Source organism: Actinomycetospora lutea (assembly GCF_028737205.1).
GTDB classification, from domain to species: Bacteria; Actinomycetota; Actinomycetes; order Mycobacteriales; family Pseudonocardiaceae; genus Actinomycetospora; species Actinomycetospora lutea.
The window spans coordinates 1-54,148 of sequence record NZ_JAQZAL010000031.1 but is presented as its reverse complement, the minus strand read 5'-3'; the positions used below and the strand labels follow the sequence as shown (position 1 = coordinate 54,148).

Here is a 54,148-nt window from a genome sequence, read left to right as displayed (position 1 = left end):
GCCGTTGTACCAACCGACGAAGTCGACCGAGGCGATGCTGCCGGGCAGGTCCTCGCCGGGGATGCCCAGGCGGCGCTCGGTCTGCGAGCCGACCGCGTAGATGATCGCGTCGTAGCGTTCGAGGAGCTCCTCGCGGGAGATGTCCTCGCCGAGGCAGACGTGCCCGAAGAACCGGAAGCCCTCGCGGGCGGCGGTCTTGTCGTACTGGCCGGACACAGACTTGATCTTCGGGTGGTCCGGGGCCACCCCCGCGCGGACCAGCCCCCAGGGCGTGGCCAGCCGGTCGAACATGTCCACCCGTACGTCTGGCTCCGCGTCGAGCAACGCGGCCGCGGCATAGAACCCCGACGGCCCGGAACCGACGACGGCGACGTGGTGGGGTCGCGTCGTGTGATTCTCCACCGGATCATCGTGGCCCACCTGGACGCAGGCCGCACCCGTCCGTTACCGCCTGCCGAACCCGGCCGCCGCGCGCCACGCCGGGGGCGACACGCCGCCGGACAGGTGATCCCGAGTCGGGGCGTGGCTCGATCCCGCCTCGGTCGAGTGGTCACTCCATGGGCTCATCGAGCGCGAGATCGCGGCGTCACCAGGGCTAACGTCGCCGACGATGATCAGCGACGAGCACGGCGCGCACGACGACGCACCGGCCCGTGGCGCGCCCTGGCGCCGCGGGCTCGACGTGCTCGACGACTACTCCGGTGGTGGCGTCCTCTCCGAGGAGCTCGCCGACGACCTCGTCAACGACCTCGTCGGCCTCGTCGGCCTGGGCGGCGGCGCGCGCCGCCGCCCGCGCCGCAGCCCGCACCAGGGCACCCGCCCCGGCCCGCAGCCGAGCCGCCCGGCGGTGACGCCGCCGTCGATCCGGCCCCGGCTGGTGCTGGTGCGCGGTGGGGCCGGCTAGTCCTTGACGGCCACGAGCACGAGGTAGGTCAGGTCGTGGCCGGCCATGCTCCGGCGGTGCCGGAAGCTGCGCCGCACGAGCGTGCGGGTCCGGTGGGCGGACTCGCTGGTCGCCTCGAGCATCGCCTCGACGTCGGTGATGTCGTGGTCGCGCTCGCCGCCGGCCAGGGTCAGCGCGAGGAACGACCCGGGCGGGAACGCGTCCCACAGGTGCGCCAGCGAGTCGACGGGCACGTGCCCCTCGCCGACGGCGCCCGCCGCGACGAGCGCGGTCAGGCCCTCCTCGCCGACCATGGCCGTGACCTGGTGGACGTCGAGACGCTCCCCGACGAGGTAGTGCCGGTAGAGCCCGGGCCGGTCGCGGTGGGCGGCGTCCCGGGCTTCGGGGATGCCGTCGGCGCCCGCGACGACGGTGACGCCCCGCGCGCGCAGCTCCTCGCCGACGACGCCGTTGCCGGCGCCGAGGTCGAAGGTGCGCAGGTCGGCGGGGTCGCGTCCCTCGGTGGCCGCGGCCTCGACGAGGGCGGCGGCCACCGTCTCCGGTGACGCGCACTCGAGGCGGCGTTGCACGACCTCCTCGTAGAGCCCGGGAACGGCGTAGACCCGGGCGTAGTCGTGCAGCGTGATCCGCTCGTCGGTGCCGTCGGCGTGGTGCAGGAGGAACTCCTCCTGCGCCTGGCGGCGTCCCGGGGTCGTGTCGAGCTCGACACTCCACCCGGCCGTCGGCTGCTCTGCTGTGGCCATACGCAGCATCATGCCGGGACCGACGGGCCCGCCGCTGTGGCGAACGTCCCCATGGGCGCCCTGTGGCCCGGGACTCCCCGCTGTTCGCTGCGGGTCCCGCATCGGTCACGCCGACGCCCGCGAGCACGCCGCCACCGTCGTCTGCCACCTCCTGCACGCCGGATGCGCGCAGTGGAGCTGGACCGCCCACGCCGCTGACGCGCACCGGCGCGAGGCCGTGCGCATCGTCGGTGCTCTCACCCGAGAGGGGTGGGCCCCGGCGCTGCCGCCGGACGGGCGTGCTGGTCGACCCGGACGGCCGGTAGGTTCCTGGTCCGATCGGCTCACCCGGGGCCGGAAGGGGTGGGCATGGCCATCGAGGTGGACGGCGTCGAGCTCCACGAGACGTCGCGAGGATCGGGTGCCGCCTGGCGCTGGAGCTCGCAGGGACCGGACCCGATCGACTACGAGGTCCAGTGGGTCGAGAACAAGGACACGTTCCTCTACGGCACGCGCGTGCGCCCGGGCGGCTGGAACCTCTCCCAGCTCGACCCGAACACCTGGGTCGGCGACGGGACCCTCGAGGGCGCCCGGGACATGGTCAAGCGGGGTGTGCCGACCCTGCCGCGCTGAGGCCGGCGCGTCCGGGGACACGAACGGCGCCCTCGCTGCTCCGGAGCAGCGAGGGCGCCGTTCGTGCGCCGTGGCTCAGCTGCCGCCGAGGACGCCGGCCTCGCCGAGCTTCGACATGACCGCGTTCGGGCCGTCGAACTGCTCCTTGTCGAGGCCCTTGATCGTGTCGACGAGCTGCTGGTCGGCGCCCTGCGAGCTCGCGTGCTCGGCCAGCTCCTGGGGGCCTCCCGGGTAGTCGAACCCGGCCAGCGACTTCTGCACCTGCGTGACGTCGTAACCCATGGGTCGCGGGTCCCCCACGGTCCCCGCGCACAACCGTTGAGACACTCACGATTCGTGGCCCCGTTCCCCGCCGTCGTGTTCGACCTCGACGGCACGCTCACGGTCCCCGGCACGACGCGCCCGGCGCCGGGGGTCGTCGCGCTCGTCGAGGCCCTGCGCGCCCGCGGGGTCGACCTGGCGGTGGCGACGTCGGCGAGCACCGCGGTGGCGCGCCGCGTCCTCGACGACCTCGGCGTCCTGCGCTGCTTCGGCAGCGTCGCCGGGCGCGGGGTGGACGGGGGCTTCGGCGGCAAGGAGGCGGTGGTCGGCGAGGCGCTGCTCGGGCTCGGCGTCACGGCGGCGGCGCCGGGCACCCCGATGCTCGGCGACAGCCCGGTCGACCTGCACGCCGCGCTCGCGCACGACCTCGTGCCGGTCGGCGTGGGCTGGGGCGGTGCGCCGGCGGAGGCGCTGCGGGCCGCCGGGGCGCGCGTGGTGCTGGAGCACCCGGACGAGCTGTGGGCGCTCGGGGCATCCTGAGCGCGTGCCCCGCTGGGTCCTGCACCTCGACCTCGACTCGTTCTTCGCGTCCGCGGAGCAGCTGACCCGCCCGACGCTGCGCGGGCGCCCGGTGCTCGTCGGCGGCCTCGGCCCGCGCGGGATCGTGGCCGGCGCGAGCGGCGAGGCGAAGGTGTCCGGCGCCCGTTCGGCGATGCCGATGGGGCAGGCGCGCCGCCTGTGCCCGCACGCCACGGCGCTGCCCCCGCGCACGGCGCTCTACCGCGTGCTCTCCGAGCGCTTCTTCGGCGTCGTGCGCGCGTGGGCGCCGGTGCTCGAGCAGATCGCCTACGACGAGACGTTCGCCGAGCCCGAGGCGCTGGCCGACGCCGAGGCCGACGACGTGCGCGCCTTCGCCGAGAAGCTGCGGGCGGAGGTCCGCGCGGTCACGGGGCTCGCGGTGTCGGTGGGGGCGGGGTCGGGCAAGCAGGTCGCCAAGATCGCTTCCGGGCTCGCCAAGCCGGACGGCGTGCACGTGGTGGCCCAGGGCGGCGAGCGGGCGCTGCTCGACCCGCTGCCGGTGCGCGCGCTGTGGGGGATCGGTCCGGTCGCCGAGGCCACCCTGCACCGCAGCGGCGTCGAGACCGTCGCCGCGCTCGCCGCCATGGACGCCACCGACGTCACCGCGCTGCTCGGCACCGCCGTGGGCACCGGGCTGCACCGGCTCGCGCGCGGGCTCGACGACCGCCCGCTGGTCGAGCGGGGCGAGGCCAAGCAGGTCAGCGCGGAGACCACGTTCGACGAGGACCTCTCGGACATGACCGCCGTGCGCGCCGCGGTCGCCGAGCTGGCCGAGGGCGCGCACCGGCGCCTGGTGGCCTCGCACCGGGCCGCCCGCACCGTCAGCGTGAAGATCCGCAGCGCGTCGTTCGGGACCACGAGCCGCGCCGAGACCCACCCCGACGCCACCACCGACCTCGCGACCCTCACCGACACCGCCCAGCGCCTCGCCGTCGCGGCCCTCCCGGACGCCGGCGTACGTCTGGTCGGCGTCTCGTTCTCCGGGCTGACCTCCGCCGTGCAGGAGGCGCTGTTCCCGGGGACGCCGGAGCCGGTCGCGGCCGCGCCGACGGTCGAGGTGCAGGATGCCGAGCCGGAGCCCCCGCCGAGCCGCGAGTGGCGCACCGGTGACGACGTCGCCCACACCGAGCACGGCCACGGCTGGGTCCAGGGCAGCGGGCACGGGCGGGTCACCGTGCGCTTCGAGACCGCGAGCACCGGCCCCGGCCGGGCCCGCACATTCGCCGCCGACGACCCGGCCCTCGCGCGCGCCGACCCGGTCGCCAGCCTCAGCTGATCGCCGCGTCTACACGGGTCGGGCTCCGCTGCGCTCCGTCTCCCGGTCCACCAGGGACCGGGCCGCCGCCCATGCCGCGGCCGGCGCGCCCGGTGCGGCGGCGACCGCGTGCGTCACCAGCGCGCCCTCGTGCAGCACGAGCAGCTGCAGGGCCAGGCCGTCCGGGTCGGCGAGGCCGGCCCGCGCGAGCTCGGTGGCGAAGAGCGCGCGCAGCCAGCGTTTCTCGTCGTCGATGACGGGCCGGGCGGGGTGGTCGGGGTCGTCGAGCTCGGCGAAGGCATTGACGAAGGCGCAGCCGCGGCTCGTGCCCTCGGCGACCCAGTCCTCGAGCACCGCGAACGGCGCCAGCGCGCGGCGGACCGGGTCGTCCTGCGCCTCGACGGCCGCGCTGACCCGCGCGCGCCAGCGCTCGTCGCGTTCCCGCAGGTAGGTCGCGACGAGGGCGTCCTTGGAACCGAAGCGGTCGTAGAGCGTGCGCTTGGTGACGCCGGACTCGGCGGCGATCGTGTCCACCCCGACCGCGTGGATCCCGTGCGCGTAGAAGAGCTCCGCCGCGACGTCGAGGATGCGCCGGGCCCCGGGGGTGAGCGTCGTCATCGGACCTCCCTTGCCTTCACCGGTCTGTGAACATACTCTGCGGGCGCTGGAGTTCACAGACCTGTGAGGTCGGAGGAGCCATGTCGATCCCGGACGCGATGCCGGCCGCGGTGCTCACCCGTCACGGTGGGCCGGAGGCGCTCGAGCTGCGGAGCGTGCCGGTGCCCCGTCCCGCAGCGGGCGAGGTGCTCGTGCGCGTCACCGCGGCCGCGATGAACAACACCGATCTCTGGACCCGCCGCGGCGCCTACGGGCTGCCCGGCGACCCGGACGCGCTCGCCGGCTGGCGGGGTCCGATCGCCTTCCCCCGCATCCAGGGTGGCGACATCGCGGGCGAGATCGCCGCGGTGGGCGACGGCGTCGACCCGGCGCGGGTGGGGCGGCGGGTCCTCGTGGACCCGGCGTTCTACGACGGCGAGGGTCCCGACGCCGGCCCGGTCGGCCTGCTCGGCAGCGAGGCCGACGGCGGGTTCGCGCGGTACGTCGTGTGCGCCGACGCGCGCGCCCACGACGTCGGCGCCTCGCCGCTCACCGACGAGGAGCTCGCCTGCCTGCCCGTGGCCCACGGCACCGCCGCCGGGATGCTCGCGCGCGGGCGGATCGCGGCGGGCGAGACGGTGCTGGTCACCGGGGCCTCGGGCGGCGTGGGGCTCGGGGCCGTGCAGCTCGCGGCGGCCCGGGGCGCGCGGGTCGTGGCGCTCACCGCCCCGGGCAAGGAGGAGGCGCTGCGGGAGGCCGGCGCGGCGGAGGTGGTGCTGCGCGGGGCGGAGCCGGGCGCTCTGGCCGACGCCGTCGCGCACGCCGCCGGCGGCCCCCTCGACGCCGTCGTCGACGTCGTCGGCGGCCCGCTGCTGCCCGCCCTGCTCGACCGCATCCGCGACGGCGGCCGCTGGGTGATCGCCGGGGCGATCGGCGGGCACGCCGTCGACCTCGACCTGCGCCGGCTCTACCTGCACAACGTCGCCCTCGTCGGCTCGTCGATGCACACCCCGGCCCACTTCGCCGAGCTCGTGGCCGACGCCCTCGCCGGCCGGATCCGCCCGCGGATCGCCGGGCGGTACGCGCTGACCGACATCCACGCCGGGCAGGACGAGTTCGCGCGCTCCGCCTACGTCGGCAAGATCGTCGTCATCCCGTGATCGCGGGGGTGAGCGCGAAGGCGGCGCGCAGCTCGTCGACGAAGTCGCGGGGCACCTCGAGCGAGGCGAAGTGGCCGCCGCTGGGCAGGGCGTTCCAGCGCCGCAGGTCGGTGTAGCGCGCCTCGACCCAGGCGCGGGGCAGCTTGACCATCTCGGCGGGGAAGTAGGACACGGCGCTGGGCACGGTGACCGGCGCGGTGACGTCGACGCCGCCGAAGCTCTCCCAGTACAGGCGCGCCGACGACGCCCCCGACCCGGTGAGCCAGTAGATCGTCGCGTTGTCCAGCACGCGGTCGCGCGGCACCCCGCCGAAGCCGTCGCCGTCGGTCCAGGCGACGAACTTCTCGGCGATCCACGCGAGCTGGCCGGCCGGGGAGTCGACGAGCCCGTAGCCCAGCGTCTGGGGCCGCGTGCGCTGCTGGGCCGAGTAACCCGACCCGAGCTTGCGGAACTGCTCGGTCTCGGCGAGCCAGCGCCGCTCGGTCTCGTCGAGCTGCGCGTCGTCGAAGCCCTCGGGGCGCGCGGCGCGGGGCATCGTCGTGTGCATCATCGCGACGCGGTCGGGGTGCCGGACGGCGAGCGCCGTGGTGATCATGGCGCCCCAGTCGCCGCCCTGGGCGAGGAAGCGGTCGTAGCCCAGGCGCGTCATCAGCGCGGCCCAGGCGTCGGCGATGCGGTCCACGCCCCAGCCGGCCTCGGTCGGCTTGTCGCTGAACCCGTAGCCGGGCAGCGACGGCGCGACGACGTGGAAGGCCGGCAGCGAGGCGTCCCCGGGGTCGGTCAGGGCGTCCAGGACGTCGAGGAACTCGACGACCGAGCCGGGCCACCCGTGGGTGACGAGCAGTGGCGAAGCGTCACTACGAGGTGACCGAACGTGCAGGAAGTGGACACCGAGACCCGCGATCGCGGTGCGGAACTGACCCCGCCGGTTGAGCTCGTCCTCGACGCGGCGCCAGTCGTGCTCCTCGAGCCACGCGCGGCAGAGCTCGGTGACCGCGTCGAGCCCGATGCCCTGCCCGGGATCGGTCGCCGGCTCCGGCAGTCGGACGCGGCGGAGGCGTTCTCGCAGGTCAGTGAGTTGCTCCTCGGGGACGTCGAGGACGAACGGCACGACCTCGTTCGACGGATTCCCGGCAGGAACGGGTGCGTCAGCGGCCACGAGACCGCACCGTATCCATCCGCGGGCGGGGCTGCCGGACGATCCCGATCAACAGGTCCGAACGCGTGGCGACTCGACACGCCGACGGCTGGTCCTCGTGACCCGAACGAGCCAACTTCGCGTCGAGGTGTCACACGGGGCCGCATGGTGGCGATGCACGAGGTGGAGGTGATCAGCGTGCTGAACGATCGATCGGCGGCTCTGCTCGCGGCGGCGGCGGACCTGGACGAGTGCGACGGCTACGTCGTGCTGGTGTTCGACCCGGAGACCGGCGAGCTCGACGCGCACGGGCCGTACGAGGGTGTCGAGGCGACCATCCGTGCGGAGGAGATGCGGCGCGAGTTCGACGGCGACGGCCTGCCGGACGTGGTCATTCGCATCTCGCGGCTCCACAGTCCCCGCTGAGGGGTACACGTCCGTCGGACTCGGTGTCGACGGACGGGAGAACACGCGCCATGGCCAGTGGACCCACGGTCCGGGAGGCCTCGCTCGAGGTGTTCCGGGCCCACGGCATGACGACCGTGTTCGGCAACCCGGGGTCCACCGAGCTGCCGATGCTCTCCGAGCTCCCCGACGACTTCCGCTACGTGCTCGGCCTGCAGGAGGCCGCGGTCGTGGGCATGGCCGACGGCTACGCGCAGGCCTCCGGACGCCCCGCGCTGGTCAACCTGCACACCGCGCCCGGCGTGGGCAACGCGGTCGGGGCCCTGGTCAACGCGGCCGCCAACGGCGCGCCCCTCGTCGTCACCGCCGGCCAGCAGGTCCGGCCCATGCTCAACCTCGAGGCGCTGCTCACCAACCCGGACGCGACGGTGCTGCCGCGCCCCGCGGTGAAGCTCTCCCTCGAGCCGGCGCGGCCGCAGGACGTCCCCGCCGTGCTGGCCCGCGCGATCCACGCGGCGACCACCCCGCCGTGGGGCCCCGTGTTCGTGTCGATCCCGATGGACGACTGGTCCGCCGAGCTCGACCCGACCACCGAGGCGCTCGACCTCCTCGTCGCCCGTCGGGTCCACCAGCGGGCCGCCCCGGACCCCGTCGGGCTCGACGCGATCGTCGCGGCGCTCGACGACGCCCGCGCGCCCGCGCTGGTCGTCGGCGGCGACGTCGACGCCACCGGCGGGTTCCACGACGCGGTCGCGCTCGCGGAGCGCACGGGCGCCGCGGTGTTCGCCCCGCCGGTCGAGGGCCGCGTCGGCTTCCCCACCGACCACCCGCTGTTCCAGGGCGCGCTGCCGATGGCGATCGCCCCGCTCGCGCAGGCGCTCGAGCCCTTCGACGTCGTCCTCGTGGTCGGGGCGGCGGTGTTCCGCTACTACCCCTACGTGCCCGGCCCCTTCCTGCCCGAGGGCACGCGCCTGCTGCACGTCACCGCCGACGCCGACCAGGCCGCCCGCGCGCCGATGGGCGACGCGGTCGTCGCCGACCCGGCTCTCACGCTGCGGGCGCTCCTCGAGCGCGTCGGGCCGGGACCCGCCGACCGGGCGGCCGCGCCGCAGCGGGCCGCGCTCGGGGAGCCGCGGACCGCGGGCGAGGGCCGGCTCACGGCCGAGGAGGTCTTCAGCACCCTGGCGCAGGAGTGGCCGCAGGACGGCGTGCTCGTCAGCGAGGCGCCGTCGCACCGCGGGACGCAGCAGGCACGGCTGCCGATCACGCGGCCGGGCAGCTCGTACTTCACCGCCTCGGGCGGGCTCGGGTTCGGGCTCGCCGCGGCGGTGGGCGTCGGGCTCGCCGAGCCGGCGCGCCCGGTGCTCGCCGCGATCGGCGACGGCTCGCTGCAGTACGCGGTGCAGGCGCTCGCGACGGCGGCGTCGTGGCAGGTCCCGGTCACCGTGCTCGTCCTGGACAACCGGGAGTACGCGATCCTCAAGTGGTTCGCCTCGCGCGAGCAGACGCCGAAGGTGCCGGGGCTCGACCTGCCCGCCGTCGACCACCTCGCGCTCGCGCAGGCCTACGGCGTGCCGGCCGAGAGCGTCGGCACCGTCGACGAGCTGCGCGCGGCGGTGCGGCGCGGGTTCGCCGGGCCCGGGCCGCGGCTGGTGCACGTGCCGGTACCGGCGTCGGGAGCTTGACCTCGACCTTCCTCGAGGTCGCACCGTCGTGATGTGGCGATCATCGAGCACCGAAATCGACAAGAGGGGTGTCGGACCCCGGGCGTAGCGTCGCGATGGCGTCCGCCGAACGGTTCGGCGCACGGGGGAGGACCATCGGTGAGCACGCAGACCACCACGCGCCCGTCGACCGGGGACGGCGTCGACGAGGCCGCGCCGGCGGTCGAGGTGGCCGACCTGGTGAAGCGCTACGGGCGCAGCACCACGCCGGCCGTCGACGGGTTGAGCTTCGCGGTGCGCCGCGGAGAGGTGTTCGGGCTCCTCGGGCCCAACGGCGCGGGCAAGACCACGACGGTCGGCATCCTGACCACGCGCGTCCGCAAGACCTCCGGGCGCGCGACGGTCGCCGGCATCGACGTCGCGGGAGACCCGGTGGGCGCGCGCGCCGTGCTGGGCGTCGTGCCCCAGCGGCCCAACCTCGACCGTTCGCTCGACGCCCGCGGCAACCTCGTCTGGCACGCCGCGTACCACGGGGTGCCGCGCGCGAAGCGCCAGGCGCTGGCCGACGAGCTGCTCGAGCGCATGGGCCTGCTCGACAAGGCGACCACCAACCCCGACGAGCTCTCCGGGGGCCAGGCCCAGCGGCTGATCATCGCCCGCGGCCTCATGCACGCCCCGCAGGTGCTCTTCCTCGACGAACCCTCGACGGGGCTCGACCCGCAGGCGCGCCTGTTCGTGCACGACCGCGTGGTCGAGCTGGCCGCGTCCGGCGTGACGGTCGTGCTCACCACCCACGACATGGACGAGGCGGCCAAGCTCGCCGACCGGGTGGGCATCGTCGACCACGGCAGGCTGCTCGCGCTCGACTCGCCCTCCGGGCTGGTCGCCGGCCTGCCGGGCGAGGCGACCATCGACCTCGTGCTCACCGGCGCCGACGTCGCGACCGTGCAGGGGCGGATCAAGGAGGTCCGCGGCGTGGCCGGGGTGGAGGACCGCTCCGACGAGCTCGCCACCCAGCTGCGCGTGCGCGCCGACGGCGAGGCCGGCGCGGCGCTCGCCCCGGTGCTCGGCGCGGTCGCCGACGCCGGCGCCACGGTGTCCCAGGTCGAGCTCGGCGAGCCGACGCTGGAGGACGTGTTCATCGACCTGACGGGGAGGGGATTGCGGTGAGCGCGCCGACGGCGACGAGGGTCGGCCCCGGCCAGGGCCGCGCGTTCCTCGGGGTGCTGGGCCGCGACATCGCGGTCACCGGCAAGGAGTTCGGCACGTTCATCAGCCAGGTGCTGATGCAGCCGTTCTTCCTGCTGTTCGTGTTCGGTGTCGTGCTGGGCCAGCTCGGCTACGTCACGCCCGGGTACGCCCAGCTGCTGCTGCCCGGGCTGCTCGCGCTCAACGCGTTCTTCGTGGCGGTGCAGGCCACGGCGATCCCGCTGGTGATCGACTTCTCGTACACCAAGGAGATCGAGGACCGGCTGCTCGCGCCGCTGTCCACGCGCCTGGTCGCGGTCGAGAAGATCGTGTTCGGGGCGTCGCGGGGACTGTTCGGCTCGCTGGTGATGATCCCGGTCGGCTACCTGGTGCTCGGCAACGTCGACTGGCAGCTCTCCGGCCTGCCGTTCTCGGCGCTGCTGCTCGTCCTCGGGTCGCTGGCCGGCGGGGCGGCGGGCCTCGTGATCGGCACCCTCGTGTCGCCGCGGAAGATCAACGTCGTGTTCGCACTGGTGATCACGCCGCTGCTGTTCACCGGCTCGACGCAGTTCCCGTTCCTGCAGCTGGAGAACCTGCGCTGGTTCCAGGTGATCTGCGCGCTCAACCCGATCACCTACATCTCCGAGGGCCTGCGCGGCGCGCTGACGCCGTCGGTGCCGCACCTGGCGTGGTGGGTGTGCCTGCTCGCGCTGATCGCGGCGTGCGGGATCTTCGGGGCGATCGGCATCCAGGGGTTCGTGCGGCGGGCGCTGGATTGAGCGCCGGATCGAGCGCTGGATCGAGCGCGGGATCGAGCGCGGGATCGAGCGTGGCGGCGTTCGCGGCGCTGCGGCGCCGGCTCGTGGGGACGCTGCCCGCCGGCGTCCTCGACGGGCTCCCGGACCGCGCCGAGGTGGGGGGACCGGGATCGTCGTTGCCCGTGCTGGCCCACCTCGACGACGCGCTGGCGCGAGCCGCGCAGGAGGTCGACGAGCAGCTCGCCGACGTCCTGCGGCCGCTGGCCGCCGGCGCGGCCTGGGGCCAGACGGCCGCCTACGTCGCCGCCCCGCCGGACGCGTCGTTCCTCGGGCTCTACGCGCACGCCACGCTCGCGGAAGCGCCGGAGGTCGCGGCCGGGCTCGTCCTGCTCGGGCCCGGCGTGCGCTACCCGCCGCACCACCACCCGGCCGCGGAGTTCTACCTGCCGGCCGGGACGATCCGCTGGGTGCACGGGCTCGACGAGGCCCCGGCGCCCGAGCCGGCCGGGACCCTGATCCACCACGCGCCCTGGCAGCCGCACGGGATGTGGACCGACGACCGCGCGGTCCTGCTCGTCTACGTCTGGACCGGTGCGGTCGGCACGCCGTCGGCGTTCTGCTGACTCGGGAGGTATCCGGGGCGGCGCGCCGGGTAGGCCCCGATCATGCGACACCAGGAGTTCCTCGCGGGCGTGGCCACCCGAGGCGGCTTCGTCGAGACCGACGACGCCCGCCGCGCCGCCGACGCGGTGCTGGCGACCGTGGCCGCGCACCTGCCCGCCGACGACCGTGACGCGCTCGCGGACGCCCTGCCCAACCTGCTCCAGCAGGAGTCGGGCGTCGACCGCCAGACTGACAGCGGCGCCCCGACCGAGGAGGGGCTCGTCGAGGAGGTGGCCCGGCGCACCGGCTGGACCCCCGAGCGCGCCCGCTACGCGCTGACCGCCGTCACCGGCCAGCTCCAGGCCGAGGACGACGACATCGGCGCCCGGATCACGCGCGTCCTGCCGCCCTCGCTGCTCGGCGCAGGGCCGACGCTGCCGCCCGACGCCGCGTCCGAGGCCGCGCAGGGTCGCCCGCAGCCGGTCGACGAGGACGAGCTCGCGCAGACGCTGCAGCAGCGGCGGACGGCGTGGTCGGGCGACCGCGCCGGCATCGAGCGCACCGTCTCGCTCCCGTCCGAGCACATCGACCTGCTGCTCGAGCGCCTCCGCGCCGTCGAGCACGAGACCGGCCGGCGGCTGCGGATCGTCGACCGCACGCCGACCTCGCTGACCGTGCGCGCCCGCACCGAGCGCCAGGAGTTCGTGACGGCCGACGACCTCGACCTCGCCGCCCGCTTCGACGACCTCGTCGCCGCCGTGGGCTCCGCCGCCTGAGGTATGTGAGCGATCTTCGGGGCTATCGCCCCGAAGATCGCTCACAGACGCCGATCAGACCACCGAGAAGCCCGGGGGCAGTGAGGCGCGGCCCGTGAGGGCGTCGAGCAGGAGCCGGCCGTGCCCGAGGCGCACCCCGGTGCGCGCGAGCACCGTCGCCACCTGCGTCACCGTGTGCTCGCTGAACTCGATCTCCAGCCCCGTCGCCGCCGCGATGTCGTGCCCGTGCACGACGAGCTCGACGGTGCGCGTCGGCACGTACGACGCCACCCGCAGACCGCCGGCGATCGAGGAGATCAGCGCGTCCGGGTCGGCGGCGCGGGCGGCCGCGACGGCCCGGTCGGCGAGCGCCGCGAACGCCGCCGCCGGCTCGTCGCCCAGCGCCACCCCCGCGTCGCGCCCGCGCTGGGCGACGGCCGCCTGGTCGATGCCCTCGCCGGTCATCGCCGGCACGAGCGCGTAGTAGCCCTCGGGCGCGTCGATGTCCTCGGTGTCCGCCGGCCGCTCCAGGTAGGTCAGCACGGTGACGAACGCCCGGCTCGTGTGCCCGACCAGCGATCGCAGGTCCCACTCGCCGAGCCCGGGACCGTCCCACGCGTCGTCCGGGATCCGCCCCACCAGCCCCGTGACCGCCTCCGCCGCTTCGGCGTACCCCTCGAGCATGTGAGCGATTTTCCCGGCTATAGCCGGGAAAATCGCTCACGTAGGAGGGTCAGTCCTTCAGCTTGGCGGCCACCTGGGCCAGCCGGGTGCCCTGGACGCGGGCGGCCTGGAGCGCGCTCTCGTCCGGCGCGGCGGACTTCCGCGACACCCACGACGCGCCGTACGGGTTGCCCGAGGACATCAGCGACGGGTCGGCGGCGTAGCCGAGCGGCATCACCAGCGCGCCCCAGTGGTAGAGCACGTTGTTCATCGACAGGATCGTCGCCTCGAGCCCCCCGTGGCCCGTCGAGGCGCTGGTGAACGAGGTCCCGACCAGCCCCGCGAGCTTGCCCTGCGCCCAGAGCCCGCCGGTGGTGTCCAGGAACGCCTTGAGCTGCTCGGCGCTGTTGCCGAAGCGCGTCGGGCTCCCGAGCGCCAGCCCGTCGGCCCACTCGAGGTCGTCGAGGGACGCGAGCGTGTCGTAGGGGTTGTCCTCGACCCACGCCTTCCAGCGCCGGTTGGCCTCGATCGCCTCGGCCGGGGCGCGCTCGGCGACCGGCCGCACGCGGGTCTCGGCGCCCGCCTCGCGGGCCCCCTCGGCCAGCGACTCCGCGAGCGCGGCCACGTTGCCGGTCGCGGAGTAGAAGACGACGGCGATGCGGGGAGCGCGGTCGCTCACGGGTCCTCCCGGGTCGTGTGGGAGCCCCGATCATGACCCGTCCGGACGACGCGGGCCGAGCGGGGTACGAGCGGGGTACCGGTGCCGAGTCGGTTCTGATCGCCTCGTCCGCACCCGAAACGGCGCTGACAGGGGAGAATGGGGGTGTGACGACCGGCGAGGTGCGGGCACGGCCGGGAGCCCCGGACGCCCCGGGCCCCGACGCCGCGGGCCCGCGCGGCCTCGTCGCGCTCTACCGCCGGCTCTCGGGCCTCGTCGCCGCGCCTTCGGTGGACACCCAGGCCGTCGCGACGGTGATGGCCGGCGAGCTCGGGGTCCTCGCCGCCGTCGTCGGTCCCGGGGGCGAGGTGCTCGCCGCCGCGGCGCCCGGGATGAGCATCGCCGAGGCCGCCGCCCTCGTGCGAACCGACGCCGGCAGCGCCGTGTGGCCCCGGACCCTCGCGATGGCCGCGACCGTCGGCCGGGCCCTGCGCGTCCCCGGGCCCGGGCGCCGCGTGCAGGTCGTCGCGCCGGTGCTCTTCGGCCGCGAGGTGCCCGCGTTCCTGCTGGCCGAGGAGGACACCGCGGCGCGCGACCGGCCCGAGGCCCTCGCGGGCGACGACGTCCTGCTGCTCGTCGCCGAGCACGCCGCAACGGTGGTCGGCGTCATCGCCGGCCGCGACCGGGTGCTCGCCACCGCCGCCGGGCAGGTGCGCGGCGACCTCGTGTCCGGGCTGCTGCTCGACCGCGCCCGCGACGCCGACCAGGCCGCCCAGTGGGCCGAGCACGTCGGGTACGACCCGGGCGTCGACCACCGCGTCGTCGTCGTGTCGCCCGACGACGACGGCGCCTTCGGCGCGGGGCCGGCGAGTCTGCTCGGCGAGGCGGAGGAGCACCTGCTCGCGGCCGCCCCGTCCGCGCTGACCGTCGTGCGCGACACCGAGACCGTCGCCGTCGTGCCCGAGCCCGCCGACCCGGCCTCGGTCGGCGCGACCTGCGCCCGCCGCCTGGCGCGCGGCCGCGTGCCCGACCCGGACGCGCTGTGGCCCGTCACCGTCGCCGTGGGCGGCACGGTCCGCGCGGCGGGCGAGATCGCGACCTCGTACGACCAGGCCCGCCGCACCCTCGTCGCCGCCCGCCGCCTCGGGCGCGCCGGGCGCGTGCTGCGCTTCGACGACCTCGGCGTGCACCGCCTGCTGCTCCAGATCCCCGACCCCGAGGCCGCCCGCACCTTCGCCCGCGAGGTCCTCGGGCGCCTCGCGACCGACCGCTCCGAGCGCACCGTCGAGCTGCTGCGCACCCTCGCGCGCTACTTCCGCGAGGACGGCAGCCCGCAGCGCGTCGCCCGGGTGCTCAACGTCCACCCGAACACCGTCGGCTACCGGCTGCGGCGCGCCGAGGAGCTGTCCGGCCTCGACCTCGACGCCTACCGCGACCGGCTCGCCGCCCAGATGGCGCTGGAGATCCTCGGGGAGATGGAGGCGTGAGCGAGTCGTTCACCGAGGCGCTCGGGCGCCGCGTCCTGCTCGGCGACGGCGCGATGGGCACCCTCGCCCGCGCGAGCGGCGGGCTCGTCGAGGGGCACGGCGCCGAGCTCTGCGTGATCGCCCCCGAGCTGGTCTCGGCGCTGCACGAGCGCTACCTCGCGGCCGGCGCCGACGTCCTGCAGACCCACACCTTCGCCGCCTCGCGGCCCCGCCTCGAGCGCCACGGCCTGGCCCGCCGCGTCCGCGAGATCAACCTCGCCGGCGCCCGCCTCGCCGCCGGCGTGCGCGACGCCGCCGGGCGCCCGGCGTGGGTCGCGGGCTCCGTGTCGCCCGCCACGCCGCCGGGGCTCGCCGTCCCGGTCGAGGAGGCGCGCGCCGCCATCGCGATCCGCGAGCAGGTCGAGGCGCTCGTCGAGGGCGGCGTCGACCTCATCGTGCTCGAGACGTTCAGCCGCGCCGGCGAGCTGCTCGCCGCGATCCGCGCGGTGCAGGAGGTCACCGACCTGCCCGTCGTCGCCCAGGCGACCTTCGTCGACGAGGACGGCGACCTGCTGACCGCCGCGGGGGAGTCGCCCGCCGACGTCGTGGCGCGCCTCGCCGACGCCGGGGCCGTCGCGATCGGCACCAACTGCACGCTCGGGCCGCAGGGCCTGCTCGACGTCGTCCGCCGCATGGGGCCCACCGGCGCGCCGGCGCTGTCCGCCCAGCCGAACGCGGGCCTGCCCCACGTCGTCGCCGACCGCAGCGTGCGCTTCGCGGGCGACGCCGAGCACTTCGCGCGCTACGTCCTGCGCTACGTCGAGGCCGGCGCGCGCCTCGTCGGCGGCTGCTGCGGCACGACCCCGGAGCACACGGCGGCGGCGGCCCGCGCGCTGACCACCCACGACGCGTGGGCCCCGCCGGCGACACCCCGCGACCAGCGCGTCGTCCCGGCACCGCGCACCGTGCCCGACCCGGCCCCCGTCCCCGACGAGGAGCCCGACGAGCCCGTCACCGGCCCCGGCCGCGGAGCGGTGGAGCGCTGGCTGCGCGGGCGCCCGGCGTCGCGGGAGTTCCTCGTCGCCGCCGAGGTCGCGGGCGCCGGCGGTCCCGAGGAGCACCTGTCCCGCGCCCGGCGCGCGGTGTCGGGCGGCGCGTCGGTGCTGTGGGTCAGCCGGTCCCGCGCCCGCCGCGCCACCACGAGCACGACCGGCCTCGCGGTGCACCTGCACGACCGCATCGACGTCGACACGGCGCTCACCGTCACGAGCTGGCAGACGAGCCTGCTCGCCCTGCAGGCCGACCTGCTCGGGCTGCACGCGCTGGGCGTCCGGACGCTGGTCTGCGAGACCGGCAACCCGCCGGTGCACGCCGAGCAGGCCGTCGGCGACGGCGTGTGGGAGGTCGACGGGCTCGAGCTGCTGCGCCTGGCCGCCGACCTCAACCGCGGGATCGACGCCGACGGCGTGGAGGTCGGCGCGGCGACCACGTTCCGGCTCGGTGCGCGCGTCACCCCGGGGGCCGACGACCTCGACCGCGAGGCCGCCCGGGCCGTCGCGAAAGTGGAGGCGGGGGCGGAGTTCCTCGTCACGCGGCCGGTGTTCGAGCTCGAACGGCTGCGGACGGTCCTCGACGCCCTGGGCGCGGCGGGCCGGCGGGTGCCGGTGCTGGCGTCGGTGGGCGCGCTGACGGGTTACGCCCAGGCCGAGCACCTGCGCCACGAGGTGCCCGACATCGTCGTGCCCGATGCCGTGGTCGAGCCGATGCGACGGGCCGGCGACGGCCCCGACGCGGCGCGCACCGGGCTGTCGCTGGCGGCCGAGCTGGTCGCCGACGCCGCCGCGCTGGTCGAGGGCGTCGTCGTGCGCTGGCCGGGATCGGCGGTGCCGGGACTCGATCCGACGACCGCCGTGACCCGGCTGCGTGCCGCCGCGAACGGCGCCGGCGGCACCGGCGGCACCGGCGGCACCGGCGGCACCGGCGGCACCGGCGGCTCGGCGGGGGCGCGCGTCAGGCGCTGACGGCCTCGACCGCGTGCTCGACCGGACGGGGCGTCGGGAGGACCTGCGGGGCGCCGCGCAGGCGGGCGACGGTGGCGCGCAGGTAGGCGACCTCGCGCGTGAGCGACGCGACCGTCTCGCCGTCGAAGTCGTAGGACATCTCGCGCGGCATGACCACGACACCGCAGCAGGGGCACGTCGTCGGGGCGTTCATCCGGGTCACCTCGAGGATCGGTCGGCGCCTGCGGGCCGCCGAGTGGACCCGCTCACCACCCAGTCTTCGGGGAGGGACCCCGGCCGGGCACTGTGCCCGCCCACAGAGATCACGACGGCGCCGTTGTGGCCCGGCACAGCGTCGGGGCGCGGTTCCCCCGGACGGCCGACCTCAGGCGCCCTCGACGAGCCGATCGCGCCACGCGTCGAGGTCCGCGTCGGGCACGCCGGCGTCGCGCAGCGGGGCGCGCGGGTCGTCGTCGACGAGGTCGAGGACGGGCTCGATGTGCTCGGGGGTGACGCCGACGCGGCTCGCCTCGACCGACGGCTCCAGCGCGCCCTGCACGACGAGCCGGTCGCGTAGCGCGGCGCGGTGGGAGTTGGTGGCGGCGAAGTCGGCGGCGACGGTGGCGCGGTCGACGCCGGCCGCGCGGAGCAGGAGGGCGACGGCGACGCCCGTGCGGTCCTTACCGGCCGCGCAGTGCACGAACACGGGGCCGGGCCCGTACGCGGCGACGCCGACGAGCTGCGGCAGCCAGGCCTCGCCGATCGTCTCGACCAGCAGGATGTAGAGCTCGCCGGCGTCGAGCTCGCCGCGGCGGCCGCGGGCCTGCGCGGCGGGCGCCAGCGACGCGATCAGCGGCAGCGAGGTCAGCTCGGCGCCGAGCGCGGGCAGCGGGTGCACCGCGGGCAGCTCGGTCGGGTTGCGGAGGTCGATCACGCTGCCGGGCGGCCAGGCGTGGCCGCCGGGGCCGGCGGTCTCGTCGCCCTCGAGCGGGGCGTCGCCGCGCCACAGGACGCCGGGGCGCGTGCGGCCGCCGTCGCTAGTCGGCAGGCCGCCGACGTCGCGGAGGTTGGCGAGGTGGGGGACGACCAGGTCGGGGGTCGACTGTTCCGTGCGCGTGGCCGGCACCGCGGGTCTCCTTCGGCTGGGACCTCCATGCTCCCGCGCGCCGTGCTCTTCCTCCGCCCGTCGTAGCGGATGTCACCCGCGCACGAGGCGGGCGACGAGCCGGCAGGCGTTCACCCCGAGCAGCGGCAGCGCGAGCGCGACGATGCCCGGCGCGAGGTCGATGTCGAGCCGGGCGCCGAGCAGCATCGCGACGCCGAGGACGAGCCCGAGCACGGGCGAGCCGAGATCGGCCGGCGCCCGTGGGACGCGGGCCGGACGGCGTCGGTGCCGCGCGAGCCCGCCGGCGAGGAGCCGCTGGACGGTGGCGGGCAGGCCCGCGCGGTCGGTGCGCGCGGCGTTCGCCGCCGTCTCGCGCACCCGTCCGGGTTCGGCGGCCGCGCGCTCGGCGAGCTCGACCTCCCAGTCGTCCTCGTCGCGCGTGCGGAACACCAGCACCCGCTCGCGGCGCCGGCGACCCGCGTGGGCAGAGGTGGGCGCGAAGTACCACGACACGGTGTGCGTGCCGTCCGCGTCGACCCGGCTGGCGCCGAAGTGCGCGTCCTGCGCGCGCAGCCAGGTGCCGACCGCGGTGTCCACCGCGGCGGCCCACCGGTCCCCGGCCCGCATCACCGCCATCCCCGGCAGTGTGCGACGGGTCACACCCGACCCACAAGCAGCGGGCGGGGCGCCGCGGGGGCCAGGGTGGTGCCGTGTCCGACGCCGACGCGCTCGTCCTGCGCGCACCCCTACCCTCCGACGAGGCGGTGGCCCGCGAGGCGCAGGCCGCGCTGGCGGCGGACGGGTTCGACTTCGGGCTCCGGCCGGAGGGCGAGCCGTGGCTGGCCTACCTCGACCGGCTCGACCGCGAGCACCGCGGCGAGGACCTGCCGCCGGGCCGGGTGGCGAGCACCTTCCTCTACGCCGAGGTCGGCGGGCGGGTCGTGGGGCGGGCGTCGATCCGGCACACGCTCACCGACACGCTCTGCGTCGAGGGCGGCCACGTCGGCTACGCCGTCCTGCCCGCCGAGCGCCGGCGTGGTTACGCCACCGCGATCCTGCGGCGCAGCCTGGCGATCCTGCGCGACCGCGGCGTCGGGCCGGTGCTCGTGACCTGCCGCGAGGACAACCCCGGCTCGCTCGAGGTCATCCGCCGCTGCGGCGGCGTGCTCGACCCGGGGTGGCCGTCGTCGCACCCCGACGGTGACCAGGGCGCCGCGCTCCTGCGCTTCTGGATCCCGCCGGCCTGACGTCCGTCACCTCGCGGCCTCGTCGGCCACCTCGTCCAGCAACGCGCTCGACGCGCGGCTCGGGTACGCCCGGATGGTGCCGGTCGCGCGGAAGAACGTGTAGCTGAAGGTCCCGCCGGGCTCGGTGGTGCGCAGCAGGTCGCGCACGCCCGCGTCGAAGCGCTCGGGCGTGATCAGGCCGGCGGCGACGGCGGGCTCGCGGACCCCGGCGACCATCGCGGTGAAGGTGCGGCGCACGAGGCTGTCGGCGAGGTCGGGGCGCCCGGCGTGCGCGTGGGCGGTGCGCGGCACCACCGCGACGTCGTCGAACCCGGCGTCGGCGAGCAGCGGGTGCAGGCGCCGCCCGATCCCCGCGTCGCCCCCGGCCTGCCGCTGCAGCACCTCCTGGCAGGTGATCACCGCGCGGGCGTCGGCGCTGTCGGGGTGGAACGCGGTGGCGCCGTGGTCGCCCTCGACGACGGTGATCGTCCCGCCGGGCCGCAGCACCCCGCGCAGCGCGCGCAGTGCCTCGTCGGGCCGGGGGAGGTGCTCGAGCAGGAAGAACACGACGACGTGGTCGACGGGGCCGGGAGGGTCGTGGACGTCCCCCTGGCGGACCTCGACCCGGTCGGCGATCCCCGCGGCCTCGACGCGGGCGCGGGTGGCGCCGACCTGGCCGGGCTCGAGGTCGATCGCGGTGAAGCGCGCGCCCGGGCTGCGGGCCGCGAGCACGACGGTCTGGGCGCCGACGCCGCAGCCGGGCTCGAGGACGTGCGCGCCGTCGGGGAACGCGACGCCGTCGTGGAGCAGGTCGGCGAGCGTGGCGGCCTGGTCGCGCAGGCGTGTCGCCTCGGTCTCGTGGTAGCCGTGGACGTAGGACCCGACCATGGTCATCTCCCGGATCACGGTGGACAGGACGTCGTCGGACGGCGAGGCGAGGACCTCGGCGAGCCGGTCGCGGACCGTGCGCCGGCGCCGGAGGTCGGCGTCGACCCCCGCGAGGTGGGCGCGCAGGGTCGCGGCCGGGTCGGGGTCGGTGCCGTCGAGCAGCGCCGCGACCTGGTCGAGACGCAGACCGAGCGCCCGCAGCGTGATCGCGCGGTGGAGCCGGACGACGTCGTCGGCCGAGTACAGGCGGTGCCCCGCCGGCGTCCGGGACGGCGAGACGACCCCGCGCTCGTCCCAGTGCCGCAGGACGCGGACCGACAGCCCGGTGGCCTCGGCGAGCTCGCCGACCGTCCGCCCCGGTGTCATGACGAGAACGCTAGGACCTCACACCGTGAGAGGGGCAAGCGTCCACCTGGGGTTGACGAATACCCACATCGTCAACCTAAGGTGGACGCATGACCACGCCACCGACGCCCGTCCGCCTCGACGACCTCATCCACGCGATCACCTCGGTCCACACCGACACCCTCGAGCAGCTCCAGGACGCCGTGCTCGCCGCCGAGCACCTCGGGGAGGTGGCCGACCACCTCATCGGCCACTTCGTCGACCAGGCCCGCCGCTCCGGCGCGTCCTGGACCGACATCGGCAAGCGCATGGGCGTCACCAAGCAGGCCGCCCAGAAGCGCTTCGTGCCCAAGGGCTCCGGCGAGGAGATCGACTTCGAGGAGGGCTTCGGTCGCTTCACCCCACGGGCCCGCAACGTGGTGGTGACGTCGCAGGAGGAGGCCCGCTCCGCCGGCAACGCCGAGATCACCCCCGCGCACCTCGCGCTCGGGCTGCTCCACGAGCCGGAGTCGCTCGCGGTGCTGACGATGAAGGAGCTCGGGGTCTCGCCCGAGACGGTGCGCCGCACGCTCGTCGAGCAGCTCCCGGCGCGCTCCGACGAGGTCGGCGCGCTCATCCCGTTCGACGGTGCGGCCAAGAAGGCGCTGGAGCTGACGTTCCGCCAGGCCCTGCGCCTGGGCCACAACTACGTCGGCACCGAGCACATCCTGCTCGCGCTGCTCGAGCAGGAGGACGGCGCCGGCACCCTCACCGGCCTCGGTCTGGGGCGCGACGCCGTCGAGGGGCACGTCGTGCGGACGCTGTCGATGCTCTCCGGCGCCCCGCAGGACCCCGAGGCGCCTCAGACGCCGTAGATCCGGCTCGGCGTCACGAGCACCGCGGCCCGGCGCTCGCGCGCCATCGTCGCGTCGTACTCCACCCAGTCGTCGTGCGACCCGCCGGCGGCGCGGAAGACCTCGCGCAGCAAGGTGGGGACCCTATCGGCGTGCTCCCCTGTCACGCCGGTCAGCGGGTCGTCCGGCCCGGCGATCTCTCCTGCGCCCTCCACCGTCGTCCAGCGCCAGCCGGCCCGGACGGTGACCGTCATCCACGGCCGCGCGCGGAGGTTGGCGAGCTTCACCGATCCGCCCGCCGCCACGAGCGCCACGATCGGCGTCCCGTGCACCGGGTGGTCCATGACGCCGGCGTTGACCACGGACGACTGGATCGACCCGTCGGACCGGGCCGTCGACACGACGACCAGGAAGTGCTCACCGGCGGCCCGCTCGCGGAAGTCGTCGAGGTCCATCCGGCGAGCCTGGCACGCGCTCAGCCCAGCGCGAACCCGAACGGCAGCTCGAGGCGGTGGGCGGCGAGGAAGTCCGCGTCGGCGAGCAGCTCGCGGGTCGGGCCGTCGGCGACCACCACGCCGCCGTCGATCACGACCGAGCGTGGGCAGAGCTGCAGGGCGTAGGGCAGGTCGTGGGTGACCATGAGCATCGTCCGGTCGAGCCCGAGCAGCACGTCGGCGAGCTCGCGGCGGGCGACGGGGTCGAGGTGGGTGGACGGCTCGTCGAGCACGAGGATCTCCGGGTCGCACGCGAGGACGGTCGCGAGCGCGGCCCGCCGGCGTTGGCCGCCGGAGAGGTGCATGGGGGAGCGGTCGGCGAGCTCGGCGACCCCGACGGCGTCGAGCGCCTCCTTCACCCGCAGCGACAGCTCCGGCTCGGTGACGCCGAAGTTCGCGGGCCCGAAGGCGACGTCGTCGGCGACGGTGGGCATGAACAGCTGGTCGTCGGGGTCCTGGAAGACGATCCCGACCCGTCGGCGGATCTCCTGGACGTTGTCGCGGGTGACCTCCAGCCCGCCGACCGCGACCCGGCCGGCGCCGGCGCGGTGCACGCCGTTGAGGTGCAGCACGAGCGTCGTCTTGCCCGCCCCGTTCGGCCCCAGCAGGGCGACGCGCTCGCCGCGCTCGATGCGCAGGTCGACACCGAACAGGGCCTGGTGACCGTCCGGGTAGGCGAACGCGAGACCCGAGACGTCCAGAGAAGGGGTCACCAGGCCCAGTATCCGGACACCGCCAGCAGCGCGGCGGCGACGGCGGGGACCAGCGCGAGCGACCAGGTCGCCGTCGACGCCGAGGTCGTGGTGAAGGCGGGCATCGCGCCCGTGTAGCCCCGGGAGAGCATCGCCAGGTGCACGCGCTCGCCGCGCTCGTAGGACCGCAGGAACAGTGCGCCCACCGAGCGCACGGTCGCCCCGAGCTGCCAGACGAAGCGGGGGTCGTGGCCACGCGAGATGCGGGCCAGGCGCATCCGGCGGGCCTCGGCCGCGATCACCTCGAGGTAGCGCAGCATCAGCGTCGCGATCACGCACACCATCGACGGCACCCGCAGCCGCGAGAGCCCCGAGACGAGGTCGCGCAGCGGGGTGGTCGCCGCGAGCGTCACCGACACCAGGACGCCGAGCGTGCCCTTGACCAGGATGTTCCAGCCGGCGAGCAGCCCGTCGACCGACAGCGACATGCCCCACCACTCGACGCGCGGCCCGTCGGCGAAGAACGGCAGGAGCACCGCGAGCACGACGAAGGGCGCCTCGACGAGCGCCCGCGTCGCGAGCCAGCCCGGCGGGACGCGGGCCGCGACCCAGACGGCGACGAGCAGCAGGAACTGCAGGCCGAAGACCGTGAACGCCTCGCGGGGCGTCGCCACCACGGCGAGCACGAACAGGAACGCGACGACGATCTTCACGTGGGCCGGGAGCCGGTGGACGACCGAGTCGCCGGCGCGGTAGAGGGGGTGGGCGTGCCCGGCGGCCACCGCTACTCGACCCGGCTCGGAGTGTCGTCGCGCGACCCCCGTCGTCGCAGCACCCAGAACAGGCCCCCGGCCACGACCAGCGTGACGAGCACGCCGATGACCCCGGCGATGCCCACGGTGCCCTCGCCGCCGCCGACCGCGTAGTCGGCGAGCGGGCTGTTCGCGGTCGCGTGCTCGCCGGCGTTCTGCGCGATGCACTGCCCGCCGACCGGCTCGCCGGCCTCGTCGAGCTCGCACCCGGTCTGCGTCACCGCGTCGAGGCCGTCGGGACTGCTGCTCGCCGCGTAGGACACGACGCCGGCCAGCAGCAGGGCGACGACGAGGAAGCCGGCGTAGAAGGCCAGCGGCAGACGGGAGACAGAGCGTTGACGGGAGCACGCCGACAGGGGAGCTCGACCCGATCCAGGACCGTTCATGCGCGGGCCTCCTTGAACTGCAGCGTCGGGGTGGCGCTGCGCGTCAGGTAGACGAGGTCGGGCCGCACGGACGCGACGGCGCCGACGGTGAGCGCGGTGATGACGCCCTCGCCGATCCCGATCAGCGCGTGGAAGCCGGTCATCAGGGCGACCACGGTGCCGAGCGCCAGCCCCTGGCCGCCGATCGCGTACTCCAGGACGAAGCCCAGCGACGCGACCACGGTGTTCACCCAGGCCGCGACGAACGCCGTGGCGACCAGCCCGCCGCGGCTGCGCAGGGCGATCCGGCGCATCGCGACCGCGACCCCGTAGCCGACGAACGTGCCGATGAGCGCCATGTTCGTGATGTTGGTGCCGAGCGCGGAGAGCCCGCCGTCGGCGAAGAGCAGCGCCTGGAGCAGCAACACGATCGACACGCAGATGGCGCCCACGTAGGGCCCGACGAGGATCGCGCACAGCGCGCCGCCGAGCAGGTGCCCGCTGACGCCGGGGAGGATCGGGAAGTTCAGCATCTGGACCGCGAACACGAACGCCGCCACCAGCCCGGCCATCGGGGCGGTGCGGTCGTCGAGGTCGCGGCGCGCGCGGGCGACGCACACGGCGAGACCGAGCACGGCGACGACCCCGAAGACGATCGACGTCGGCGCGTTCACGATCCCGTCGCTCATGTGCATGGCGACGAGGTCGGTGGGTTCCACGAGGCACCCCCACGGAGCGGGCAGACCCACCCGGGCGGGTGGAGCGCAGCACAGTGTGTCGCAGGGATGCGGCTGTCGCACTAGTCGTGCGACAACCGGGACCTGGCCGAACGGAGGGTGTGGCCGGGGCGCTGTCGTGAACGCCCGGTTCCCCGGCATGCTCGTGCGGTGACGCAGCAACGGACGACGTGCGCGGTGGTGGGTGGCGGGCCGGCGGGGATCGTGCTGGGCCTGGTGCTCGCGCGCGCCGGGGTCGCGGTGACGGTGCTGGAGAAGCACGGCGACTTCCTGCGCGACTTCCGCGGCGACACCGTCCACCCGTCGACGATGACGCTGATCGACGAGCTGGGGCTCTGGGACCGCTTCACGCAGCTGCCGTGGAAGCCGATCGAGTCGGTGCGGGTGGTGCTCGACGCGGGGCCGGCGCAGATCGGGGACCTGACGCTCCTCGGCCGTGTCGGGGTGCCGCACCCCTTCGTCGCCATGGTCCCGCAGTGGCACCTGCTCGACATGCTCGCCGCCGCCGGCGAGGAGGAGCCGACGTTCACGCTGGTGCGCCACGCCGAGGTCACCGACCTGGTCCGCCGGGGCGGGCGCGTGACCGGCGTGCGGTGGGGCGAGGGGAACGAGCTCGCCGCCGACCTCGTCGTGGCCTGCGACGGGCGCGACTCCCGCGTGCGCGAGCGCTCCGGCCTGCCGCAGCGCGACTTCGACGTGCCGATGGACGTGTGGTGGTTCCGGCTGCCGCGCGAGGAGGACGACCCGGCGGGCGGGCTCGGCCGGCTGACCGACGACGGCCGGATGATCATCATGATCGACCGGGGCGACCACTACCAGGTCGCCTACCTCATCGCCCGCGGCACCGACGCAGAGGCGCGGCGCGGGCCGGTGCAGGCCCTGCGCGACGAGCTGCGCCGGGCCGCGCCGTGGCTCGGCGACCGGGTCGACGCGCTGACGACCTGGGACGACGTCAAGCTCCTGCGGGTCACGCTCAACCGGCTGCGGCGGTGGGCGGCGCCGGGCCTGCTCTGCCTCGGCGACGCGGCGCACGCGATGTCGCCCGTCGGTGGGGTCGGCATCAACCTCGCCGTGCAGGACGCGGTGGCGGCCGCGCGCCTGCTCGCCCCGGTGCTCGCCACCGGCGATCCCGACCCCGCGGCGGTCGACGCCGCCGCCCGCCGCGTGCAGCGCCGGCGGAGCGTCCCGACCGTCGCCACCCAGACCGCGCAGCGCATCGCGCACCGCGTGGTGGTGCGCAACGTCCTGCGCGGCGGCGGGCTGGGCGTCGGCCGGCTGCCGCTGCCGGTGCGGCTGCTGCAGAAGGTGCCGGCGCTGCAGATCGTGCCGGCCTACCTGGTCGGGATCGGCGTGCTCCCCGAACGCGCGCCCGCGTGGGCGCGCCGCGGTCAGGACGCGAGCGCGAAGAACTCGAGCGCGTTGCCGTCGGGGTCGGTGAAGGACAGCGCCCAGCCGTAGTCGGCCTCGACGATGCCGCTGTGCGTGACGCCGAGCTGGTCGAGGTGGGTCTGCCACGCGGCGACCGCGGGCCGGTCGGCGCACGCGAAGCCGACGTGGTCGAGGCCGGGCGCGACGACGTCGAACGTGTCGCCCGAGCGCGCCCCGTCGTGCGCGGTCAGCCCGAACAGCTGCCCGCCGGCCAGCGCGAACACCTTCCGCTCGAACGGGCCGTCGGACAGCGTCATCGCCGGCTCGACGCCGAAGAGCCGCTCGTACCAGGGCTGGCTGGTCGCAAGGTCGGTCACCGACAGCGCGACATGGGAGATCGAGGGCAGCTCGGGCACGGGGGCCTCCGTCTTCGGTGAGGAGTGGCAGCGAACGGTCCGTTCGCTGCGGTCGGGCCGGCGGTTCGCTCAGTCCGCCCGCACCCCGAAGCGTCGCGGCCCGCGCAGCACCGTCGCCACGCGGGGCACGAACCGTCCCGCGGGACGCAGGCGGGGCAGGCGCTGCGCGAGCATCTCCAGCGCGACCTCGCCCTCCATCCGCGCGAGGGCGGCGCCGAGGCAGTAGTGCGCGCCGCCGGAGAACGCGAGGTGTGCGACGGTCTGCTCGCGGCGCGGGTCGAAGCGGTCGGGGTCGGGGTGCACGGCGGGGTCGCGGCCCGCGCTCGCCAGCAGCACGAGCACGCCGGTGTCCCGGCGCACCGTCCGCTCGCCGAGCGCGACGTCCTCATGGGCGAAGCGAGCCGTGAGCTGCACCGGCGGGTCGAAGCGCAGCGTCTCCTCGATCGCCCCGGCGGCGAGGCCCGCGTCGGCGACCAGGTCGTCCCACGTCCCGCTCGCGTGCAGGGCGCGGACGGCGTTGCCGACGAGGTTGGTGGTGGTCTCGAACCCGGCGATCAGCAGGAGCTGGGCCAGCGAGACGAGCTCGTCGAGGGTGAGCGTCTCCTCGTCGAGTGCGTGCACGAGCTGGGAGATCACGTCCTCGCCGGGGTCGGCGCGGCGGCGCTCGACGAGGTCGGCGAACAGCGCGCGCAGGTCGGCCGTCGCCCGGGAGAGCGCGTGCGCGTGGCGCACCGAACGGACGCCGTCGAGCGCCGCGCCCACGACCCGGCCCCAGGCCGCGAAGCGGGGCGTGTCGACGTCCGGGATCGCGAGCAGCTCGGAGATCACGCTGATCGGCAGCGGCGCCGCGAGCGCGGCCACCAGGTCGAACGGCGCGTCGGTCGGGGCCGCGTCGAGCAGGCGGCCGGTGACGGCGCGGGCGGTCTCGCGGTACTGCTCGAGGCGACGCGGCGCGAACGTCGGCTGGGCGAGGCGCCGCAGCCGCGTGTGGTCGGGGGCGTCGAGCCCGAGCAGCGAGAGGTCGATCGGCTCGAGCAGGGCGGCCTCGGGATCCGTCGGATCGCCCCCGGTGCTCGCGTCGTCGGTCTCTGAGGCGCCAGCTCCCCTATCGGCGTGCTCCCCTGATCGCTCCGTGTCGCGCGGGTCGAAGGGCATCCGCCCGTCGGCGAGCCGGACACCGAAGCGGCGGTCGCGCAGCACCGCGGTGCACGCCTCGTGCGTGGCCACCGCGCGGATGCCGGTGCGGCTGCGCGCGAGGCCGCCCCCGGCCGCGGCGTCGGCCCGGAGCCGGGCGTAGGTGGGGTACGGGTCGAGGCGCCACGGGCGGTGCATCAGCCGCGCGACGGGGTCGCCGCGCAGGGCCAGCGCCAGGCCGCCGGCGCGCATCGCGACGATGCGGGTGCCCAGGCGGAGGTCGGCCCGCCAGCGCGGCAGGGGCGAGGGCGCGGTCCGCGGGTCGGCCTGGTCCGTCGTCACATACCCAGAGTATGACGGTGCGGCGCGTCACGCCCTCCCCGGCTGGACCGGGCGTCGGCGGGCGCGGAGGGTGGAAGGTGCCGGTCGGGGACGTCCCGGACAGGCGTGGTCCCGCCTCGTGCACCACGATGACGGGCGACACGGCAGGGGGAACGGGAACGTGACGAGCACCAGCCCGGCGGCACGCGCGCCGCTCGGCGCCGTCGCCGACCCGGTGCGGCTGCTCCGCTCCTGGACGCCCGGCGACGGCTCCTGGTTCTCGGGGCCGCAGGGTGCGCTGCTGACCCGCGGCACCCGCACGCTCCTGCCCACGGGCGACGCCGACGCCGTGCTCGCGCACCTGCGCGGCGTGCGCGCCGGCCCCGCGCTCGCCGTCGGTGCGCTGCCCTTCGACCGCGCCGCGCCCGCCCACCTCGTGGTGCCCGAGCACGTCGAGCGCGCCGGCCCCCTCGGCGCCGTCCTCGTCGCCGGCCCCGGCCGCGCGCCGCTCGCCGGCACCGCCCACCCGGTGCCGGCCCCGCACGTCTACGAGGGGATGGTCACCGAGGCGCTGGTGCGCATGGCCGCCGGCGCGCTGGACAAGGTCGTGCTCGCCCGCGCGCTCGAGGTGATCGCGGACGGGCCGGTCGACCCGGTGCCGATGCTGCGCGAGCTGGCCCGCCGCGACCCGCGCAGCTACCTGTTCGCCGTCGACCTGCCGCCCGACCGGCCGGGCGCCCCGCGCACCCTGCTCGGCGCCAGCCCGGAACTGCTGCTCTCCCGCCGCGGGAGCACCGTGAGCGCGAACCCCCTCGCCGGCTCGGCGGCGCGCGCTGCCGACCCCGACGAGGACCGCCGCCGCGGCGAGGACCTGCTGGCCTCGGACAAGGACCGCCACGAGCACGCGCTGGTCGTCGCCGACGTCGTCGAGCGCCTGCGCCCCGTCGTCGACGGCCTCGAGGTGCCCGCCGGGCCGTCGCTCGTGCGCACCCCGACCCTGTGGCACCTGTCCACCACCGTGCGGGCGCGCGCCACCGACCCCGACGCGTCGGCGCTGCACCTGGCGCAGGCGCTTCACCCGACACCCGCGGTGTGCGGGGTGCCGCGGCCCGCCGCGCACGCCGCGATCACCGAGATCGAGCCGTTCGACCGCGGCTTCTACACCGGCGCGGTCGGCTGGACCGACGCGCGCGGCGACGGCGAGTGGGTCATGGCGCTGCGCTGCGGCGAGGTGCAGGCCGACCGGGTCCGGCTGTGGGCGGGCGCCGGGATCGTGCCCGCCTCGCACCCGCCCGACGAGCTCGCCGAGACCGCCGTCAAGCTGCGCACGCTGCTCGACGCGCTGGGGCTCGACGAGGCGTGAGCACCTGGGACGAGGTGCGCGCGGGCCGCGAGCTGCTGCGCGACGAGGACCTGCTCGTCCTCGACAAGCCGGCGGGCTGGTCGGTGATGGGCGAGCGCCACGACACCGACCTCGTCCGCCTGGCCCGCGACGCCGGCGAGACGCTCTGGCCCGCGCACCGCATCGACAAGGTGACCTCGGGGATCGTGCTGTTCGCCCGCCGCCTCGAGGCGCACGGCGACCTCACCCGCCAGTTCGCCGACCGCTCCGTCGCCAAGACCTACCTCGCCGTCGCGACCGGGACCGGGCTGCCCGAGCGCGGCACGATCGAGCTCCCGCTGTCGGTGGGCCGCAAGAACCGGGTGCGCATCGCGGCCCCGCGCGAGGCGATCACCTGCACCGACGGCGTGTGGTCGGTGCCCGACGACGCCGTCCTGGCCGGCGAGGTCTACCCGTCGACGACGACGTTCGAGGTCCTGCGCGCCGGCGACGACCGGACGCTGCTGGCGGTGACCCCGACGACCGGGCGCCGCCACCAGATCCGCGTGCACCTCGCCTGGATCGGCCACGCGCTCGTCGGCGACCCGCTGTTCACCAAGAACCCCGCGACGCGCACGGGCCTGCACGCCTGGCGTCTCGGGTTCACCGGCCCCGACGGCGTGCGGCACGACCTCGAGGCCCCGCCGCGCGAGGACTTCGACGCGCTGGGGCCTGCGACGTCCTGACGCCGTGGGACATGCGGACGACCCGGGCCGGTCGCTCCCGACCGCTCGGCCCTCCGGCCGTCGTCCTGACGAGAACGCTTCGACCCGCGGAGCGAATCCGCGGGAGCGTCGATGCCCTCGGCTCAGGCCAGCGCCTCGGCCAGGTTCCCGATCGTCATCCGCATCTCGTCCGGCGTGACCTCACGGATGCGCGCCAGCAGTTCGGGATCGGTCAGCTCCGCCCAGTCGTGGTAGTGCGTCACGACGGTGCGGTCGTCGCCGTCGGGCTCGAGCTCCCAGCCCCACACGTGCCCCGAGGGCGTCGCGCCGACCCGCGCGGGCATCCAGGCCAGCGCGCGGTCGGGCTCGTAGCGCACCACGTGGTTCTCGACCCGGTAGCGGCCGCGGTCGGGGTGGTCCATCTCCATGACGAACACGTCGCCGACCTCGGTGATCGCCAGGTGGGTGTGCGAGGCATGGACCGTGCCGCTGCCGTCGAGGTCGGGGTGCCGGTCGGGGTCGGCGAGGAGGGCGAAGACCCGCTCGACCGGGGCGTCGAGGGTGTCGGTCACCGAGATGCGCGTGTCGCTCACCGCGCGATCGTCCCAGGGGTGGTCGTGGGCGGCCCGCGCGCGGGGTACTCGACGCCCATGAGCTCGCCGGAGATCACCCTGCACCGCGGCGACATCACGAAGGCCGAGGTCGACGCGGTCGTCAACGCCGCGAACTCCGGGCTGCTCGGCGGCGGGGGCGTCGACGGGGCGATCCACCGCGCGGGCGGGCCGGCGATCCTCGAGGCCTGCCGGGAGCTGCGGCGCACCACGCTGCCCGACGGCCTGCCGACCGGGCAGGCGGTGGCGACCACGGCCGGGGAGCTCCCGGCGCAGTGGGTGATCCACACCGTCGGCCCCGTGTACGCGAGGTCGCAGGACCGCTCGGAGCTGCTGGCCTCGGCCTACCGCGAGTCGCTGCGGGTCGCCGACGAGGTCGGCGCGCGGACCGTGGCGTTCCCCGCGGTGTCGGCGGGCGTGTACGGGTGGCCGCTCGACGACGCGGCGCGCATCGCGGTCACCACCGTGCGGAACACCGAGAGTGCGGTGCGCGAGGCACGGTTCGTCCTGTTCAGCGACGAGGTCTACGACGCCTTCGCCCGGGCGGGCGAAACGAGTGGGTGACGGGTCCGTCCTCTCGGACGCGCTGTGCGCATGACGCTCCAGACCCACTGAGGTTGTGGGCCGAACCGGTTCCGGTGACGTGCTGCTGACCACCGTGAACCGTGCGTGACCCCGTCGTCACTGCCTCGTTGTGCCGGTCGGATCACGCGGTGTGGGAGCCGCGGGACGCGAGCGAGGGGCAGGACGGCATGGCGGGCAGGCATCGCAGGGGGGCGCAGCGCGGGGTGCCGACCGGTCGGATCGCGGTCTCGATGGCCACGATCGGTCTCGGGGCGCTCCAGCTGGGCGGGGTCGCGCTCGCCGCGCCGGCGGGGAACGCCGGCGGCGTCGACGGCACGTCGTGCACCGACGCGCGGATCAAGGCGTGCGTCGACCTCTCGGAGAACCGCGCGTGGCTGCTCGACGGCCAGGGCACCGTCGTCTACGGCCCGGTGACGAACAGCCACGGGGCCGAGGGCCACGAGACCCCGCCCGGCGACTACATCATCCAGCGCAAGGAACGCCACCACGTGAGCCAGGAGTACGAGGGCTCGCCCATGCCGTACGCGGTGTTCTTCGACAACGAGGGCCGGGCGTTCCACGGCGGCAGCACCGACCGCCAGTCGGCGGGGTGCGTGCGCCTCGGCCCGGACGACGCGAAGCGCTTCTTCGAGCACCTCGACCCGAACGACCGGGTCCAGATCGTCGAGTAGCGGCCGGACCGGGCGACCGTGGCCGGGCGCGGCGGGCGAGGGGCATCCGAGGGGGGTGCCCCTCGCCCGTCCGGCTTCCCGACCTCTCTCGGCCGGGCCCCTCTAGGCGCGGCGGCGCAGCACGAGCGCGACCGCTCCGCCGACGACGACCACCGCGATCACGACGAACACCCAGGCGGGCACGCCGCTGCTCGCGCCGTCGGGCCCGGCCGCGGCGGCCGGTGACGGCGGGGCGGTGGGCGCGGCGCCGTGGCCCGAGTGGTCCGCCGGCGACGACGGGCTCCCCGGCGGCGCGGCCGCGGTCCCGGCCGGGGACGACGGCGTCGTCAGCTCGAACGAGACCGACCCGGTCGTCGGGTGGCCGTCGCTCGAGATGATCCGGTAGCCGATCTCGTAGGCACCGGCCTGCGGCAGCGGGCCCACGGGCACCGAGACGACGCTGCCCTGCGTCGTGGCCTGGCCCTGCTCGTGGTGGGTGCCGTCGGGGCCCACCACGGTCAGCGTGGACAGCTGGCCCTGGGGCTCGTCGCTGAAGGTCACCGACACCTGCGTCGGTGCCGTCGCGACGGTGGAGCCGTCGGCCGGGTCGCTGCCGGTGACGACGTCGTGCGCGCTGGCCGTGCCGGCCGTGAGCAGCAGGGCCGCGACGGCGAGCAGGCCCGTCAGCAGGGCAGCGAGCGGGCCGGTGAGGGGGCCGGTGAGTGGTCCGGTGAGTGGGCCGGGGTGGCGGGTGCGGGCGGACGGGGTCCGCGATCCGGGCATGGGGAGGTCCTTCCGTGTCGGGGTGTCGTCGCGGTGGGGCGCGGCGACGGGGGACCCCGACGCGGGTGGAGGGTGACGGCGGCGTGGCGCTGCCGGGCGGCGCCGGCCGGGCGGGCCGGCGCGACCGGGCTCGGCGCGGCGGGCGGGGGCGGGCCGGCGAGCAGGCGGGCCCAGGTGCCGACGGCGTGCCGGACGCGTCGGCACGCGGCGCGGGCGAGCGCGCGGTCGGCGCGGGCGAGGCCGCCGGCGACGAGCACGGCGACCGCCAGGTGCGCGGCGAGCATCCCCGGGCCGTGGGTGTCCGGGGCCGCGTGCCCGGCGTGGTGGTCGTGGGCGCCCGGCGACAGTGCGAGGTGCAGGGCGACCTGGCCGGCGGCGAGGACCGCGGCGAGGAGCGCGGCGGGGCGGGGTCGCGCCCCGACCACCGCCGTGGCGACGGTGACCACGACGCCCACGGCGAGCGCCCCCGGGGTGGCCGCGACGGTGCCGCCGGCCTCCCCGTGCGCGGCGACGCCGAGGACCGCGGCGCAGGTACCGAGCAGCACGGCACGCGCCGGCGTCGCTCGGTCGGGGGCCACGGGCCTCCACGGTAGCCCCGCCACGTGAGCGGACTTCGGGGCTGTGGCCCGGGACGCTCACATGGCGCGGAGGAACGCCGCGATCTCCGCGACCGCCTGGCGCGAGGTGCGCGGGGTCAGCCCGGCCGTGGCGACGTAGCCGTGGGCGGCGCCGAGGTAGCGGGTGTGGCGCACCGGCACGTCGGCGGCGTCGAGCGCGGAGACGTAGCGTTCGCCGTGGTCGCGCAGCGGGTCGTGGTCGGCGGTCTGCACGAGCGCCGGTGGGAGCCCCGAGAGGTCGGCGCGCAGCGGCGAGGCGTAGGGGTGGCGCCCGTCGGCGTCGCCGAGGTAGAGCGCGTGGAAGCCGCGGATGTCGGCGGCCGACAGGATCGGGGCGACCGGGATCTCGCGCTCCGAGGGCAGCACGTCCACCATCTCCACGCCGGGATAGACGAGGGCCTGGGCGGCGATCGCCGGCGCGTCGAGGCCCTCGCGGCGCCGGTCGCGGGCCATGAGGCACACCACGGTGGCGAGGTTGCCGCCGGCGCTGTCGCCCATCACCGCGAGCCGGGCCGGGTCGATCCCGAAGCGTCCGGGGTCGGCGGCCAGCGCGGCGACGGCGTCGTAGCAGTCCTGCGCGGGGACGGGGAACCGGTGCTCGGGGGCGAGCCGGTAGTCGACCGACACGACGACCGCCGACGCCGCGCGCGCCACGTGGGCGCAGAACCACTCGGACTGGTCGAGGTCACCCTGCACGAACCCGCCGCCGTGGAAGTTGACGGCCACCGGGGCGGGCGCGTCGCACGACGGCGGCCGGTAGACCCGGATCCCGAGCCCGCCGAGTACCGCGGGCGTCGGCAGCACCGTCTCCTCGACGACGACGTCGCGCGGCGGGGTGCCGATGACCGCCCGGCCGAGCGCACCGTGCTGCAGGCGCAGCACGGCGGCCCGGGCGGCGGGGACGTCCGCGGGGTCGAGGTGGGCCACCGACCCGCCGAGACGGCGGCGGGCGGCGCCCACGACACGCAGGGAGAGGGGGAGACGCACCCTCACACCTTGGCGGTGACCTCCACGCCGATGTTGTCGCGGGTCGCCTTCGAGTACGGGCAGAGCTCGTGCGCGCGGGCGACGAGACGGTCGGCGGTCTCCTGGTCGGTGCCGGGGACCGTCGCGGTGATCCACACCTGGAGCCCGAAGCTCCCGGCGTCCGGGCCGATGCCGACCCGGGCCTCGACGCTCGTCGAGTCCACGTCGACGTCGGACTGCCCGCCCGCGAGCTTGAGCGCCTGGTGGAAGCACGCGGCGTACCCGGCGGCGAAGAGCTGCTCGGGGTTCGTGCCCCCGCCCGGGCCGCCGAGCTCCTTCGGCATGGTCATGGCCTGGTCGATGACGCCGTCCGAGCTGCGGACGTGCCCGTTGCGGGCGTCGCCGGACGAGACGGCCTCGGCGGTGTACTTGATGTCCATACGACCGGGCGTACCCGCGCGCACGGCCGCCGGACCCACCTCGTCGCTCACACCGGCCAGACCGGCGCCCGCTTCTCCAGGAACGCCGCGATGCCCTCGCGGCCCTCGGGGGAGGACCCGCGCTCGCCGATGCTCGCGGCCTCGGCGTCGAGGTGGGCGTCGCTGAGCACCCCGCCGGCCTGCCGGACGAGCCGCTTGGTGGCCGCGAGCGCGGCGGGCGGCCCCGCGGCGATCTGCTCGGCGACGCCGTCGGCCGCGAGGCGCAGGGCGTCGTCGTCGACGACCCGGGACGCGAGCCCGGCGCCGAGCGCCTCGGCGGCGCCCATCGGGCGGTTGGTGAGGAACAGCTCCATCGCCCGCGCGCGCCCGACCGCTGCCGGCAGCGTGGCGGTCATGCCGCCGTCGGGGGTCAGCCCGATCGCGGTGTAGGCCGGCCGGAGCCGGGCGCCCTCGCCGAGCAGGATGACGTCCCCGCACAGCGCCAGCGACAGCCCGATGCCGGCCGCCCAGCCGTTGACCGCGACGACGACCGGCGCCGCGAGGTCCAGCAGGGCGCGCTCGCCGGCGTGGATCGCGTCCGCCAGCTCGGAGAGGCTCCGGTCGGGTTCGGCGGCGAAGCCCGAGATGTCGCCGCCGACGCAGAAGTTCGCGCCCTCGGCGACGATCTCCACGCAGCGTGCCTCGGTCGCGGGCCCGGTGAGCGCCGCGCGGAACTGCCGCCCGAACGCGTGGTCGACCGCGTTGTGGCGCTCGGGGCTCGAGAGGACCAGCCGGCACACGCCGGCCTCCTGCTCCACCCGGATCCGTTCGGGGTCACCCACGGCCACTCCCCTCGTCGCGCACGGCTCGAGGGATGCTGCCACGCTCGGGCCGCCCAGCACCGGCCGAGATGATCGAGGACCGTCGACGTGCCCGACCTGCACATCCCCGCGTCCGCGGGCAGCCACCAGTCCGCGTTCCTCGCGGTGCCGCCCGTCGGTGAGGGCCCGTTCCCGGGCGTGGTCGTCCTGCAGGACGCCTTCGGCCTGCGCGGAACCCTGCGCGACCACACCGAGCGCCTGGCCGCGGCGGGCTACCTGGCCGTGGCGCCCGCGCTCTACACCGCGCGCGGCGGGGGCCCGAAGTGCATCGCCGCCACGATGAGATCGATGACCACCGGCACCGGCCCGGTGTTCGACGACATCGAGGCCGCGCGTGGCTGGCTCGCCGGCCGCGACGACTGCACCGGGCGGGTCGGCGTCATCGGCTTCTGCCAGGGCGGCGGCTTCGCGCTGATCTCCGCGGCGCGCCACGACTACGCCGCCGCGGCCCCCAACTACGGCCGTGTCCCCGAGGACGCCGAGCGCGCGCTCGCCGGCATCTGCCCGGTGGTCGCGAGCTTCGGGGGCAGGGACCCGTCGCTGCGCGGGCACCCCGAGCGCCTCGAGGCGGCCCTGACCGCGCTGGGTGTCGAGCACGACGTGCACACCTACCCCGACGCCAACCACAGCTTCCTCGAGCCCATGCCGGCGCCGCTCGCCGTGCTCGGGCTCGGCCTGCACCGGGAGTCGGCGGAGGACGCGTGGGGGCGCATCCTGCGGTTCTTCGACACCCACCTGCGCGAGGACGTGGCATGACCGCACTGGACAGCTACCTGATCGACATGGACGGGGTCCTCGTCCACGAGGAGAACGCCCTGCCGGGCGCCGACGAGTTCATCCGCAAGCTCGACGAGGCCGGCAAGCGGTTCCTCGTGCTGACCAACAACTCGATCTACACGCCGCGCGACCTGCAGGCCCGGCTGCACGCGAGCGGCATCGACATCCCGGCCGAGAACCTGTGGACCTCGGCGCTCGCGACCGCGCAGTTCCTCGAGGACCAGCGGCCGGGCGGCAGCGCGTTCGTCGTCGGCGAGGCCGGGCTGACGACCGCCCTGCACGACGTCGGCTACATCCTCACCGACCGGGATCCCGACTACGTCGTCATCGGCGAGACCCGCACCTACTCGTTCGAGGCCATCACGCGGGCCATCCGGCTCATCGAGGGCGGCGCGCGCTACATCGTCACCAACCCCGACGCGACCGGACCCTCGCCGGAGGGCACGCTGCCCGCCGCCGGGTCGGTCGCCGCGCTCATCACGCACGCCACGCGCCGCGACCCCTACTTCGTCGGCAAGCCCAACCCGCTGATGATCCGGGCGGGCCTCAACACGATCGGCGCGCACTCCGAGACGACGGCCATGATCGGCGACCGGATGGACACCGACATGGTGGCCGGCATGGAGGCCGGCCTGCACACGATCCTCGTGCTCTCGGGCGTCACCGACCCGGCCGAGATGGACCGGTACCCCTACCGCCCGCAGCAGGTGGTGCAGAGCGTCGCGGACCTCGAGGTAGGCGTGCGGGGCTGACCGGGTACTTCTCGGTCATGCCGTCGGACACCGGAGACGAAGCGAAGCGGAGCTCGACCATCGACGACGAGGACCTGCCGTCCACGCTGCAGCGCTCACCCGAGAGCGCGCGCAAGACGTACGCCGAGGCCAAGGAATCCGCGGAGGAAACCTACGGCGCTGGTGAGCGGGCCAACCGGACGGCGTACGCGGCGCTCAAGCACACGCACGAGAAGGTCGGCGACCACTGGGAGCCGAAGGAGGAGAAGGGCCCCTCCGACTCCCGGGCGCGCAGCGGCGGGCAGGACCCCGGCGGCGAGACCGCCGGCGGGGTGGACGCCAACGCGAGCAAGGAGCACCTCTACGAGCGGGCCCGGCAGCTCGGCGTCGAGGGGCGCTCGTCGATGGACAAGGACGAGCTCGTCGAGGCCGTGCAGAAGGCGAACGACCGGGAGACCCGCAAGGCGCGGGGTGACTGAACAGCCCGTCCTCGCGCCGTCGGCCCCGCGCCCGGCGCTCGGCTGGATCGAGCTCCTCGTCGGAGCGATCTCCTACGTCGCCCTGCAGCTCGCGCTGTTCGTCGCGGTCGGGCTGCTCGCGGAGGGCACGCCGTCCGCGCCGGTGCTGGTCGGCGTCTCCGCCACGTCGGCGTTCGGCGCGGTGGCGATCGCCCTGGCGCTGCGGGTGCGCTCGCCCGCGGCCGTCGGGCTGGTGCGCCCGACCCGGCGCGGGCTCGCGGTCGGCGCCGGGCTGGGCGTGGTCGTGTGGCTCGCCTCGCGCGTCCTCATCGTCGTCTACATCGCGCTGACCGGCGACCGCTCCGATCCGCAGGAGGCGCTGACGCTGTTCAGCGGCCCCGTCGCGGCGGCGCTCGTCATCGCGATCGGCGGGCTCCTCGTGCCGCTCGGCGAGGAGCTGCTGTTCCGCGGCCTGGCCTACGGCGTGCTGCGGCGGATCGGGCGGGTCCTCGCGGTCCTCGTCAGTGCGGCGATCTTCGCCCTGGCGCACGGGCTCAACGTCGTGTTCGCCGCGGCGTTCGTCCTGGGCGTCGTGAACGCCGTGCTCTACGAGCGCACCGGCTCGATCTGGCCGCCGGCCGCGGCGCACGCGACGTTCAACCTCATCTCGTTCGCCCTGGTGCTCGCCGTCGGGTCTCAGGTCTGAGCGGAGACCGGGGACGGGTCCGGGGTCGGCGCCGTCGACGACCCGAAGGGCCGGATCCCGAGGTGGAGGCCGTCCGGGGTGTGCCGGACGGAGACGATCCCGGCGGCGTCGCTCTCGTCGAGCTGCCACAGCAGGCGGACCAGGCGGGCCGCGGCCCCCGCGGGCTCATCGGCGGTCTGGACCAGCGTGCGGTGCGACGCCCCGAGGTTCCACTGCCCCGCCGTGCCGGCGCCCTGCCCGACCGGCAGCACGACGTCGAGCAGCCAGCGGGCCGGCTTGCCCGAGAACGCCGCGGTGCGGTGCGCGAGGACCTCGACGACCTGGTCGGCGCGGACCAGTCCGGCGTCGAGGGTCTCGATCCACACCCTGGTCAACGCCATGGCTCTCCTCCCTTCGCGTGGTGCCGCCGGGCCCCGGGCGCACGAGGGCCCGGAGCCGACACGGGATACGACCCTGCTCTCGGTCTGTCACTGCGGCGTCCGGCCGCTCCGTCGGTCGTCCCGGTCGGCCCCGGGCCGGGCCGGTGGGATGGATGGACGGGAGGACCGCGGTCCTCCCCGGTGGTCCTCGCGCTCGGCGGTCACCTCCTCGTCCTCGTCGGTGCTCAGGACGAGCGCGGCGGAGGCGATCGCGGGCCGGGGCCGGTTCGTCGCCGGACCTGCGGGGTCTCACCGACCGCCGGGCGCAGGCGGGTCGGGCGCTCGGAGCGCGGACCCGCGTCGCGCGGCGGCGGCTCCCGGCGGGTGCGGGTGGCGGCCATCGGCGGCGGCGTGCGCGGCGACGGCCGTTCCTCGCCCCGGAACTGCTCGCCCCGGAACTGCTCGCCGAGGACGATGGCGAGGAACTCGGCGTCGATGACGGCCTGGTCCGCCGCACCCCGGTCCACGCGCTCCCGGTCCACGGTGTCGAGGTCGGCGTCGCGCGGGCACCGCTCGTCGAGGACGTCGATCGTCACGTCGGACACCTCCTCCGGTCACCCAGGGCGACGTCACTGCGGCCTCGCGGATATCTCCAACTTTAGGAGGAGGTTTCCGGTGGGTCAAGCTCTAGATTCCCGGCAGGTCCGCGTCCTGGTCCGCGTCCTGGTCGCGGGCCCGGCGGGCGGTGTCCCTCTCGTCGCGTGCCCGGTCGCGCTCGCGGAGGGCGGTGTCGCGTTCGTCGCGGGCGGTGTCCCGCTCCCGGACGGCCCGGTCGCGCTCCTGCGTCGTCGTGGCGTGCCGGGCACGTTCCCCGTCGAGGTCGGCGCGCAGATCGAGGATCTCCGCGGCACTGGTCAGGGTGTGGCCCTGCTCGGTCAGCGCGCGCAGCTCGACGACGCGGTCGAGCTGGTGTCGGGAGTAGCGCCGGTGCCCGCCGCCGGACCGCCCCGGTCGCAGGAGGCCGGTGGCGTCGAGGTTGCGCAGGAAGGCGGCGGTCACGCCGAGGAGCTCGGCGGCCTGCCCCATCGAGTAGACCGGATGATCGGGGTCGTCGAGGCGGTCCAGGGGCACGGACTCCTCCTCGTGCGGCCGGTCCGGCCAAGATAGCGGGGGAGGCGACCGCGGTGCTCCCGTCACGATCCCGTGGGCGGGGCCGCTACCGCGTCTGTTCGGTCGGCCGGACGAGCATCTCGTTGACCGCCGTGCGCCGCGGGCGGGTCACCATGTACACGACGGCGTCGGCGATGTCCTCGGGCTCCATGAGGCCCAGCGCGAAGCGCTCCTCGGCGTCGGCGGCGGCACCGCTGTGCTCGGTCATCTCGCTGCGCACGAGGCCCGGCTCGACGAGTCCCACGCGGACGTGGCGCCCGGCCAGCTCCTGGCGCAGCGCCTCGGAGAACGCGTTCACGGCGTGCTTGGTCGCGGCGTACACGCCCGCCCCCGGCGAGGCGACCTTGCGGCCGGCGACCGACGAGATCGTGACCACGTCGGCGACGCCCCGCGGGCCCTGCGCGGCCTCGACGAGGTGCGGCAGCGCGGCGTGGGTCGTGAGCAGCACGCCGTTGACGTTGACGTCGACCATGGTCCGCCACTCGGCCAGGTCGGCCTCCAGCGCGGGGACCATGGAGCCGTAGCCCGCGTCGTTGACGAGCACGTCGATCGCGCCGAGCCCGCGGACCACGGCGTCCATCGTCCGGGCGACCTCGGCGTCGTCGGTGACGTCGACCTCGAACACCGCGGCACGGTCGCCGAGCTCGCCGGCGAGGGCCTCGAGCCTGTCCCGGCGCCGCGCCAGCAGCGCCACCCGGGCTCCCCGGCCGGCCAGCGCCCGCGCGGTGGCCGCGCCGATCCCGCTCGACGCGCCGGTCACCACCGCCGTCCTGCCCTCGAGCGGCCCGTTCGTGCTCACGCGATCCTCCCCACCTCGGTGCCGATCACCAGGATGCGTACCCGGGAGCTCGAGGTGGAACCCCCGGCCCCATGAGCACAGCCACCCCCGTCGACGCCGCCACCGCCACCGACATCGAGGTCCACGACCCGGCCACGGGGGAGCTCGTCGGACGCGTCCGCCCCGCGGACGCCGGCGAGGTGGACGACGCCGTCGGCCGGGCGCGCGCCGCCCACGACGGCTGGGTGCGCACGCCGGCCGCCGACCGCGCGGGGCTCGTCCGCGACGCCGCGGGTGCGCTGCGCGGCGTCGCCGAGGAGCTCGCGCGGCTCAACGAGACCGAGACCGGCCGGCCCTACGACGACGGGCTCGGCGGGGTGCTCGCCGCCGCCGGGACGTTGGAGCAGTACGCCGAGCTGGGTCCGGTGCACCGGGGCCGGTCGCTGCAGGGGTCGTGGTCGGCGACCGACCTCATGGTCCCCGAGCCCCGCGGGGTCGCCGCCGTGCTCACGCCGTGGAACGACCCGGTCGCCGTCGCCGCGGGCCTCATCGGTGCCGCGCTCGTCACCGGCAACACGGTCGTGCACAAGCCCAGCGAGCGCTGCCCGCACCTCGGGCGCCGCTTCGCCGAGCTCGTCGCGTCCTTCCTGCCCGAGGGCGTCCTGGAGATCGTCGACGGCGCCGGGCCGACCGGCGCGACGCTCGCCGGGCACCACGACGTCGACCTCATCGCCCACGTCGGCTCGATCGCCGCCGGGCAGGCCATCCGCCAGGCCGCCGCCGGCACCGGCGCGCACGTCCTGCTCGAGAACGGCGGCAACGACCCGCTGGTGATCGACGCCGGCGTCGACCCGCGCTGGGCCGCCGAGCAGGCCGCGCTCGGCTCCTACGCCAACGGCGGGCAGGTGTGCGTGTCCGTCGAGCGCATCTACGTCGCCGCCGCGATCGCCGAGCCGTTCCTCGACGCCCTGGCCGAGGAGGCCGGGCGCTGGGTGTACCGGCCCTCGGCGGCGGGGGAGAAGGCGCTGGGCCCGGTGGTCGACCGCCGGCACCGCGAGCACGTGCACAGCCACGTCGCCGCCGCGATCGCCGACGGCGCGACCGTGCACGCGGGCGGGTACGTCCCGGAGGGCGACGGCGCGTTCTACCCCGCGACCGTGCTGTCCGGGCTGACCCCGGCGATCTCGATCCTGCGCGAGGAGACGTTCGGTCCGGTCGCGCCGGTGCGCGTGGTCGAGGACTTCGCCCAGGGCCTCGCCGAGGCCGTCGACGACCCGCACGGGCTCGCCGCCACCGTGCTCACCGGCGACATGGCCCACGCGCAGCAGGCGTGGCGCGAGCTCCCCGTCGGCACCGTGAAGATCAACGCGGTGTTCGGCGGCGCGCCGGGCGGCGCCGCCGAGCCGCGCGGGACGTCGGGCACGGGGTTCGGCTACGGGCCGGAGCTGCTCGACGAGATGACCACCACGAAGGTCGTCCACTGGTCCCCGCTGCCGTAGCCCCTCCGTGAGCTAACTTCGGGGCTATCGCCCCGAAGTTCGCTCACATGGGTCAGCGCATGAGGGCGACGAGGTCGCCCGGGAGCTGCTCGAGGGTGCGGTCGACCTGGTCCTCGGGCAGCCACTCGCGCAGGAGGCGCAGGACCTGCTCGACCTGCTGCTCGACCTTCTCGGCGTCGACCGACGTCACGTGCCCGCTGACCGCGTCGACGAACGCGTCCTTGCCGATCGAGCGGGCCGCGTCGTCCTTCGGGCGCTGCGCGCGCAGCTCGGCCGAGAGCTCCGGCGGCAGGCTGGTCGTCAGTTCCTGCGCCAGACCGCTGCTGACCGCCTTGCCCAGCTCGTTGAGCGTGCTGCGGACGAGCACCTCGGCCTCCGACGGCGTCTCGAGGCCCAGGCGCCGCTGCACCTGGCCGCTGAACGCGGCCAGCGTCTGGCTGGAGTTCGCGGGGTTCGGGTCGTTCGGGTTCTCGTCACCCTGGATCGGCGGTGTCGTCATGGGTCACGGGCACCCGTTCACCCCGCCCCGTCAAACCCCTCCTGCTCGGCGCGCCGCAGGCCCTCGGTCCAGCGCGCCCGGCGGTCGTCGTCGGACTGCTCCCACCACGCCGTGCCCCGCTCGCCCAGGGCGGTCTTCGCGGCGTGCACCCGCGAGCGCGCGGCCGCCTCGGCGTCCTCGTCGCCGGCCTTTGTCGCGGTCCCGACGTCGCGGCGCGCGGCCATCAGCCAGCGGCGCAGGACGGCGGCGTCGTCCTCCGGGATCAGCGGATCGGTGGCGCGCCAGCGCCGCCCGTCGACGACGATCCAGCGCCCGTCGTCGGTGTGCTCGACCACTACACCGCCACCGCGCGCAGCCGCCGCGCCGCGGCGAGCACCTCGTCCGGCCCGATCGCCAGGCACTCCTGGCCGAACGGGCACACGAGCTGGCGGCACGGCGCGCACGCCACCGGCCGCGTGAGCACCTCCGCGCGGGTGGAGCGGGGCCGGTACTGGTCGACGGTCTCGGTGCCGGCGAACAGCTCGACGACCGGCGCGCCCACGGCGTCGGCGAGGTGCACGCCGCCGGAGTTGTTGGCGACGACCACCTCGGCGCCCGCGAGCAGCGACGCCAGGTCACCGAGTCCGAGGCCGCCCGCCAGCGGCACCCCGACGTCGCCGGCGACCGCGTCGACCAGCGCGGACTCCCGCTCGGTGCCGCTGACGACCACGGTCAGCCCGTCGGCGGCGAGCCCCCGCACGACCGCGGCGAAGCGCTCCGCGGGCCAGCGCCGCGACGGGCAGCTCGCGCCCGGCGCCACCACGGCGTAGCGGGCGCCCACCACCGCCAGGGGCGTGGCCGCGTCGTCGGGCACCCGCACCTGCAGCGCCGCGCCCCGCGACGGCACCCCGACCGCCGCGAGCAGGCCGAGCATCCGGTCGACCTGGTGCTCCTCGTCGGGCGGCGAGGGCACCCAGTGCGTGAGCAGCCCGCCGCCGAACTCCTTGGACAGGCCGACGCGCACCGGCACCCCGGCGCGCCGGGCCACCTCGGCGGCGGGCCACGGCGACTGCGAGAACGACGTCAGCACGATCGCCGCGTCGTGGCGGCGCTCGGCGAGCTCGGCGACCAGGGCGACGTCCGGATCGGCGCCCGGCACGAGGTCGAGCTGCTGCCAGGACACCGACGCGGTGACGACGCCGTCGACCTCGGGCAGCAGGGCGGCGGCCGCCGCGCCGGCGGGCGAGGCGAGCAGGTCGAGCTGCGCGCCGGGCGCCGCGGCGCGCAGCGCACGGAACACCGGCCCGGTCATGAGGACGTCGCCGACGTTGTCGGGACGCACGACGAGGATCCGGCGCATCGCGCGCCAGTCCGGGTCGCCGTGGCCCGGGCGGTGCGCGGCGGGGTGGCGGAGATCGACCTGCACGGCCGCGAGTACCCGGAGCGCCTGGCAGGCTCACGCGGGTGTCCTGGTTCCACTCCCGACCCGTGGCGCGCGACACGTGGCTGGTCGCCGAGCCGGGGCACGTCAACTCGTGGCTGGTCGCCGGGCGCGACCGGGCGGTGCTCGTCGACAGCGGGCTCGGCATCGTCCCGATCCGGCCGGTCGTGGCGGGGCTGACCGACCGGCCGATCGACGTCGTGCACACCCACGCGCACTTCGACCACGTCGGCGGCGACGCCGAGTTCGACCGGGTCGCGATCCACCCGGCCGGCGTCGCCGAGCTGCGCGCGGGCGCCGACCCCGCCGAGCGCGCCCGCTACCTCGCCCACGCCCGTCGCCTGCTCGCCGCGGCGCCGCGCTACCGCGCGCTCGACCAGGAGTTCTTCCACCTGCTCTCCGCCGACTCCGACCCGCGCCCGCTGCCATCGGACGTCGACGAGACCTGGGCACCCGGTCCCGCACCGGAGCCGGCCACGCTCGACGAGGGCGACGTCGTCGACCTCGGCGGGCGCGCGCTGCGCGTGCTCCACACCCCCGGCCACTCGCCCGACTCGGTCTGCTTCCTCGACGAGCGCGACGGCCTGCTCCTCGCCGGCGACACGGTCAACACCGGTCCGATCTACGCGCAGGCCCCCGAGTCCGACCTCGCGGCGTTCGCGGCCTCCACCGCGCGGCTCGCCGAGCTCGACGTCCGCCTCGTGCTCATGGGGCACTTCGGCCGCGGGGTCGCCGAGGGCCACCACGTGCGGGAGGTCGCCGACGCCTTCGCGCGCCTGCGGGCCGGCGACGCCGTGCTGCGCCCGGCGCGCGACTGCGACGACGACCCGGTGCGCGAGGCGGTCTTCGACGCCTGCTCGATCTACGTGCCCGCACCCCAGGACGGCTCGACCCCGGGTGCGGGCTCCTGGTGAACGAGCGGGAGCCACCGCTCGACGCGTCCTGGACCGCGCGGGTGCGGATCGGGTTCTGGTGAGGGGTCGATCGGGTATCGGCGCCCGGTGACCCACCTCCGCGTCGCCCTCGTGCACGGGCGGGCCGACCCCGCGCACGACGGCGTCGCCGACTACACGGTGCACCTCGCCGCGGCGCTCGACCGCCGGGGCGTCGACGTCGTCGACGTCCCGGTCGACCCGGGACCCCTCGGCCTGCTGCGCGCGGCGCGCCACCTGCGCGCGAGCCGTGCCGACGTCGCGCACGTGCAGTTCGCCCCGTCGGCGTTCGGCTTCTCCGGGGCGCCCGGGCTGCTCGGCGACGTCGCGGGGATGCCGCTGGTGACGACGCTGCACGAGTACGGCTGGTGGTCGGTCGCCCCGAAGGTGCCCGACGCGGTGTGGACCTTCCTCGAGCGCCGCCGCCTCGCCGACCGCGAGACCGGGCGGCTCGTCCCGCGCAGCGCCGCGGTGCTGACGACCAACGGCGACCACGCCGCGACGCTGAAGCAGCGCTGTGGCGTGGAGGCCGGGCGGGCCCCGCTGCTGCCCAACGTCGAGGTCGACCGGGATGCCCCCGACCGCGCCACGACCCGCCGGGCGCTGGGCGTGCCGGCCGACGCCGAGCTGGTCGTGTTCTTCGGCTTCGTGCACCCGGTCAAGGGCCTCCGCTACCTCGTCGACGCCGTCGCGCGCCTCGCCGACGAGCACCCGGCGCTGCACCTGCTCGTCCTCGGCGGGTTCACCTCGCTCGCCCTGCCCGCCGACGAGGCCGCGGAGTTCCGCGACGAGCTGACCGCGCACGTCGCCGCCGCGGGCGCGCAGGACCGCGTGACGATCACCGGGCACCGTCCCGCCGGTGAGGTCTCCGCCGCGCTGCAGGCCGCCGACCTCGCCGCGTTCCCCTTCACCGCCGGCGCGACGCTCAAGAGCGGCGCCCTGCTCGCGGCGCTCGACCACGGGCTGCCGACGCTGGTCACCCGCCGCGCGGACGCGCCCCCGGACCCGGACCTCGTCGACGGCGAGACGGTGGTCGTCGCCCCGGAGGTCCGCGACGTCGACGTCCTCGAGACGGGGCTGCGCCGGCTGCTGGACGACCGGGACCTGCGCGGGCGGGTCGCCGCCGGCGGGCACGCGCTGGTCCGGGGCCACGACTGGGACGCGCTCGCCGCGTCGCACGTGCGGACCTACGAGGAGGTCGTCACGGCGTGCGCCGCATCCTGCTGATCGACCTGCTCGGCGGGCTCGGCGACCTGATCATGGTGCTGCCGAGCGTGCACGCGCTGGCCGAGGCGCACCCCGGCGCCGAGCTGACCGTGCTCACCCACGCTCCGGGCGCCCCGCTGCTCGCCCGCGACCCGGGCGTCACCGCGGTGCGCACGGCCGAGGAGCACGACGAGCGCGCCGCGGTCGAGCAGGCGCTCGCCGACCTCGCCCCGGACCTCGTGGTCACCACGACACGCTTCGCGGGCATCGGCGACCTCGTCGACGCCGACGCCCGGGAGCGCGGCACCCGGGCCGTGTCCAACCTCTGGCGCCGCCCGCCGGCCGACGAACTGGTCGGCGAGCGCTACCAGCGCATCCTCGCCGCCGAGGGCGTCATCGCCGACCGCATCCGGCCGCCCCGCGTCGTCCTCACCGACGACGAGCTCGCGGCCGGACGCGAGTCGGTGGTGCGAGCGATGCGGCATCGCTGGCGGATCCACGACAGCACGCCGAGAGGGCCAGGAGCGCCACGTCCTCGCTCGCGCGACACGCCGACCGTCCTCGTCCCCGACGCCGGCATGGCGGTCAAGCGTTGGCCCGCGCGTCGCTGGGCGGCGCTCGCCGCGACCCTGCCCGGCCCGGTGCTGTCGGTCGGCCCCGTCGACGGCGCCGCCGAGCTCCCGCCCACCGACCTGCGCGGCCTCGCCGCGCGCTTCGCCGCGGTCGGCGAGGCCGGCGGCGTGGTCGTCGGCCCCGACACCGGCCCGGTGCGCCTGGCCGCAGCGGTGGGTGCGCGCACCGTCGCGCTGTTCGGGCCCACCGCCGCGTCGCGCTACGGCCTGGAGGAGGGCACCAACCTGCAGGGCCTGCCGGAGTGCCCGCACCGCGAGCCGACCGCGATCACCGAGCAGGTCTGCTGGTGGGAGGCGCGGTGCCCGCTCGCCACCGAGCCCGCGTGTCTGCTCGACCTGCCGGTGGGCCGGGTGCGGGAGCAGGTCGTGCGAACCGGCGGGTAGAAACGAGGCATGCGCTACCTCGACCTCCCGACGGCCAAGAAGTGGTCCGCGATCGGCCTGGGCACCTGGCAGTTCGGGTCCCGTGAGTGGGGTTACGGCGCCGACTACGCGCAGGGCCCCGACAGCGAGGCGTCGCGGATCGTCGCCCGCGCCCTCGAGCTGGGCGTCACGGTGTTCGACACCGCCGAGGCCTACGGCTTCGGGCGCAGCGAGCGCATCCTCGGCGAGGCCCTCGACCGCGCTCACGCCGACCCGGCCACCACGGTCGTCGCCACCAAGATCTTCCCGGTGCTGCCGGTCGACCAGGTCGTCGTGCAGCGCGGCACGTCCAGCGCGGCCCGCCTGCGCCGCAAGATCGACCTGTACCAGGTGCACCAGCCCAACCCGGTGATCGGCGACGGCACGACCATGGCCGGCATGCGGACGCTGCAGGCCGCGGGCGTCGTCGACGAGGTCGGCGTCAGCAACTACGGACTCGACCGCTGGCAGGGCGCCGAGACCGCGCTGGGCACCCAGGTGATCTCGAACCAGGTCGAGTACAGCCTCGTGGCCCGCGAGCCCGACCGCGACCTGCTGCCCTACGCGCGCACCGCCGGGCGCGGGATCCTCGCCTACAGCCCGCTCGCCCAGGGCCTGCTCTCGGGCAAGTACGACGCCGACCACCGCCCGGAGAACTTCATCCGGTCGCTGCGCCCGGTGTTCCTGCCCGAGAGCCTGCGCCGGATCACCCCGCTGATCGAGACGCTGCGCGCGGTCGCCGACGTGCACGACGCAACGCCCTCGCAGATCGCGCTGGCGTGGACCATCCACCAGCCGGTCGTGGTCGCGATCCCCGGTGCGTCCAGCGTCGCCCAGCTCGAGAGCAACTGCGCCGCCGCCGAGATCACCCTCGCCGAGGACGAGTACACCGCGCTGACCGCGGCCGCCGAGTCGTTCCGCCCGGTCTCGGGAATCGCGGCGCTCGCGGGGATCGCCCGCGCGCAGATCGGCAGCCGCTAGAGGAGCTGCGCCAGCATCGTCCGGTTGCGCGTGCCCGTCTTGCGCAGGAGCGAGCCGACGTGCTTCTCGACGGTCTTGGCCGAGATGGCCAGCGCCCGGGCGATCTGGCGGTCGGTGAAGCCCTGCGCGACGAGCGTGCGGACCTCGCGCTCGCGCGGCGTGATCGCCGGGCTCCCGGCGCTGCGGGTCGGCGCGGCGAGGCGTTCGAGCTGGTCGTCGGCCAGCAGCGTCTCGCCGCGGCCGGCGGCGCTGACGACGGGGACCAGCCGGGTGTCGTCCGCGTCGGGGTCGACGCAGCCCTTCACGCCCGCGCCGACCGCGACGCGCAGCCGCTCGTCGGGGCAGTCGCCCGCGAGGAGCACCACGGCGGGCGGGTCGGGGAGCGCCGCGAGGCGGTCGAGCATGGCGACGAGGTCGTCGCCGAGCAGGTCGTGCTCGACGACCAGGACGTCGGGGCCGAGCAGGCGGCAGGTGCCGGCGAGGTCGTCGGCGCCGTCGACCTCGGAGACCATCCCCAGCCCCGGCGCGCCGAGCTGCAGCAGCCGCACGACGCCCGCCCGCACCACCGGGCGGACCGCGGCGACGAGCACGCCCGTCCGGGTGCGGCCGGGCACCGGCGGGGGCGCCGACGAGCAGGGCAGCGTGAGGCGCAGCCGGGTGCCGCGCCCGGGCGCGCTGTCGATCTCGAGCTCGCCGTCGAGGCGCCGCGCGCGGGCGGCCATGGCGCGCAGCCCCAGGCGCGCGCCCGCCGTGTCGCCCTGGCGCTGGGCGTTCGTCACGGTGTCGAACCCGCACCCGTCGTCCTCGACCAGCACGGTCAGCGTGCCGGGACCGTGCAGCACGCCGACCCGGACGCACTCGGCGCCGGCGTGCACCGCGGCGTTGAGCAGCGCCTCCTGGGTCATCCGGAAGACCTCCTCGGCGATCTCGTCGGGGATGCTCCCGGCGCCGACGGTGACGAGGTCCGCGCGGGTGGGCGCGGAGGCCTCCACCCAGTCCAGCTCCTGGCGCACGGCCTGCTCGAGCGTGCGGCCCGCGAGGACGCCGCTGTCGGCCAGCGCGAGGGCGGCGTAGTCGGCGAAGAGCTCGGCGAGGTGCACGTCGGCGTCGGAGAAACCGCCGTCGCGGCCGGCGGTGGCCAGGCACGCACCGACGATCCGCGGGCCCCGGCGCACGGGTACCGCGAGCACGGCGCCGTCGAGCACCGGGTCGCCCGACGCGACCAGCCGGGCGACGACGTCGTCGGGCACCGTGCCGCTGCCGGCGACGACCGCCCACGTCCCGGCGGCCTGGTCGACGCGCACGACCCAGCCCGCGCCGGCGGTGAGCGTGCCGAGGTGGTCGGCGAGCCGCCCGAGCAGGGGGTCGGTGTCGACGGGCCGGGGGCCGGCGGCCCGCGGCGGCGCGGCGGCCGCCCCCGGCATCACCGGGAGGGCGTTCCACGCTGCCGCTGCGGTCACGGGCGGTCCTCCTCGACGTCGGACACATGATGCATACAAGATGCATCGATGTGGTGAGAGTAGGGTCACGCGGACTCGACGGCAAGGGCGGTGCGGTGACGGGGATCAGCGGCCTGTCCGCCAAGGAACGTGCGTACCGCGACACGAAGTCCCGGATCCTCGACGGCTCGCTGCCGGGTGGCGACCTGATCACCGAGGGGCAGGTCGCGGACACGCTCGCGATGAGCCGTACCCCGGTGCGCGAGGCGTTCCTCCGCCTGGAGGCCGAGGGGCTGCTCCGACTGTTTCCCAAGCGCGGCGCACTCGTCGTCGCGGTCTCCCCCAGTGAGGTGGAGGCGGTCCTCGAGGCCCGGGAGCTCGTCGAGGGCCACGCGCTCACGAAGCTCTGCGCGGCGCCCGAGGAGGACCGCGCCGTCGTCGCCGGTGCGCTGCACGCGGTGCTCGACATCCAGCGCGCCGCGCTCGCCGCCGGGGACGAGCAGGCCTTCGCCGAGGCCGACCGGCGGTTCCACATCACGGTCGTCGAGAGCGCGCACAACCCGATCCTGCTCGAGCTCTACGCGTCGCTGCGCGATCGCCAGCTGCGGATGAACCTGGGCTCGCTCGAGAAGGGCCCGACGCGCCCGCGGGCGATCCTCACCCAGCACGAGGCGATCGTCGACGCGCTGGCCGCGGGCGACGCGGAGGAGGCGCGCGTCCGGTTGCGCGTGCACCTCGACGCCACCCGCGTGTCCGTCGTGGGTCGCTAGCGCCGAAGCGGCTGCCGCCGGGTGGGCCGATGAGGCAGGTCCGCACGGCGTAGGGGAGATCCCCCATGCCCGGGGGTGGGGACAGTCCCCGTGGCCGGGACCTGATCGGAGTACCTAGCGTCCTGCGTCGCCGGGCCGCCGCCCGACCGCCCCGCCCGACCGGTCCGCGCCTCGACCTGTCGGGCGCGACCACGTCCCCCTCTGCGCGGAGGTTCCCGCATGCCCGGACTGACCCTCGCCGACGCCCGTCGGATGCTCGACGCCGGGCTCGCCGAGGCCGACAAGATCGGCCAGCCGATGAACGTCGCGGTCCTCGACGCCGGCGGGCACCTGGTGGCGTTCGCCCGCCAGGACGGCGCCATCCGCGCGAGCATCGACATCGCCCAGCGCAAGGCGAAGACGTCGATCCTCATGGAGGCCCCGACGGCGGCGCTGATGTCGCTGGTCCAGCCGGGCGCCGAGCTCTACGGCCTCGAGCAGACCGCCGGCGGCCTGGTCGTGTTCGGCGGGGGCGTCCCCGTCCACCGCGACGGCGAGCTCGTGGGCGCCGTCGGCGTCAGCGCCGGTTCCGCCGAGCAGGACGTGCAGGTCGCCGAGGCCGCGGCCGCCGCGATCAGCTCCTGAGCTCCACCCCTCGCTCGCCGACCCACGCCAGGAGCGCCCCCCAGGTCAGGGTGGCCCAGTCGCCGGCGTCGCCGCCGGACACGACCGCGGCGGCCTCTACGTCCTGGTCATCGAGCGCCTGGAGGTGCCCGCCGAGATCGACTCGCCGGCGCCCGCTCCGACGCCCGAGTCCGCCGAGGCCGGCGTCAACGCCACCCCCGTCACCCCGCCACCCCGGCCGACGTCCTGCGGACCTCGACCGACCGCGCGAAGGAGAAGACATCGTGACAACCAATGCAGACCTGGGGCCCGATCTCACCGCCGCGGACTACCCGCTGTCGGTCAACCGCCCGGACCTGCTGCACACGCCGACCGGCAAGAGCCTCGACGACCTGACGATGGACGCGGTCGTCGCCGGGGACATCACGGCCGACGACCTGCGCATCAGCCCGGACACCCTGAAGCTGCAGGGCCAGCTGGCCGCCGCGGCCGGCCGGCGCCAGCTCGCCGACAACTTCACCCGCGCCTCGGAGATGACCGCCATCCCCGACGCCGAGGTGCTCGACATGTACAACGCGCTGCGCCCGAACGCGTCGAGTGCGGCCCAGCTCGAGGAGCTCGCCTCGCGGCTGGAGGACACCTACTCCGCCGCCACGTGCGCCGCCCTCGTCCGCGAGGCCGCGCAGGTCTACGCGGCCCGCAACCTGCTCGCCGAGGAGGCCTGAGATGACCGCGGTGGAACCCCGCTCGGACAGCACGGTACGGACGTCCAAGCGCACGGAGATCCTCGAAGCCCGTCCGGTCAACCTGGACGGCTTCGTCGAGGAGTGGCCCGAGAAGGGCCTCGTCGCGATGGAGTCCGACTTCGACCCGCAGCCCAGCGTGCGCGTCGAGGACGGCCGGATCGTCGAGCTCGACGGCCGCACGCGCGACCAGTTCGACTTCATGGACACCTTCATCGCCGACCACGCGATCGACGTCGACACCTGCGAGGCCGCCATGGCGACCGAGTCGGTGGAGATCGCGCGGATGCTCGTCGACCCGCGGACCTCCCGCGCCGACGTGGTGGCCCTCGGCCGCGGCCTCACGCCGGCCAAGATCCTCGACGTCGTCAAGCTGATGAACGTCGTCGAGATCATGATGGGCATCCAGAAGACCCGCTCGCGGCGCACGCCGGCCAACCAGGCCCACTCGACGAGCGCGAAGGACAACCCGATCCAGGTCGCGGCCGACGCCGCCGAGGGCGCGGTGCGCGGGTTCGCCGAGCTCGAGACCACCCTCGGCGTCGTGCGCTACGCCCCGCTGGTGGCGATCGGCCTGCAGGTCGGCGGCCAGGTGGGGCGCGGCGGCACCCTCACCCAGTGCGCGCTCGAGGAGGCCACCGAGCTCGACCTCGGCATGCGCGGCATCACCGCCTACGCCGAGACGATCTCGATCTACGGCACCGAGTCGGTGTTCGTCGACGGCGACGACACCCCCTGGTCGAAGGCGTTCCTGGCCTCGGCGTACGCCTCCCGCGGTATCAAGATGCGCTTCACCTCGGGCACCGGCTCCGAGGTGCAGATGGGCAACGCCGAGGGCCGCTCCATGCTCTACCTGGAGATCCGCTGCATCCTCATGGCCAAGGGCGCCGGGGTGCAGGGCCTGCAGAACGGGTCGATCAGCTGCATCGGCGTGCCCGGCGCGGTGCCCGGCGGCATCCGCGCGGTGGCGGCGGAGAACCTCGTCGCCAGCTGGATGGACCTCGAGTGCGCCTCGGGCAACGACCAGTCGTTCTCGCACTCGCCGATGCGCCGCACCAGCCGGCTGCTGCCGCAGATGCTGCCCGGCACCGACTTCGTGTGCTCCGGGTACTCGGCCGTGCCGAACAAGGACAACATGTTCGCCGGGTCGAACCTCGAGACCGACGACTACGACGACTGGAACACCATCCAGCGCGACATGCAGGTCGACGGCGGCCTGCGCCACGTGCGCGAGGACGTCATCCTGCAGGTCCGCAACAAGGCCGCCCGCGCCATGCAGGCCCTGTTCGCGGAGCTCGACCTCCCGGCGATCACCGACGAGGAGGTGGAGGCCGCGACCTACGCGGACTCCAGCGACGACTACCCGGACCGCGACGTCCTCGCCGACCTCGAGGGCGCCCGCAGCGTCATGGAGCGGGGCATCACCGGCATCGACCTGGTCCGGGCCCTCGAGCGCTCGGGGTTCGGCGACGTCGCCGAGAACTACCTCAAGGTCCTGCGCCAGCGTGTCTCGGGCGACCTGCTGCAGACCGCCGCCGTGCTCGATGCCGGGTTCGTCCCGCGGGCGGCGATCAACGACGCCAACGACTACGCCGGCCCCGGCACCGGATACCGCCTGACCGGCGAGCGGTGGGAAGAGCTCAAGAAGCTCCGCCACGTCACCTCCGCCGAGAACCCCGAGGAGGAGGTCGTATGACCACGACCGAGTCGGTCCGCACGCTCTCGCTGAACGAGGTCGGGCCCGCCGAGCGCGGCACCCGGCCCGACGAGGTCGTCATCGCGCTGTCGCCGGCGTTCGGCGACCCGTTCACCAAGACGATCGTCGACGTGCCGCACGCCGAGGTGATCCGCCAGCTGCTGGCGGGCATCGAGGAGCGCGGCGGCTCGGCCCGGGTGATCAAGGTCTACAAGACCGCGGACCTGGCGGCGATCGCGCACTACGGGGCCAAGCTGTCGGGCTCGGGGATCGCGGTCGGCGTGCTGTCGCGGGGCACCACGGTGCTCCACCAGCGCGACCTCGCGCGGCTGAGCAACCTCGAGCTCTTCCCGCAGGCGCCGTTGCTCGACGCCGAGGTGTTCCGCATGATCGGGGCGAACGCCGCGCAGTACGCGCAGGGGCAGTCGCCGAAGCCGGTGCCGACGCGCAACGACCAGATGGCCCGCCCGCGCTGGCAGGCCAAGGCGGCGCTGCTGCACCTCAAGGAGTTCGACTGTATCGACAAGGACCGCGCCGCGGTCGAGGTCGAGCCGGTGATCACCAAGGTGGACTAGGGAGCCCGGATGGTGGGGGCGTCGAGGCAGAAGGGACAGGCGTGTCACCAGTGGAGGGTCCGGCTCCGA

At 75.7% G+C, this 54,148-nt stretch carries 66 protein-coding genes (1 of these 66 cut by a window edge); 35 read left to right on the top strand and 31 right to left on the bottom strand.

From position 1 onward, the window contains the following. Positions 1–402, bottom strand: partial view of an FAD-dependent oxidoreductase gene (locus tag PHK61_RS26380; protein ID WP_274283999.1) — the 5' portion only. 963 nt of this gene lie to the left of the window's left edge; 402 of the gene's 1,365 nt are visible here — the first part of the coding sequence; the start codon lies at positions 400–402; its stop codon lies off the left edge, out of view. A gap of 208 nt (positions 403–610) precedes the next feature. Between PHK61_RS26380 and PHK61_RS26375 the strand changes: the two genes are divergently transcribed. After that, on the top strand, positions 611–904 hold the full coding sequence (locus PHK61_RS26375) for a hypothetical protein (protein ID WP_274283998.1): 294 nt from the start codon (positions 611–613) through the stop codon (positions 902–904). On the opposite strand, the gene PHK61_RS26370 is transcribed toward PHK61_RS26375, so the two are convergent. Then, complete coding sequence (locus PHK61_RS26370; RefSeq protein WP_274283997.1) at positions 901–1,647, bottom strand: class I SAM-dependent methyltransferase; 747 nt, start codon at positions 1,645–1,647, stop codon at positions 901–903. The genes PHK61_RS26375 and PHK61_RS26370 overlap by 4 nt on opposite strands. A gap of 348 nt (positions 1,648–1,995) precedes the next feature. Between PHK61_RS26370 and PHK61_RS26365 the strand changes: the two genes are divergently transcribed. Then, entirely contained in the window at positions 1,996–2,259 is a 264-nt protein-coding gene (locus PHK61_RS26365; protein WP_274283996.1) for a hypothetical protein, read from the top strand. Positions 2,260–2,334: 75 nt separating this feature from the next. Here the strand turns inward: PHK61_RS26365 and PHK61_RS26360 are convergent, their stop codons facing one another. Next, on the bottom strand, positions 2,335–2,541 hold the full coding sequence (locus tag PHK61_RS26360) for a DUF2795 domain-containing protein (protein ID WP_274283995.1): 207 nt from the start codon (positions 2,539–2,541) through the stop codon (positions 2,335–2,337). A 54-nt stretch (positions 2,542–2,595) separates the two neighbouring features. On the opposite strand from PHK61_RS26360, the gene PHK61_RS26355 reads away from it, so the two are divergent. Together PHK61_RS26355 and PHK61_RS26350 are read left to right on the top strand one after the other, a co-directional pair. After that, positions 2,596–3,060, top strand: coding sequence for an HAD family hydrolase (locus tag PHK61_RS26355; protein ID WP_274283994.1), 465 nt, complete (start codon positions 2,596–2,598; stop codon positions 3,058–3,060). 4 nt (positions 3,061–3,064) lie between these two features. Further along, positions 3,065–4,375: a DNA polymerase IV gene (locus PHK61_RS26350; RefSeq protein ID WP_274283993.1), complete on the top strand. Its 1,311-nt coding sequence runs from the start codon at positions 3,065–3,067 to the stop codon at positions 4,373–4,375. A gap of 9 nt (positions 4,376–4,384) precedes the next feature. Here PHK61_RS26350 and PHK61_RS26345 read toward each other — a convergent pair whose 3' ends face one another. Continuing rightward, on the bottom strand, positions 4,385–4,972 hold the full coding sequence (locus PHK61_RS26345) for a TetR/AcrR family transcriptional regulator (RefSeq protein WP_274283992.1): 588 nt from the start codon (positions 4,970–4,972) through the stop codon (positions 4,385–4,387). Between the two features lie 80 nt (positions 4,973–5,052). On the opposite strand from PHK61_RS26345, the gene PHK61_RS26340 reads away from it, so the two are divergent. After that, positions 5,053–6,111: a zinc-binding dehydrogenase gene (locus PHK61_RS26340; RefSeq protein ID WP_274283991.1), complete on the top strand. Its 1,059-nt coding sequence runs from the start codon at positions 5,053–5,055 to the stop codon at positions 6,109–6,111. Here PHK61_RS26340 and PHK61_RS26335 read toward each other — a convergent pair. Continuing rightward, positions 6,101–7,270 carry an epoxide hydrolase family protein gene (locus tag PHK61_RS26335; protein ID WP_274283990.1) on the bottom strand — a complete coding sequence of 390 codons (1,170 nt, stop codon included), beginning with the start codon at positions 7,268–7,270 and terminating at the stop codon, positions 6,101–6,103. The genes PHK61_RS26340 and PHK61_RS26335 overlap by 11 nt on opposite strands. A gap of 177 nt (positions 7,271–7,447) precedes the next feature. Here PHK61_RS26335 and PHK61_RS26330 point away from each other — a divergent pair, with 177 nt between their 5' ends. From PHK61_RS26330 to PHK61_RS26305, 6 genes are all read left to right on the top strand, one after another. Beyond that, on the top strand, positions 7,448–7,675 hold the full coding sequence (locus PHK61_RS26330) for a hypothetical protein (RefSeq protein ID WP_274283989.1): 228 nt from the start codon (positions 7,448–7,450) through the stop codon (positions 7,673–7,675). Positions 7,676–7,725: 50 nt separating this feature from the next. Next, positions 7,726–9,339, top strand: coding sequence for a benzoylformate decarboxylase (mdlC, locus tag PHK61_RS26325; protein ID WP_274283988.1), 1,614 nt, complete (start codon positions 7,726–7,728; stop codon positions 9,337–9,339). A 138-nt stretch (positions 9,340–9,477) separates the two neighbouring features. Continuing rightward, positions 9,478–10,488, top strand: coding sequence for an ABC transporter ATP-binding protein (locus PHK61_RS26320; protein ID WP_274283987.1), 1,011 nt, complete (start codon positions 9,478–9,480; stop codon positions 10,486–10,488). Beyond that, positions 10,485–11,285 carry an ABC transporter permease gene (locus PHK61_RS26315; protein ID WP_274283986.1) on the top strand — a complete coding sequence of 267 codons (801 nt, stop codon included), beginning with the start codon at positions 10,485–10,487 and terminating at the stop codon, positions 11,283–11,285. Before PHK61_RS26320 ends, PHK61_RS26315 begins: the two co-directional genes overlap by 4 nt. 50 nt (positions 11,286–11,335) lie before the next feature. Further along, on the top strand, positions 11,336–11,887 hold the full coding sequence (locus PHK61_RS26310) for a dimethylsulfonioproprionate lyase family protein (RefSeq protein ID WP_274283985.1): 552 nt from the start codon (positions 11,336–11,338) through the stop codon (positions 11,885–11,887). A gap of 42 nt (positions 11,888–11,929) precedes the next feature. Next, positions 11,930–12,643, top strand: a complete 714-nt coding sequence (locus tag PHK61_RS26305) for a DUF2267 domain-containing protein (RefSeq protein ID WP_274283984.1) — start codon at positions 11,930–11,932, stop codon at positions 12,641–12,643. A gap of 54 nt (positions 12,644–12,697) precedes the next feature. Here the strand turns inward: PHK61_RS26305 and PHK61_RS26300 are convergent, their stop codons facing one another. Together PHK61_RS26300 and wrbA are read right to left on the bottom strand one after the other, a co-directional pair. Next, positions 12,698–13,306 (bottom strand): maleylpyruvate isomerase N-terminal domain-containing protein, encoded by a 609-nt coding sequence (locus PHK61_RS26300; protein ID WP_274283983.1) that lies wholly within the window; start codon positions 13,304–13,306, stop codon positions 12,698–12,700. Between the two features lie 49 nt (positions 13,307–13,355). Beyond that, positions 13,356–13,964 (bottom strand): NAD(P)H:quinone oxidoreductase, encoded by a 609-nt coding sequence (wrbA, locus tag PHK61_RS26295; protein WP_274283982.1) that lies wholly within the window; start codon positions 13,962–13,964, stop codon positions 13,356–13,358. 146 nt (positions 13,965–14,110) lie between these two features. Here wrbA and PHK61_RS26290 point away from each other — a divergent pair, with 146 nt between their 5' ends. Continuing rightward, entirely contained in the window at positions 14,111–15,430 is a 1,320-nt protein-coding gene (locus PHK61_RS26290; protein ID WP_274283981.1) for a PucR family transcriptional regulator, read from the top strand. Further along, positions 15,427–17,430 (top strand): homocysteine S-methyltransferase family protein, encoded by a 2,004-nt coding sequence (locus PHK61_RS26285; RefSeq protein ID WP_274283980.1) that lies wholly within the window; start codon positions 15,427–15,429, stop codon positions 17,428–17,430. The genes PHK61_RS26290 and PHK61_RS26285 overlap by 4 nt, the downstream gene beginning before the upstream one ends. Here the strand turns inward: PHK61_RS26285 and PHK61_RS26280 are convergent. From PHK61_RS26280 to PHK61_RS26270, 3 genes are all read right to left on the bottom strand, one after another. Then, positions 17,420–17,623: a hypothetical protein gene (locus PHK61_RS26280; RefSeq protein WP_274283979.1), complete on the bottom strand. Its 204-nt coding sequence runs from the start codon at positions 17,621–17,623 to the stop codon at positions 17,420–17,422. The two genes, PHK61_RS26285 and PHK61_RS26280, sit on opposite strands and share 11 nt — an antisense overlap. A 171-nt stretch (positions 17,624–17,794) precedes the next feature. Beyond that, complete coding sequence (locus PHK61_RS26275) at positions 17,795–18,535, bottom strand: tyrosine-protein phosphatase (protein WP_274283978.1); 741 nt, start codon at positions 18,533–18,535, stop codon at positions 17,795–17,797. Positions 18,536–18,607: 72 nt separating this feature from the next. Further along, a complete protein-coding gene (locus PHK61_RS26270) occupies positions 18,608–19,150 on the bottom strand; it encodes a hypothetical protein (RefSeq protein WP_274283977.1) in 543 nt (180 codons plus the stop codon). A gap of 74 nt (positions 19,151–19,224) precedes the next feature. On the opposite strand from PHK61_RS26270, the gene PHK61_RS26265 reads away from it, so the two are divergent. Further along, the gene (locus PHK61_RS26265) at positions 19,225–19,761 is read left to right on the top strand and encodes a GNAT family N-acetyltransferase (RefSeq protein ID WP_274283976.1); all 537 of its coding nucleotides are present in this window, start codon (positions 19,225–19,227) and stop codon (positions 19,759–19,761) included. A gap of 6 nt (positions 19,762–19,767) precedes the next feature. On the opposite strand, the gene PHK61_RS26260 is transcribed toward PHK61_RS26265, so the two are convergent. Then, positions 19,768–20,994 (bottom strand): MerR family transcriptional regulator, encoded by a 1,227-nt coding sequence (locus PHK61_RS26260; protein ID WP_274283975.1) that lies wholly within the window; start codon positions 20,992–20,994, stop codon positions 19,768–19,770. Positions 20,995–21,083: 89 nt separating this feature from the next. On the opposite strand from PHK61_RS26260, the gene PHK61_RS26255 reads away from it, so the two are divergent. After that, the gene (locus tag PHK61_RS26255) at positions 21,084–21,827 is read left to right on the top strand and encodes a Clp protease N-terminal domain-containing protein (protein WP_274283974.1); all 744 of its coding nucleotides are present in this window, start codon (positions 21,084–21,086) and stop codon (positions 21,825–21,827) included. Here the strand turns inward: PHK61_RS26255 and PHK61_RS26250 are convergent. Genes PHK61_RS26250 through PHK61_RS26230 form a run of 5 tightly spaced genes read right to left on the bottom strand, consistent with a single transcriptional unit; the run spans position 21,815 to position 24,864 of the window. Continuing rightward, entirely contained in the window at positions 21,815–22,261 is a 447-nt protein-coding gene (locus PHK61_RS26250; RefSeq protein WP_274283973.1) for a pyridoxamine 5'-phosphate oxidase family protein, read from the bottom strand. The genes PHK61_RS26255 and PHK61_RS26250 overlap by 13 nt on opposite strands. Before the next feature lie 20 nt (positions 22,262–22,281). Next, entirely contained in the window at positions 22,282–23,013 is a 732-nt protein-coding gene (locus PHK61_RS26245) for an energy-coupling factor ABC transporter ATP-binding protein (RefSeq protein WP_274283972.1), read from the bottom strand. Continuing rightward, complete coding sequence (gene cbiQ, locus PHK61_RS26240) at positions 23,010–23,774, bottom strand: cobalt ECF transporter T component CbiQ (protein WP_274283971.1); 765 nt, start codon at positions 23,772–23,774, stop codon at positions 23,010–23,012. The genes PHK61_RS26245 and cbiQ overlap by 4 nt, the downstream gene beginning before the upstream one ends. A gap of 2 nt (positions 23,775–23,776) precedes the next feature. Next, positions 23,777–24,190, bottom strand: coding sequence for a PDGLE domain-containing protein (locus PHK61_RS26235; protein WP_274283970.1), 414 nt, complete (start codon positions 24,188–24,190; stop codon positions 23,777–23,779). Continuing rightward, a complete protein-coding gene (locus tag PHK61_RS26230) occupies positions 24,187–24,864 on the bottom strand; it encodes an energy-coupling factor ABC transporter permease (RefSeq protein WP_274284013.1) in 678 nt (225 codons plus the stop codon). Before PHK61_RS26230 ends, PHK61_RS26235 begins: the two co-directional genes overlap by 4 nt. Positions 24,865–25,056: 192 nt before the next feature. On the opposite strand from PHK61_RS26230, the gene PHK61_RS26225 reads away from it, so the two are divergent. Beyond that, positions 25,057–26,364, top strand: coding sequence for an FAD-dependent oxidoreductase (locus PHK61_RS26225; protein ID WP_274283969.1), 1,308 nt, complete (start codon positions 25,057–25,059; stop codon positions 26,362–26,364). On the opposite strand, the gene PHK61_RS26220 is transcribed toward PHK61_RS26225, so the two are convergent. Together PHK61_RS26220 and PHK61_RS26215 are read right to left on the bottom strand one after the other, a co-directional pair. Next, positions 26,295–26,690, bottom strand: coding sequence for a VOC family protein (locus PHK61_RS26220; protein ID WP_274283968.1), 396 nt, complete (start codon positions 26,688–26,690; stop codon positions 26,295–26,297). The genes PHK61_RS26225 and PHK61_RS26220 overlap by 70 nt on opposite strands. 69 nt (positions 26,691–26,759) lie before the next feature. Continuing rightward, positions 26,760–28,166: a cytochrome P450 gene (locus PHK61_RS26215; protein ID WP_274283967.1), complete on the bottom strand. Its 1,407-nt coding sequence runs from the start codon at positions 28,164–28,166 to the stop codon at positions 26,760–26,762. Positions 28,167–28,326: 160 nt separating this feature from the next. Here PHK61_RS26215 and PHK61_RS26210 point away from each other — a divergent pair, with 160 nt between their 5' ends. Continuing rightward, positions 28,327–29,508 carry an isochorismate synthase gene (locus PHK61_RS26210; RefSeq protein ID WP_274283966.1) on the top strand — a complete coding sequence of 394 codons (1,182 nt, stop codon included), beginning with the start codon at positions 28,327–28,329 and terminating at the stop codon, positions 29,506–29,508. Beyond that, entirely contained in the window at positions 29,505–30,212 is a 708-nt protein-coding gene (locus PHK61_RS26205; RefSeq protein ID WP_274283965.1) for an RluA family pseudouridine synthase, read from the top strand. Before PHK61_RS26210 ends, PHK61_RS26205 begins: the two co-directional genes overlap by 4 nt. Before the next feature lie 122 nt (positions 30,213–30,334). On the opposite strand, the gene PHK61_RS26200 is transcribed toward PHK61_RS26205, so the two are convergent. Beyond that, positions 30,335–30,784 carry an SRPBCC family protein gene (locus tag PHK61_RS26200; RefSeq protein ID WP_274283964.1) on the bottom strand — a complete coding sequence of 150 codons (450 nt, stop codon included), beginning with the start codon at positions 30,782–30,784 and terminating at the stop codon, positions 30,335–30,337. Positions 30,785–30,841: 57 nt separating this feature from the next. On the opposite strand from PHK61_RS26200, the gene PHK61_RS26195 reads away from it, so the two are divergent. Together PHK61_RS26195 and PHK61_RS26190 are read left to right on the top strand one after the other, a co-directional pair. Next, positions 30,842–31,366: an O-acetyl-ADP-ribose deacetylase gene (locus PHK61_RS26195; RefSeq protein ID WP_274283963.1), complete on the top strand. Its 525-nt coding sequence runs from the start codon at positions 30,842–30,844 to the stop codon at positions 31,364–31,366. Positions 31,367–31,590: 224 nt separating this feature from the next. After that, complete coding sequence (locus PHK61_RS26190; protein WP_274283962.1) at positions 31,591–32,058, top strand: L,D-transpeptidase; 468 nt, start codon at positions 31,591–31,593, stop codon at positions 32,056–32,058. A gap of 102 nt (positions 32,059–32,160) precedes the next feature. Here the strand turns inward: PHK61_RS26190 and PHK61_RS26185 are convergent, their stop codons facing one another. Continuing rightward, positions 32,161–32,820 (bottom strand): copper resistance CopC family protein, encoded by a 660-nt coding sequence (locus tag PHK61_RS26185; RefSeq protein ID WP_274283961.1) that lies wholly within the window; start codon positions 32,818–32,820, stop codon positions 32,161–32,163. Positions 32,821–32,885: 65 nt separating this feature from the next. On the opposite strand from PHK61_RS26185, the gene PHK61_RS26180 reads away from it, so the two are divergent. Further along, positions 32,886–33,413 (top strand): hypothetical protein, encoded by a 528-nt coding sequence (locus PHK61_RS26180; protein WP_274283960.1) that lies wholly within the window; start codon positions 32,886–32,888, stop codon positions 33,411–33,413. A gap of 42 nt (positions 33,414–33,455) precedes the next feature. Here PHK61_RS26180 and PHK61_RS26175 read toward each other — a convergent pair whose 3' ends face one another. Genes PHK61_RS26175 through PHK61_RS26165 form a run of 3 tightly spaced genes read right to left on the bottom strand, consistent with a single transcriptional unit; the run spans position 33,456 to position 35,664 of the window. Then, entirely contained in the window at positions 33,456–34,424 is a 969-nt protein-coding gene (locus PHK61_RS26175) for an alpha/beta hydrolase (protein ID WP_274283959.1), read from the bottom strand. A gap of 2 nt (positions 34,425–34,426) precedes the next feature. Then, complete coding sequence (locus PHK61_RS26170; RefSeq protein ID WP_274284012.1) at positions 34,427–34,843, bottom strand: organic hydroperoxide resistance protein; 417 nt, start codon at positions 34,841–34,843, stop codon at positions 34,427–34,429. Between the two features lie 47 nt (positions 34,844–34,890). Beyond that, entirely contained in the window at positions 34,891–35,664 is a 774-nt protein-coding gene (locus PHK61_RS26165) for an enoyl-CoA hydratase/isomerase family protein (RefSeq protein WP_274283958.1), read from the bottom strand. 87 nt (positions 35,665–35,751) lie between these two features. Here PHK61_RS26165 and PHK61_RS26160 point away from each other — a divergent pair, with 87 nt between their 5' ends. The 4 genes from PHK61_RS26160 to PHK61_RS26145 are packed head-to-tail and all read left to right on the top strand — an operon-like array spanning position 35,752 to position 38,375. Beyond that, complete coding sequence (locus PHK61_RS26160) at positions 35,752–36,459, top strand: dienelactone hydrolase family protein (RefSeq protein ID WP_274283957.1); 708 nt, start codon at positions 35,752–35,754, stop codon at positions 36,457–36,459. Beyond that, complete coding sequence (locus PHK61_RS26155; protein ID WP_274283956.1) at positions 36,456–37,232, top strand: HAD-IIA family hydrolase; 777 nt, start codon at positions 36,456–36,458, stop codon at positions 37,230–37,232. Before PHK61_RS26160 ends, PHK61_RS26155 begins: the two co-directional genes overlap by 4 nt. A 17-nt stretch (positions 37,233–37,249) precedes the next feature. Continuing rightward, complete coding sequence (locus tag PHK61_RS26150; protein WP_274283955.1) at positions 37,250–37,690, top strand: ChaB family protein; 441 nt, start codon at positions 37,250–37,252, stop codon at positions 37,688–37,690. After that, positions 37,683–38,375 carry a CPBP family intramembrane glutamic endopeptidase gene (locus PHK61_RS26145; protein WP_274283954.1) on the top strand — a complete coding sequence of 231 codons (693 nt, stop codon included), beginning with the start codon at positions 37,683–37,685 and terminating at the stop codon, positions 38,373–38,375. Before PHK61_RS26150 ends, PHK61_RS26145 begins: the two co-directional genes overlap by 8 nt. On the opposite strand, the gene PHK61_RS26140 is transcribed toward PHK61_RS26145, so the two are convergent. The 4 genes from PHK61_RS26140 to PHK61_RS26125 form a co-directional block, all read right to left on the bottom strand. Next, positions 38,366–38,755: a hypothetical protein gene (locus PHK61_RS26140; protein WP_274283953.1), complete on the bottom strand. Its 390-nt coding sequence runs from the start codon at positions 38,753–38,755 to the stop codon at positions 38,366–38,368. The two genes, PHK61_RS26145 and PHK61_RS26140, sit on opposite strands and share 10 nt — an antisense overlap. Before the next feature lie 224 nt (positions 38,756–38,979). Then, complete coding sequence (locus tag PHK61_RS26135) at positions 38,980–39,330, bottom strand: hypothetical protein (RefSeq protein WP_274283952.1); 351 nt, start codon at positions 39,328–39,330, stop codon at positions 38,980–38,982. 91 nt (positions 39,331–39,421) lie between these two features. Beyond that, positions 39,422–39,865, bottom strand: coding sequence for a helix-turn-helix domain-containing protein (locus PHK61_RS26130; protein WP_274283951.1), 444 nt, complete (start codon positions 39,863–39,865; stop codon positions 39,422–39,424). 85 nt (positions 39,866–39,950) lie between these two features. Continuing rightward, on the bottom strand, positions 39,951–40,703 hold the full coding sequence (locus tag PHK61_RS26125) for an SDR family oxidoreductase (protein WP_274283950.1): 753 nt from the start codon (positions 40,701–40,703) through the stop codon (positions 39,951–39,953). Between the two features lie 71 nt (positions 40,704–40,774). Here PHK61_RS26125 and PHK61_RS26120 point away from each other — a divergent pair, with 71 nt between their 5' ends. Beyond that, the gene (locus PHK61_RS26120; protein WP_274283949.1) at positions 40,775–42,181 is read left to right on the top strand and encodes an aldehyde dehydrogenase family protein; all 1,407 of its coding nucleotides are present in this window, start codon (positions 40,775–40,777) and stop codon (positions 42,179–42,181) included. 52 nt (positions 42,182–42,233) lie between these two features. Here the strand turns inward: PHK61_RS26120 and PHK61_RS26115 are convergent, their stop codons facing one another. Genes PHK61_RS26115 through PHK61_RS26105 form a run of 3 tightly spaced genes read right to left on the bottom strand, consistent with a single transcriptional unit; the run spans position 42,234 to position 44,085 of the window. Then, positions 42,234–42,680 carry a DUF2267 domain-containing protein gene (locus PHK61_RS26115; protein WP_274283948.1) on the bottom strand — a complete coding sequence of 149 codons (447 nt, stop codon included), beginning with the start codon at positions 42,678–42,680 and terminating at the stop codon, positions 42,234–42,236. A gap of 17 nt (positions 42,681–42,697) precedes the next feature. Then, complete coding sequence (locus PHK61_RS26110) at positions 42,698–43,015, bottom strand: hypothetical protein (protein ID WP_274283947.1); 318 nt, start codon at positions 43,013–43,015, stop codon at positions 42,698–42,700. Then, positions 43,015–44,085, bottom strand: coding sequence for a glycosyltransferase family 9 protein (locus PHK61_RS26105; RefSeq protein ID WP_274283946.1), 1,071 nt, complete (start codon positions 44,083–44,085; stop codon positions 43,015–43,017). The genes PHK61_RS26110 and PHK61_RS26105 overlap by 1 nt, the downstream gene beginning before the upstream one ends. Positions 44,086–44,147: 62 nt before the next feature. Between PHK61_RS26105 and PHK61_RS26100 the strand changes: the two genes are divergently transcribed. The 4 genes from PHK61_RS26100 to PHK61_RS26085 all read left to right on the top strand — a co-directional run bounded on the left by PHK61_RS26100 (position 44,148) and on the right by PHK61_RS26085 (position 48,253). After that, entirely contained in the window at positions 44,148–45,014 is an 867-nt protein-coding gene (locus PHK61_RS26100) for an MBL fold metallo-hydrolase (protein WP_274283945.1), read from the top strand. A gap of 87 nt (positions 45,015–45,101) precedes the next feature. Then, positions 45,102–46,259 carry a glycosyltransferase family 4 protein gene (locus PHK61_RS26095; protein WP_274283944.1) on the top strand — a complete coding sequence of 386 codons (1,158 nt, stop codon included), beginning with the start codon at positions 45,102–45,104 and terminating at the stop codon, positions 46,257–46,259. Then, on the top strand, positions 46,241–47,254 hold the full coding sequence (locus PHK61_RS26090; protein WP_274283943.1) for a glycosyltransferase family 9 protein: 1,014 nt from the start codon (positions 46,241–46,243) through the stop codon (positions 47,252–47,254). Before PHK61_RS26095 ends, PHK61_RS26090 begins: the two co-directional genes overlap by 19 nt. Positions 47,255–47,263: 9 nt before the next feature. Then, complete coding sequence (locus PHK61_RS26085; RefSeq protein ID WP_274283942.1) at positions 47,264–48,253, top strand: aldo/keto reductase; 990 nt, start codon at positions 47,264–47,266, stop codon at positions 48,251–48,253. Here the strand turns inward: PHK61_RS26085 and PHK61_RS26080 are convergent. After that, positions 48,250–49,713: a helix-turn-helix transcriptional regulator gene (locus PHK61_RS26080; RefSeq protein WP_274283941.1), complete on the bottom strand. Its 1,464-nt coding sequence runs from the start codon at positions 49,711–49,713 to the stop codon at positions 48,250–48,252. The two genes, PHK61_RS26085 and PHK61_RS26080, sit on opposite strands and share 4 nt — an antisense overlap. A 95-nt stretch (positions 49,714–49,808) precedes the next feature. On the opposite strand from PHK61_RS26080, the gene PHK61_RS26075 reads away from it, so the two are divergent. The 5 genes from PHK61_RS26075 to PHK61_RS26055 all read left to right on the top strand — a co-directional run bounded on the left by PHK61_RS26075 (position 49,809) and on the right by PHK61_RS26055 (position 54,079). Then, positions 49,809–50,462: a GntR family transcriptional regulator gene (locus PHK61_RS26075; RefSeq protein ID WP_274283940.1), complete on the top strand. Its 654-nt coding sequence runs from the start codon at positions 49,809–49,811 to the stop codon at positions 50,460–50,462. Between the two features lie 219 nt (positions 50,463–50,681). Then, positions 50,682–51,086: a GlcG/HbpS family heme-binding protein gene (locus tag PHK61_RS26070; protein WP_274283939.1), complete on the top strand. Its 405-nt coding sequence runs from the start codon at positions 50,682–50,684 to the stop codon at positions 51,084–51,086. A gap of 263 nt (positions 51,087–51,349) precedes the next feature. Next, the gene (locus PHK61_RS26065) at positions 51,350–51,790 is read left to right on the top strand and encodes a diol dehydratase small subunit (protein WP_274283938.1); all 441 of its coding nucleotides are present in this window, start codon (positions 51,350–51,352) and stop codon (positions 51,788–51,790) included. Between the two features lies 1 nt (position 51,791). Further along, complete coding sequence (locus PHK61_RS26060) at positions 51,792–53,504, top strand: propanediol/glycerol family dehydratase large subunit (protein ID WP_274283937.1); 1,713 nt, start codon at positions 51,792–51,794, stop codon at positions 53,502–53,504. Next, a complete protein-coding gene (locus PHK61_RS26055) occupies positions 53,501–54,079 on the top strand; it encodes a propanediol/glycerol family dehydratase medium subunit (RefSeq protein ID WP_274283936.1) in 579 nt (192 codons plus the stop codon). The genes PHK61_RS26060 and PHK61_RS26055 overlap by 4 nt, the downstream gene beginning before the upstream one ends. Positions 54,080–54,148: the final 69 nt, after the last annotated feature.

Bases quoted from the DNA above. Each gene is read 5' to 3' on its own strand.
- PHK61_RS26375 (WP_274283998.1), top strand. From the start codon at position 611: ATGATCAGCGACGAGCACGGCGCGCACGACGACGCACCGGCCCGTGGC.
- PHK61_RS26370 (WP_274283997.1), bottom strand. From the start codon at position 1,647: ATGGCCACAGCAGAGCAGCCGACGGCCGGGTGGAGTGTCGAGCTCGAC.
- PHK61_RS26365 (WP_274283996.1), top strand. From the start codon at position 1,996: ATGGCCATCGAGGTGGACGGCGTCGAGCTCCACGAGACGTCGCGAGGA.
- PHK61_RS26360 (WP_274283995.1), bottom strand. From the start codon at position 2,541: ATGGGTTACGACGTCACGCAGGTGCAGAAGTCGCTGGCCGGGTTCGAC.
- PHK61_RS26345 (WP_274283992.1), bottom strand. From the start codon at position 4,972: ATGACGACGCTCACCCCCGGGGCCCGGCGCATCCTCGACGTCGCGGCG.
- PHK61_RS26340 (WP_274283991.1), top strand. From the start codon at position 5,053: ATGTCGATCCCGGACGCGATGCCGGCCGCGGTGCTCACCCGTCACGGT.
- mdlC (WP_274283988.1), top strand. From the start codon at position 7,726: ATGGCCAGTGGACCCACGGTCCGGGAGGCCTCGCTCGAGGTGTTCCGG.
- PHK61_RS26305 (WP_274283984.1), top strand. From the start codon at position 11,930: ATGCGACACCAGGAGTTCCTCGCGGGCGTGGCCACCCGAGGCGGCTTC.
- PHK61_RS26300 (WP_274283983.1), bottom strand. From the start codon at position 13,306: ATGCTCGAGGGGTACGCCGAAGCGGCGGAGGCGGTCACGGGGCTGGTG.
- PHK61_RS26280 (WP_274283979.1), bottom strand. From the start codon at position 17,623: ATGAACGCCCCGACGACGTGCCCCTGCTGCGGTGTCGTGGTCATGCCG.
- PHK61_RS26270 (WP_274283977.1), bottom strand. From the start codon at position 19,150: ATGGCGGTGATGCGGGCCGGGGACCGGTGGGCCGCCGCGGTGGACACC.
- PHK61_RS26260 (WP_274283975.1), bottom strand. From the start codon at position 20,994: ATGACACCGGGGCGGACGGTCGGCGAGCTCGCCGAGGCCACCGGGCTG.
- PHK61_RS26255 (WP_274283974.1), top strand. From the start codon at position 21,084: ATGACCACGCCACCGACGCCCGTCCGCCTCGACGACCTCATCCACGCG.
- PHK61_RS26250 (WP_274283973.1), bottom strand. From the start codon at position 22,261: ATGGACCTCGACGACTTCCGCGAGCGGGCCGCCGGTGAGCACTTCCTG.
- PHK61_RS26235 (WP_274283970.1), bottom strand. From the start codon at position 24,190: ATGAACGGTCCTGGATCGGGTCGAGCTCCCCTGTCGGCGTGCTCCCGT.
- PHK61_RS26230 (WP_274284013.1), bottom strand. From the start codon at position 24,864: ATGCACATGAGCGACGGGATCGTGAACGCGCCGACGTCGATCGTCTTC.
- PHK61_RS26195 (WP_274283963.1), top strand. From the start codon at position 30,842: ATGAGCTCGCCGGAGATCACCCTGCACCGCGGCGACATCACGAAGGCC.
- PHK61_RS26185 (WP_274283961.1), bottom strand. From the start codon at position 32,820: ATGCCCGGATCGCGGACCCCGTCCGCCCGCACCCGCCACCCCGGCCCA.
- PHK61_RS26170 (WP_274284012.1), bottom strand. From the start codon at position 34,843: ATGGACATCAAGTACACCGCCGAGGCCGTCTCGTCCGGCGACGCCCGC.
- PHK61_RS26155 (WP_274283956.1), top strand. From the start codon at position 36,456: ATGACCGCACTGGACAGCTACCTGATCGACATGGACGGGGTCCTCGTC.
- PHK61_RS26150 (WP_274283955.1), top strand. From the start codon at position 37,250: ATGCCGTCGGACACCGGAGACGAAGCGAAGCGGAGCTCGACCATCGAC.
- PHK61_RS26140 (WP_274283953.1), bottom strand. From the start codon at position 38,755: ATGGCGTTGACCAGGGTGTGGATCGAGACCCTCGACGCCGGACTGGTC.
- PHK61_RS26120 (WP_274283949.1), top strand. From the start codon at position 40,775: ATGAGCACAGCCACCCCCGTCGACGCCGCCACCGCCACCGACATCGAG.
- PHK61_RS26115 (WP_274283948.1), bottom strand. From the start codon at position 42,680: ATGACGACACCGCCGATCCAGGGTGACGAGAACCCGAACGACCCGAAC.
- PHK61_RS26085 (WP_274283942.1), top strand. From the start codon at position 47,264: ATGCGCTACCTCGACCTCCCGACGGCCAAGAAGTGGTCCGCGATCGGC.
- PHK61_RS26070 (WP_274283939.1), top strand. From the start codon at position 50,682: ATGCCCGGACTGACCCTCGCCGACGCCCGTCGGATGCTCGACGCCGGG.
- PHK61_RS26060 (WP_274283937.1), top strand. From the start codon at position 51,792: ATGACCGCGGTGGAACCCCGCTCGGACAGCACGGTACGGACGTCCAAG.
- PHK61_RS26055 (WP_274283936.1), top strand. From the start codon at position 53,501: ATGACCACGACCGAGTCGGTCCGCACGCTCTCGCTGAACGAGGTCGGG.